Below are 57671 nucleotides of genomic sequence, written 5' to 3' on the forward strand. Positions count from 1 at the left end.
AAATTAAACATATTTTTAATATAAAAAAATATTAATTTAATTAAATTAATATATGAGTCCTTGCGCCGATAGATATTTTCTTTATTATTGGCGCAGGCTATGGAAGATTATTTTTTATTTTGATATAAAATAATATTAAAAAGAATATTTTTTAATATATAAAACATTGATTCCTAATATTTAAAAATTTAATCGGATCGTTTTCGAAGAAATGCCGGAATGTCTAAATATTCTGGTTCTTTTCTTCTTTTTTGCGCATCTACTTCTTTTATTTCCTTTATTATATTTTTTTTATCATTTTTTGTATTCGAAACATTTGAATATTGATAACGATAATCCATTAATATTTCTTTAGAAGATTTATTTTTTATTTGATTTATGTCTGAATACTTTTCCATACCAATACCTGTTGCAACTACCGTTACTCTAAGTGTATCATTCATATCTGGATCTAAAGAGGTTCCTATGACTACTGTAGCATTATCTGAAGCAAAAGATCTAATAGTATTTCCTACTGTTTCAAATTCATCTAATTTTAAATCAAAACCAGCAGTAATATTAACTAAAACACCCCGCGCTCCTGATAAATCTATATCTTCTAAAAGAGGACTAGATATGGCAATTTCAGATGCTTCTTCAGCACGATTTTCTCCAGAAGAAACGCCAGTTCCCATCATAGCGTATCCCATTTCTAGCATAACAGTCCTTACATCAGCAAAATCTACATTCATTAATCCAGGTCGAGTAATTAATTCTGCAATTCCTTGTACAGCTCCTTTTAAAACATTATTAGCAGCACCAAAAGCATCTAATAAAGAAATACCTCGATTTAATACTTTAAGTAACTTATCATTAGGTATAGTAATTAAAGAATCTACATGTTTTGATAGTTCTATTACTCCCTGATCCGCGACAATCATTCTTTTTTTACCTTCAAAGTTAAAAGGTTTTGTTACTACAGCGACAGTTAAAATACCTAATTCTTTTGCTATTTCTGCTACAACAGGTGCTGCACCGGTTCCAGTACCACCGCCCATACCTGCGGCTATAAAAACCATATCTGAACCATCTAGAGCAGTTTTTAATAATTCTTTATCTTCTTCTGCTGAAGTACGTCCAATTTCTGGATTTGCACCAGCTCCTAATCCCTTAGTAACATTATTGCCTATTTGTATAGTTTGACTGACTTCGACTTTTTTTAAAGCCTGTGCATCAGTATTAATAACAAAAAATTCAACCCCCTCAATATGTTCTCGTACCATATGTTCCACTGCATTACCACCACCACCACCAACACCTACTACCTTAATTACTGCATTATTGCTTAATTCTACAGGTTCAAACATAATTTAATTCCATTATATATCTTTAATATTAGAAGGTTTTAGTTTTTTTAAAATTCTTTTTTAAACCAATGATGAATTTTTTTAAAGCATCTTTCAATAAAAGAATTTTCTTCCTTTTTGTTTTCACAATTAAAATAGAATTCTTTTCCATAGTGTAACAAGCCTACTGCTGTTGAATAATTTGGTTCAGCTATATTATCTATTAATCCTGAAATATTTAAAGGTTTAGCAATTCTAATTTTTTTTTGAAAAATTTTTTCTGCACATTCAGTTAAAAATAAAATTGTTGAAGCACCTCCAGTAAGTACTATACCACTTGATAATTGATATTTTTTCCCATCTTTATAAAGTTTTTTTTGTACTTGAAGAATTCTATTATTAATTAAGCATAATAGTTCGGTATATCTCGATTCAATTACTTCGATGACTGTATCTTGTGGTAGATTTTTTTGAAAATTTCCATATTTTTTTGGTAGATCAATAATTTTTGATGTACCTGGAGGTAGTTTCAATGCAGAACCATATTTAATTTTTATATTTTCTGAATCAAAATAAGATGTGCTAAAAGCATACGAAATATCTTTAGTTACAATATTTCCTGCATATGGAATAACTTGGCTATCTTCTATAGATCCATCAATATAAGTAGTAAAATCTATCGTTCCCCCTCCTATATCAATCATACAAACGCCAAGTTTACATTCATCTTCTGTTAAAACAGCTTTGCTTGAAGCAAGACCAGAAAAAATTACTTGATCAACTTTAATATCACATTTTTCGACTGCTTTGATAATATTTTTAGTTATATTTTGATGGCAAGTAATTAAATGTACTCTTACTTGCATTCTTGTTCCAGATAGTCCTATTGGATTTTTTATTCCAGATTGTTGATCAATTGAATATTCTTGTGGAATTACATGTAATATGTGATGTTCATTAAGAATTTTTACAGATTTTGCAGTATGTATTACATTTTCTATATCTTCTTTTGTTACTTCATCTTCAGCAATAGGAACAATACCAATTTCATTTTGACAATTAATATATTTATTAGACAAAGACAAACACACAGAGGTGATTTGACAATTAGCCATAGTTTCAGCTTGATGAATAGATTCTTTTATGCATTTAATTACTGCATCTAAATTATTTATTCTACCTTTGTCTATTCCTTTTGATTTACATATTCCAGTTCCAATGACTTTTATTTGAAGATCTGTTGAAACTTCTCCTACCAAAGTTATAACTTTAGTAGTACCAATTTCCAGTCCGACTACTAATTTTCTATTTTTTGAGATAATCATTATTCTTTAGCCTGTACTATATTTTTTTAAATATTACCTTTATAATAAAATTCGATTTCTACTTTTTATAATGCCATTATTGTAAATAAATAATATTCACTTATTTTTTTATGGAAAAACTAATCCTTTATAAATGAATTTAATTTTTTTTATTTATAGCAAGATTGTTTTATTTTAAAAAAAGTAATGTTATGGGATATAGTTCTTTTATTAAAATGAAATTTGCAATTGTTTTAATATTTTCACTAATATAGTATATTGTTTTGCAATTTTTATTGAAGAAAATTTTGATTTAAATAATTTTATCAATCAAAAAAAATTAAAAATTAGTAATAATTATCAAGAACGTCAAAAAATATTTGTTTTCTTATTTATATTTAAAATTTTTAATACTAGTTCGTCAAAAGATATTCCTATGCTTTTAGCGGCAATTGGTAGTAAACTTCGATTAGTCATTCCTGGTATAGTATTTATTTCTAGTAGCCAAAAATTATTGTTTTTATCTAATATTGCATCAATTCTTCCACATCCCTTACATCCTAATATATTCCAAGCGCTTTCTGTAATTTTTTTTAATTCCTTTTCTTTTTTATGGTTTAATTCGCTTGGACATAAATATTTAGTAGAAGACGCCATATATTTAGCTGTATAGTCATAAAAATTATTTTTTGTAATAATTTTTATGGAAGGTAATATTCTTTTGTCAAGAATTGATACTGTATATTCTATTCCTTCTAAAAACGGTTCGATTAGTATATCATGACTATATTTAAATGCGATTTCAATAGATTGAATTAATTGACTTATATGATGTACTAATGTTATTCCTATACTAGAACCTGAATTATTTGGTTTTATTATAATAGGAAATTTTAATTTTAAAATTTCTTTTAATATTAAAGGGTACGTATTTTTTGAAAAATCCTTTTTTTTCAAAAAAATATCAGGTAATACAGGAATAGAGCAAGCTTTCCATAATAATTTTGTTCTCCATTTGTCTAAAGAAATTGCAGAAGACATGATACCACTTCCTGTATACGGAATATTTAAATATTCTAGAATACCTTGTATAGTACCATCCTCTCCACCTTTTCCATGAAGTGCAATATATGCACTTTCAAAACCTTGTTTTTTTAATTGTATAATAGGAAAATCACGAGTATCTATTGGATAGGCATTCATTCCTGATTTTAATAAACTTTTAAGAATTGCATATCCAGATTTAATTGAAATATATCGTTCAGCAGAATTACCTCCTAATAATACTGCTATTTTTTTTTTCATATTACCACCTTTTTATTTTTTAAAATAAAAGTTTTATTCATTATAGTATCAATATTTCCAGCACCCTGTATTAAGATAATATCATTTCCATTTAAATAAGGAATAAGAAATTTTAATATTAATTTATTGTTATTTACTAAACTTATATTCATTTTTTTTATTTTTTTTATATCATTATATAATGCTAAGCTGTCATATCCCGTAATATATTTTTCATTTGCAGAATATACTTTTAATATTAATAAGGAATCAACTTGAGATAAAACTTTAATAAAATCGTAATATAAATGATATGTTCTTGTATAGCGATGCGGTTGAAAGATCATTATTAAATTTTTTTTAGGCCAACTTGTACGTATTGTTTTAATATTTTCAAATAATTCAGTTGGATGATGTCCATAATCGTCTATCAAAATAGCACTTTTATTTGTAATAGAATTGCTTTTTTTTATAAATAAATTTCCAACATATTCAAATCTTCTAACAGTTCCTTGAAATTTTTTTAATGATTGATAAATTTTTTCGTCAGGTATTTTTTGATACATTGCAAAAGAAATTGCAGCTGCAGCATTTAAAGCGTTGTGTTTTCCGGGTATATTTAAGGTGATATTTAAATTATTTAATTGTTTTTTTCTGATCAATTTAAAATAACTTATAAAACCTTCTTGTTTGTAACATGTTATTCGTATGTCTGCATTTTTATTAAATCCATATGTAATTATTTGACATTTTATTTTAGGTAAAATATCACGAATAGAACTGTTGTCTGTACATACTATTGCTATCCCATTAGATGGGATTTGATTTAAGAATTTTAAAAATGTTTTTTTTAATAGCGTAAAATTACCATTATAATAATCTATATGATCAGATTCAATATTAGTTGTAATAGCTATTTTAGGATTTAAATAAAGAAACGAACTATCGCTTTCATCCGCTTCTACAAGAAAGTAATTAGAAGATCCAAGTTTTGCACAAGAATTAATAGATTTTATTAATCCGCCGTTAATAACTGTAGGATCTAACGCATTATTTTTTAATATATCGAAAATCATAGCAGTGGTTGTTGTTTTACCATGTGTTCCTGACACTGCTATTCCAAACTTATATTGCATTAATATTTGAAGCATTTCTGCTCTTAAAAATATAGGAATATTTTTTTTTTTTCCTTCTATAAGTTCTGGATTATCAGGAGCAATAGCACTTGATTTAACAATAAAATCAATGTTTTTGATATTATCTTTAGAATGTTGAAAAAAAATATTTGCTCCCATTTTTTTTAATTTTTTTGTCATCAAATTTTTTAACAAATCTGAACCGCTAACTACATATCCTAATTTTAATAGTATAAAAGCAATACCACTCATTCCTGATCCAGCAATTCCGATTAAATGAATTTTTTTATATTTTTTTTCTTCAAAAAAATTATTTTTTTTTATGTTGTTTATTTTCATTTTATTTTATGAAATATATTTCCTTTAAATTATAAAAAATATTTTATTTTTGATGAGTAATATGATGAATAATTTTATATATTTTTGACATAGAATTTCGTTGTCCTAAAGAATAAGCTTGTTCTGCCATTAGAAGAAGCTTTTCCCTATTTAGTAAATTTAATATTTTTATAATTATTTTTTCATTAAATTCTGACTGTTCTATGATTTTAGCAGAACCATTTTTTTCTAAATATTTTGCATTTAAATACTGTTGTTTATCTTTATGTGGATAAGGTATAAATATTGCGCCTAAACCTACTGCAGCAATTTCGCTTACTGTTAAAGCGCCAGATCGAGATATAATTATATCTGCCCAGGAATAAGCATCTGATATATTTTCGATAAAACGATCTACCACATGTTTATATGAGCTATATTTTTTGTATTTTTTTTTAGTTTTTTCGTAATCAAGATTACCTGTTTGATGCCAAATAACAATTTTTTCGTGTAATACTAAAGATATCTTTGGAAGAATATGATTAAAAATTGAAGCTCCTTGACTTCCTCCTATAATTAAAATTCTTAAAGGTCCTGTCCTGTTTTTAAAACGTTTTGCAGGTTTTGGTATATTGATAATATCTTCTCGAATTGGATTTCCTACTACTTCTGCATTTGACAAAGTATTTGGAAATGCTTGCATATTTTTTTTTGAAATTTTAGATAGTATTTTATTTGTAATCCCTGCAATTTTATTTTGTTCATGTAAAATAAAAGGAATTCTAGAATTCCACGCTGCTAATCCACCAGGACCTGATACGTATCCTCCCATGCCTAATACGATATTTGGCATCCAAGTTTTTATTATTTTTTTTATTTGAATAAAAGCATTGAATATATGTATTGGAGAACAAACTAAATTTTTTAAGTTAGTATTACGTAGTCCATTAATTTTTATAAAGTGAATTTTAATATTATGTTTCGGAATAATTTTAGACTCTATTTTATTTTTTGTCCCTATCCAATTAATTTTCCATCCTTTTTTAATTAAATATTTTGCAATAACAAGACCTGGAAAGACATGTCCACCGCTACCGCCTGCTATTATAATAATTTTTTTTGAATGCATTTATTTTCCTTTAGGAAAAGCTTGATTTTCGCTTAATCGTATTTCAAAATCAATTCTTAATAATATACAAATAGCCATTAAATTTATAATTAAACTCGATCCTCCATAGCTAATCAATGGTAAAGTTAAACCTTTTGTAGGTAATATACCTGTAACAGTGCCAATATTAATTAATGTTTGAAAACTAAACCATAAACCAATTGAACAGGCTAAAAAACCTGAAAAGACCTCTTTTTTAGATAAAGATTTTTTTCCAATGTACATAGCTCGAAATGAAATAATAAAAATAGTTAATAAGATTAAAAAACAGCCTACATAACCTAGTTCTTCACCTATAATAGAAAAAATAAAATCACTATGCGCTTCTGGTAAATAATTTAATTTTTGTATTGAGTTACCCAAACCTTCTCCAAAAAAATGACCACGTCCTAAAGCTATTAGTGATTGTATTAATTGATAACCATTTCCAAAAGGGTCCTGCCAAGGATTCCAAAAAGATAGTATTCTTTTAAGACGATATGGTTCAACTAAAATTAAACAAGTCAAAGTTAGAAAAACTATAAAAATAATTGTAAAAAATTGTTTTATTTTTACTCCAGAGAGAAATAACATTGATAATGTTGTCAGAAATAAAACAATAACTGTACCTAGGTCAGGTTCTGCTAATAAAAGAATAGATTGTATAGATATAATTGTTAATGGTTTTAAAAAATCCCAAAAATTATTACGCACTTCATTCGTTTTTCTTGATAAATAGTTGGATATATAAAAAAAAGAAGATATTTTACATATTTCTGCAGGTTGTACATTTAAAAAACCGAAATTTATCCATCTATAGGATCCGTGTACTGATTTTCCTATTAATAATACAATCGAGAGTAGAAAAATAGAAATAATTAATATTAAATTGCTATTTCTTTCCCAAAAGATTATAGGTGTACGTAAAAAAATACAAGATAGTAAAAATACTAAAAAAAAATAAAAAATTTCTCTTTTTACAAAAAAAAAGGGATCATGGTATAAATTTTGTCCTATGGGGATAGATGAAGAAGTTACCATGATTAATCCTGTAGCACACAAACCTAAAGTTAACCATACTAAGAATCGATCATATAATATAGTATTATCGTTTTTTTTTTTTAAAAAAAACATTAATTTATTTCCTTAGATAATTTTATAAAAAGTTTGCCTCTTTCTTCAAAGTTAGAAAATTGATCTTTACTGCTGCATGCAGGAGATAAAAGAACAATGTCACCAGGTTGAACTTGTTTAGAAATTAAAATCATTGCTTTTTTTAAATTTTCAACATAAATAGATTTTTTTTGACATATTTTTGACAAATTAAAACCATCTTTTCCAAAACAATATATTTTTATATTTAGTTTTTCAAAACAATTTTTTAAACTTTCAAAATTAGCAGATTTACTATCTCCACCTAACAACAACCATATTCTACCTTTTGTATTTAAGTTTTCTAAAGCTGTTTTGGTACTATTAACGTTAGTAGATTTAGAATCATTAATCCAAGATACGTTATTCTTTACATGTATTGTTTGAAATCGATGTGGTAAACCTGAAAATTTTCTAATTATTTCTATGGTTTTTTTTTGATTAAATTTCATAGCATCAGAAATTGCTAAGGATACTAGTGCATTTTCATAATTATGATATCCATTTAATAGCATTTCGCTAGTATCGAGTATATTTTTTTTTTTATAACATAAAAAATATTTTTCTTTTTGATAAGAAATATTATAGTCGCTGTCCTTTGTACCAAAAAAAATATATTTTTGATGGTTGTTATTCCATATATTTTTTTTAGTATTATTTTTTTTGATTAAACAAATGTCAGCATAATTATATATAGATAGTTTAGTTTTTTTATATTGTTCGAAACCCATTGGATATCTATCAATATGATCTTCGGTAATATTAAGAACTACAGCTATTTTTGATTTTAGAGAAAATGTATTTTCTAGTTGAAAGCTAGATAGTTCTAGTATATATAATGTCGCTTTTTTTTTTAACATATCTAAGGCTGGAAATCCAATATTTCCTCCTAAAATTGATTGATGTCCTGATTTTTCTGCAATTCTTTGGACTATTGTTGCTACTGTACTTTTTCCATTAGTACCAGTAATAGAGATAATAGGATGTTTCGCTTCTCTGCAAAATAATTCAATGTCGCTAATAATATTAATTCCTAATAATCTAGCTTTGACTAAAATAGATTTAAAAGAAGATATACCTGGACTAATAATAATTAAATCAGATTCAAAAATCCATTTTTCGTCTAATTCTCCCAGCTTATATTGAACTTTTTTAGGAATTTTATTTAAAAATTTAGGTATTTTAGATTCATCCATCGCTTTAACTTGGATCCCTTTATTAAAAAAAAAATTAATACATGATATCCCAGTCAATCCTAATCCTAAAATTAATATTTTTTTTCCGAAATAATTATCTGACATTAATTTACCTTTAAGGATGCGATGCCAATTAATAAACATATAAAGGAGAGGATCCAAAATCTTACAATAATTAGAGATTCAGATATACCTTTTATTTCATAATGATGATGAATCGGCGCCATTTTAAAAATTCTTTTTTTTCTTATTTTAAAATATATAACTTGCAATATTACTGATATAGCTTCAAGTACAAAAATACCGCCTAAAATTAATAATAACAATTCCTGGTGTAATAATATTGATATCATTCCTAGTGCACCACCCAAAGATAGTGATCCTACATCGCCCATAAATATTTTAGCTGGATAAGCATTAAACCATAAAAATCCCAGTCCTGATCCAGTTATTGCTGCACATAAAATACTTAGTTCATTTGCTTTTTTTAAATAAGGAATATTCATATAATGAGCAAAAAAAACATTTGAACTACACAGTGAAATAATTCCTAAACCAACAGACAAGAATATTATTGGCATGATCGCTAATCCATCTAATCCATCTGTTAAATTTACTGCATTACTGGTTCCAACAATAACAAAATAACATAAAAACATATATAAATAATTGATTTTAAAAAATATTTTAGTATAAAATGGAATAACTAATTCGATGTTTATTGAATTATTTGAATTAACATATATCATACTGATCATTATTATCGCAACTATTGATAACCAAAAAAATTTTGATAGGATTTTTAATCCTTGAGTATTTTTAAAATTTATTTTTTTGTAGTCATCTAAAAAACCAATTATGCCACATCCTATTAGTACACCTATAACACACCAAATATAAAAATTACATAAATCACAATAAAGAAAAACACCAATTAATATTGAAATTAATATAATTAACCCTCCCATAGTTGGTGTATTTTTTTTACAGGAATGTGTTTTTGGTCCATCCATACGTATTATTTGATATTTTTTTAAATTTTTAAAATAAGCTATAATATATGGAATAAAATATAGATTAATAAAAAAACTTGTTAATATACTAAGAATTATTCGAAATGTAATACAAGAAAATATCTTAAAATTTAAATATTGATTAATCAATATTATCATTTTTTTTACACTCCCTGATTAAGTATGTTACTGTTTTTTCCATTTTCGTGCTACGAGAACCCTTAATTAACACGGTAATTGTCTCTTTTTTTAAGATAATTTTTTTTAGTTTTTTATTTAATTTTATTTTATCTAAAAAATGTACTCCATTTTCAGACATTTTTGTAATTTCATGACTGTTTTCTCCAATACTAAATATAATGTCAATTTTAGATATATTAGCAATATTCCCGATCATTCTATGATATAGAATGCTATTTTTTCCTAATTCTGCCATATCTGCTACTACTAGTATTTTGTAACCTGGCATTTTTTCTAATATTTTAATTGCTGCAATCATTGATGCTACATTAGAATTATATGTATCATTAATTAAAATCTTATTGGGACTTAATTTAATTGATTCTAATCGACCAGACAAGGTAGGTGTTTTTGATAGACCATTTTGAATTTCTTTTAAAGGTATATTAATAGAGTATGCTAAAGCAGTTGCTGCTAGTGCATTGGATATATTTTGATAACCTAAACAAGGCAATGAAATGTTTACTTTTCCAGAAGGTGTGTACATGGTGAAACATGTTTTATCCGTATATATTTTAATATTTTTAGAAAAGAAATGACTTTCTTTTTTTTTTCTATAGAAAAATATACAACTTTTTTATTTTTTATCTTTTTTTTCCATTGGGAAATATGATGACTATCTAAATTAATGATAACTGTTCCTTGAGATTGTAGTCCAGATAATATTTCTGATTTTGCTTTTGATACTCCCAACAATGATTTAAAACCTTCTAAATGAGAATAATAAATATTATTGATTAATACAATATTTGGTTGTGCAATATTAGAAGTATAATGAATTTCGCCAGGATTGCTTCCACCTAATTCAATTATTCCGTATTTATGTTTTTCTTCTAATCGTATTAAAGTTATAGGAACACCTATATGATTATTTAAATTATCAAATGTAGATATTGTATTTTTATATTTTTTTAATATAGATTTAGTCATTTCTTTTACTGATGTTTTCCCACAAGAACCAGTAATTGATAATATTTGTGGATTGATTTTTTTACGAAGCCAATTAGCTATTTTTCCTAAAGCGATAGTTGTATTTTCTACAATAATATAATTAGTTTTAAATGCTATTTTTTTTTGTGTAATAATTGCAGAACAACCTTTATGTAAAACTTCTTCAATAAAATTATGTGCATCAAATTTTTTACCTTGTAAAGCGATAAAAAGAGAACCTGGGGTAATTTTTTTACTATCTATAATGACATTGTGTATTATTAAACTTTTGCCATATAATTTACCATTCGTGATATTAGCAATTTTTTTTAATGACAAAGGAATCATGGTTTTTTTCCAATAAATTTTGTACTACTTTTTGATCTGAATAATTAATTTTTTGATTGCCAATTATTTGTTGTGTTTCATGACCTTTCCCAGATATAAAAATTATATCGTCTACTTTTGCTTGAAAAAAAATAGTCGATATTGCTTTTTTTCTATTAGGAATAATTATTATTTCTTTCTTTTTTGTACATCCTTCTAAAATTTCTTGAATAATTTTTTCTTGGTTTTCGTTTCTAGGATTATCATTAGTAAGAACTACTTTATACGCTATTTTTTCTGAAATAGTTCCCATTAGTGGACGTTTTTTTCGGTCTCTTTCTCCTCCACATCCAAATATACACCATATCTTTTTTTTTGAAAAATGTAATTGAATTGCATTCAATGCTTTTTCTAATGCATCAGGCGTATGTGCATAATCTATAATAATTGTAGGTTTGTCAGCTGAACTGAATATTTGCATTCGACCATGTATAGGTTGAATTTTTATAGATGTATTAAGAAGATCTGATAATTTATAATTCATTTCCAACATACAAGCTAATGCTAATAATAGATTATTTATATTAAAATCACCAATTAGAGAAGTTGATAATAAACCGTTTCCCCAACTAGATTCAAATTTAACATCGGTAAAATTATTATTAATTTTAATGCAAATAGCGTTAATCCATTTTTTAGAGTATTTTTTTTGATATGAATCTTTTATAGTCACAGCAGTTGTATATTTGTTTGATAGTTTTTTTAACCATTTTTTTCCGTATTCATCATTGGCATTTAATATTATTTTTTGTATTCTATGTTGGCTTAAAAAAGACCATTTTGATAATTCATATTGCTTCATATTTTTATGATAATCTAAATGATCTTGTGTTAGATTTGTAAATATTCCAATATAGAATGGAATATTTTTTACACGATTTTGTATTAGCCCATGTGATGATACTTCCATAGTTACTAGCTGAATTTTTTTTTTACAGCCATATCTAAAAATGATTGAATTTCAATAGCTGAAGAAGTTGTGTTTTTTGTTTTTTTTAAAATGTTATTAAAACCATTTCCCAAAGTTCCCATAGTGCCAAATTGTTTTTTTAATAGTTTACTCCATTGATTAATTAGTTGTGTTACGGTTGTTTTTCCATTAGTTCCAGTTACGCCAATTACTTTGAGTTTATTCCCTGGTTGTTTATAAAATCTTCCTGCTAAATTTGAAACATTTTGAGATAATTGAAAAAAATGTAATACTGGAATACTATTGATATAGTTTATATGTCCGTGTTTAAGTTTATTTTGAGTGTCTGATATAATCGCAGCTGCTTTTTTTTTAATTGCTTCAGAAATAAAATTATTTCCATCTTTTTTTGTTCCCTTAATAGCTACAAAAACATCCTTTTCATTTATTTTACGACTATCTAAAACTAATTTTGCAATTTCTTTTTTAGGAAGATTCATAATCCATGGTGATAAGAGATTTTTTAAGTTCTTTTTTTTCATTAATGTTCCTTAATATGTTTTTTAATTTAATTATCTGGTGCAATATTCATTTCTTTTAATACTGATTTCATTATTCTTCCAAATACTGGTGCAGCAATGGCCCCTCCATAATATTTTTTTCCTTTAGGGTTATCAATTATAATTATTAATGAAAACTTTGGATTACTGGACGGCGCAATTCCTGCAGTATAAGCAATGTATTTATTTACATAATGACCTTGGCTTCCTAATTTTTTTGCTGTTCCAGTTTTAATTGAAACACGGTATCCTTGGACTGCTGCTTCAGAACTATTTTCGCCATATTTTTTGGTAACTTCCATCATATGAATGACTTTTTTTACATATTTTTCAGGAAAAATTCTTTTTTCATATAATGGATGATCAATTTTAACAATAGAAAGTGGATGAGAGACGCCGTAATTTCCAATTATCATGTATAATCTTGCTAATTGTAACGGAGTTACCATAAGTCCATATCCAAATGAAAAAGTGGCTTTTTCTAAAGTAGATAAATTTTTCTTTTTAGGAAGGAAACCTTTCTGTTCTCCAATTAATCCTAGATTAGTTGGTTGTCCTAATCCAAATTTGATATAACTATTTACTAATTGTGGAGTCGTCATAGATAGTGCAATTTTTGATACGCCAATATTGCTAGATTTTTTTAAAATTCCCTTTATATTTAATTGGTGATTTTGTGACACATCTTTTATTTGATGTTTTCTTATAAAGTAAGGTCGAGTATTAATTATTGAGTTTTCTTGAACTATTCCAGATTTTAATGCTTCCATAATGACAATTGGTTTAACTGTAGATCCTGGTTCAAAAGAATCTGTAATAGCTCTATTACGGAGGTTTTGCTTAATAACGTATTGTGTATCATTTGGATTGTATGAAGGATTATTTACCATAGATAATATTTCTCCGGTTTTGATATCAATTAAAATAGCAACACCGAAGTCTGCTTCATTTTCATTTATTGCTCGATTAAGTTCTTGATATACGATGGTTTGTAATTTTTTATCGATACTTAATATTAAGTTATTAGCATCATATTTTTTAATTAAAGATTCGTTTTCTATTACTTTTCCCTGATTGTCTTGTCTTATTTTTCTTTTTCCTGGTTTTCCTGTTAAAAATAAGTTAAAACTTTTTTCTATACCTTCAATACCTTCTCCATCTATATTATTAATACCAATTAATTGAGCTGCAATTTTACCTGAAGGATAATATCGTTTCGATTCTTCTATAAGAAAAACTCCTGGTAATTTTAATTCTTTAATATAATTTGCAATTTCTGGATTTATTTGACGTGCTAGATATATAAATTTAATATTTTTATGAGTACTAATGCGAGATATTATTTTTTTTAATGGAATTGACAATATTTCTGATAAAGCTTTCCAGCGTATATTATTTTGAATATCATTCATATTTATAATTAAAGTTGGATCGATAAATACCGCATTTACTGGAACAGAAACAGCTAAGGGATATCCTGATCTATCATTAATAATTCCTCTTGCGTTAATTACTGGTTGTATTCTAAGTGTTCGACGATCTCCTTCATAAGTTAGTTTTTTAGAGTTAATAACTTGCAGAAATATTATTCGCAACGTTAAAATTAATAAAAAGAGAAATACAATACTGCATAATGTAATAAAACGCCAGTTTATATAATTAATCTTTTTTTTTTTAAATAATCATATTTTTTTTTTGTATGCATGTGTTTAAATATCTATTATGTTTTAAATGTATTTTGGTATTTTTTTAGTTAAAAATTCCGTGCTAATTAAAATGTAATTGAAGAAAGAGTATTTTTTTCAATTATCAAATTTCTCCATTCATCATATTTTTTTTTTTTTTTTATATTCAAAATTTCTTCCTCAGTAATCAATAAACGAGTGTTATAAACTACAATAATAACAGCATTGGCAGAGAGAATTATTGCTAATAATAAAATCAAATGAACTTTTCCATATAATAAGAAATCATTTTTGATGATTTGTGGTAAATTATAACGTTTTTTTTTCATATATTCTCTTTTATTTCAGCTATTCGTAGTACAGAACTACGAGATCGAGGATTTTTTTCAATTTCTTTTTGATTTGGTAAAATCCTATTAATAATTTTTAATTTAGATATTTTTAGTTGATTTAACTTTTTTTCTGTAATAGGTAAACCATAAGGAACAATTTCTTTTTTGCTATTTTTCATCATGAAATTTTTTACTATTCTATCTTCTAAAGAATGGAAGCTAATAACTGAAATACGACCCCCTGGTTTTAATATTTTTAATGTATTTTCTAAACCTTTTTGAATTTCTTTAAATTCTTGATTGATGTAGATTCTAATTGCTTGAAAGCTTCTTTTAGCAGGATGTTTAAATTTATTTTTAGTAGGTATTGCTTTTTTTATAATTTCTACTAATTCGAAAGTAGTTTTTATTTTTTTCTTTTTACAATAATTTTTTATAGCATATGCAATTCTTTTTGAGAATCTCTCTTCTCCAAAATTTTTTAAAACAAAAGAAATTGTTTTCATATCACTTTTGAATAGCCAATCTGAAGCAGAAATACCGATATTTGGATTCATTCTCATATCTAAAGGACCATTTCTTTTGAATGAAAATCCTCTTTTTTCATCTTCTATTTGTAGTGATGATGTTCCTAAATCAAATAAAATTCCATTTACTTTTCCAATAATATTTTTAAATTTTATATGATTTAAAATTTTTGAAAAGTTTTCATGTACTATATGAAATCGTTTATCTTTAATTTGATTCCCTATAAAGACTGCCATTGGGTCTTTATCAATAGAATATAATTCTCCCTTTTCCCCTATTTCTTTTAAAATTGCAAGAGAATGTCCACCCATACCAAAAGTACTATCGATATAAATACCATTTTTTTCTATTTTTAACGATTTTATTACTTCTTTTTTCATTACAGAAATATGTTTTATTTTTTGGTTCATAGTGGAATATGTAGATATTAAAAAAGAAGTTACATGGTCATTTTTAAAATGAAATGACCATGTTTAATATAAAAATTTAGTTGATTATTTTTTAATCAAACTTTTAAAATTTATTTATAAAAAAAAGTTAGCCTCGAGAAATTCCGATTATTCCAGAACGAGTCATTTCAATAATTTCTGATATATTTCGAATTATTTTAAGAAAAGAATCTAATTTTTTTGTAGTACCAGCAAGTTGTATAACGTATGTTGTAGATGTAATATCCACAATTTGACCGCGAAATACTTCAGTAGTATGTTTTACATCGTCTTTTGTACAATTATTTTTTTGTATTTTTAGTAACATTATTTCGCGTTCTATATGCGAATTTTGTCCGATCTTAATTACTCTTAACACATCAATTAATTTATGCAGTTGTTTTTCAATTTGTTCAATAGATTTTTCATTGCCAATTGTTTGTATAGTCATTTTAGATAAACTAGGATCTTCTGTTGGTGCAACTGTAATAGTTTCTATGTTATAACCTCTTTGTGAAAAGAGTCCTATCACACGTGATAATGCACCTGATTCATTCTCTAAGAGAATTGACAAAATTCTTCGCATATTTTAGGAAACCTCTTTTTTCCTTAACCACATTTCATTCATACCGCCACCTTGAATTTGCATGGGATAAACATGCTCAGAATGATCTATGTTAATATCTACAAAAACTAAATTTCCTTCGGATAATTTTTTAAATGCAAAAGTTAATTTTTCTTCTAGTTCTTCATTTTTATTTACTTTTACACCAATATGTCCATATGATTCAACTAAATTCACGAAATTTGGAAGTGAATCCATATAGGAATGTGAATGTCTACCAGAATAAATCATATCTTGCCATTGTTTAACCATACCTAAAGATGAATTATTTAAATTAACTATTAGAATAGAAAGATTATACTGTCGTGCTGTGGATAATTCTTGAATATTCATTTGAATACTGCCATCTCCAGTAATACAAATTACAGTAGCTTTTGGTAAAGCTAATTTTACTCCTAAAGCAGCAGGTAAACCAAAACCCATTGTTCCTAATCCGCCTGAATTTATCCAACGTCTAGGTTTATTAAATTGATAATATAGTGCAGTAAACATTTGATGTTGACCTACATCAGAAGTGATATAGGAATCACCTTTTGTTAACTTAAAAAGAGTTTTAATAATTGTTTGTGGTTTGATTTTATTACTTTTTGTATTATATTTTAAACTTTTAATTTTTTTCCATTCTTCTATAGAATGCCACCACTCTTCTAAAGAGTTTGTTTGTTTTTCTTTTTGTATTAATTCTATCATTTCCTTTAAAACTTGTTTTGCATCGCCGACAATAGGGATATCTGCTGTAACAGTTTTAGAAATTGAGGTAGGATCAATATCAATATGTAAAATAGTAGCATTTGGACAGTATTTTTTTAAGTTGTTTGTTGTTCTATCGTCAAATCGTACACCAATTGCAAAAATTACATCGGCATGATGCATTGTCATATTGGCTTCATAAGTGCCATGCATGCCAAGCATAGAAATACTTTGAGTATGATTTCCTGGAAATGCACCTAATCCCATCAAGGAAGTCGTCACAGGGCAATGAATTTTTTCTGCAAATATACGTAATTCTTCGCTACTATTAGAAGTAATTATTCCACCGCCTGCGTAAATTACAGGTTTTTTCGCTTTTAATAATGTACGTAATGCTTTTTTAATTTGTCCTTGATGCCCTTTCGTATTTGGATTATAAGAACGTATATGTATGCTTTTTGGCCATGAAAAATTATATTTATTTCTTTTTTTTAAAATATCTTTTGGCAAATCAATAACTACTGGTCCAGGTCGTCCAGTAGATGCTAACCAAAAAGCTTTTTTAAAAACAGTAGGTATATCTTCAGTTTTTTTTACTAAAAAACTATGTTTTACTATGGGACGAGAAATACCAATCATATCACATTCTTGAAATGCGTCGTACCCAATTAATGATGATGCTACTTGACCAGAAATCACTATCATTGGAATAGAGTCCATGTAAGCTGTAGCAATACCAGTAATAGCGTTAGTGGCACCTGGACCAGAAGTCACCAGTACAACACCTATTTTTCCAGTAGATCTTGCGTATCCATCCGCCATATGGGTTGCAGCTTGTTCGTGTCGTACTAAAATGTGTTCAATCCCCCCAACAGTTTTAAGGGCATCATAAATATCTAGTACGGCACCACCAGGATAACCAAATATATGCTGTATTCCCTGATTAACTAATGATCTAATGACCATTTCGGCTCCTGATAATATTTCCAACTTTTCCTCCAGGATGCTAATTTATTAGGTTTTATTTTCTAGTTTTCTATTTGTAGTTTATCCTGATAGTTTATTTAGATAAAATCAGATTTGTTTAATATATAAAATTCTTTGTATTGTTTATTTAATATAATAATAAATTTAAAATGTCTAGAAAACTAATTTTTTTAATTAGGATAATTTATATTATTACAAATATAATAAATATTATCAATCTATTGAAATAAATTTAAATATATTAAAAGTAATTTTTTAATTTAATAAACATTTTTCGTTCTTAGTATAAATTTTTTAAATTCAGGTGATGTCCATGTAAAAAGAGAGTTATTTTTTTGATTAATTAAACAAACGGCTAGCTTTTCTTTTAATGCTAGTGTTTTTGCTTTTTTAAAACCTAAAAGAAGCAATCCTGTATCCCAACCATCAGCCTCTAAAGCAGTTGATGAAATAACACTCACAGAAACTAAATCACTTTTTGTGGGCATGCCAGTCGTAGGGTCAATAAGATGTGAAATTTTTTTTTCTTTTAAATAGTAGTAGTTACGATAAGTACCGGCTGTACTAATTGATTGATTTCTTAAATGAATTAGTAAGTGAATTGATTTTTTTTTATCAGTAGGTTTTTGAATTGCGATAATTTTATCCTGATCTTCTTTTTTTATATAAACTTTTATTGCTCCACCAACTGAGACAATGTAGTCTTTTATTTTTTTTTTTTAAGTATTGAAGCTATATGATCTACAGCAAATCCTTCTCCTAAGGTAGATAGGTTAATTTCTATTCCATTTATATCTTTTTGAATATAATTTCCCATAGAATTACTAGTTATTTTTAAGTGCTGGATTCCTGTAAGGGAAATATTTTTTTGAATTTTTTTGATAGAAGGATAATTATAAGGTTTTTTTTTATTACCGAATCCCCACATATTAATTAATTTTCCAATTGTGATATCTAATTTTCCATATGTTTTTTTATTTATTTTTAAACTAATTAAAATAATTTTTAATAAATTTTTATTAATATTTAATATTTTGTTTTTCTTGAGTTGATTGAATTGATATATTATCGAATTTTTTTTCCATGAAGATAACATTTCTTCATCTTTATCTAAAGTTTTTTGTATTAAATTTTTTAAATAAAATTTATTGTCTACATGCGGTATTTTAATTTGCCAATATGTACCCATAGTTTTTCCTTGTAATATTATTTTTTTTTTCTTTTCATGATTAAAATATTGTTGATTTAAGATATTGAAAGATATTAAAAAAAAGAGAAATATCATGAATATAAAATTTAAAATTATCATTTAACTTTATCCATTAATAAAAAGAGTTGTTTTAATATAATTTTTTAGCAAAATTTTCAACGAAAATTTTTTACTAATGTTTTATTTTAATAAATTTATTTTTTTATTTTCCAATAACTCTCGATGGAGTTAATTAAAGATGGAGTGTATACTAAAAATTTATATTGATTCAATAATAGTTTTTTTTATTTGTTTTATCTATAAGATCAGATTGTAATTTATGAGAAAGAAATAATGAAAAGAATAAATATAGTATTAAGCGGTGTAATATTTTTTTTAACGCTACTACTAAGTTTTGGAATGTCTTGGGGGAATAATTTTTCAACTTCAACTTCTACTCAAAATATTCCCTCTAAACAGCCCATTCCTAGCTTAGCTCCTATGCTAGAAAAAGTAATGCCTTCAGTAATTAGTATTAATATTGAAGGTAGTACCGTAGTTCATAGTTCTCGTATACCTCATCAATTTGAACCGTTTTTTGGTCATAATTCTCCTTTTTGTCAAGGTGATTCACCATTTCGGGATTCCCCTTTTTGTCATACTCATCCAAATTCTAATAGTACACATGAAAAATTTCATGCTTTAGGTTCTGGTGTAATTATTAATGCTGATAAAGCATATGCTGTAACAAATAATCACGTTGTAGAAAACGCAAATAAAATTCATGTTCAATTAAGTGATGGACGTCGTTATGACGCTCGTATAATTGGAAAAGATGCACGTTCTGATATTGCTTTAATACAATTAAAAAATGCAGATAATTTAAGTGCAATAAAAATTGCTGATTCTGATACCCTCCGAGTAGGAGACTATACTGTGGCCATTGGTAATCCATATGGTCTCGGCGAAACTGTTACTTCTGGTATTATTTCTGCTTTAGGACGAAGTGGTCTAAATATTGAACAGTACGAAAATTTTATTCAGACTGATGCAGCCATTAATAGAGGTAATTCTGGAGGAGCCTTAGTTAATTTAAATGGTGAACTAATTGGTATTAATACCGCAATACTAGCACCAGATGGAGGTAATATTGGAATTGGTTTTGCAATTCCTGGTAATATGGTTAAAAATCTTACTGCGCAAATGGTTAAATTTGGACAAGTAAAACGTGGCGAATTAGGTATTATAGGTATGGAGTTAAATTCAGAACTAGCGAAAATAATGAAAATAAATTCTCAAAAAGGTGCTTTTGTAAGTCAAGTTTTACCTGATTCTGCAGCTTTTTATGCAGGTATTAAAGCGGGAGATATTATTGTATCTTTAAATAAAAAACCTATTTTTAGTTTTGCTGCGTTACGTGCTCAAGTTGGATCTTTTCCAGTATCTACTAAAATGGAATTAGGTATTTTCCGAAATGGTATTATTCAAAGTGTAATTGTTGAATTACAACCATCTTCAAAAAATACTGTTCATTCAAAGGATATTTATATAGGTCTGGAAGGTGTTGATTTAAGTAACTATTTATCAAATGGAGAAAAAGGTGTAAAAGTAGAACATGTAAAAGTTAATACTAAAGCCGCAAAAGTTGGTTTTAAAAAAGATGATATTATTATAGAAGTCAATCAAAAGTTAATAAATAATTTAGATGATCTAAAAAGTGCTTTAGATCTAAAACCGAATATATTAGTTTTTACTGTAAAAAGAGGAAATAGTAAAATTTACTTGGTGAGTGAGTAATTTCTTTATTTTCCGCCCGACATATTAACGGGCGGTTTCTATCTTTTTATTTTTTATTACGCAAAATTTGGTTGATTTCAACTTTATTGAGTGTTTTATGATCTACTTTTTTTACAATAATTGCAGCATATAAGTTATATTTTCCATCTTTTGATGGCAAACTTCCAGATACTACTACGGAATTAGATGGAACTTTTCCATATAAAATTTCTCCTGTTTCTCTATTATATATTTTTGTACTTTTTCCTATAAAGACACCCATAGAAATTACTGAACCTTTTTCTACAATAACTCCTTCTACTATTTCTGATCTTGCACCAATAAAGCAGTTATCTTCTATAATAGTGGGATTATTTTGGAGTGGTTCTAAAACTCCTCCGATACCTGCTCCGCCAGATAAATGAACGTTTTTCCCAATTTGAGCACATGAACCAACAGTTGCCCAGGTATCTATCATAGTTCCTTCATCTATGTATGCACCGATATTGACATATGATGGCATGATAATAGTATTACTGTTAATAAATGAACCATATCGAATTGTAGCTGTTGGTACTATCCTAATATTTTCTTTTTCAAATTTTTTTTTATTATATTTTTTATATTTAAGAGGAATTTTATCATAATAATTACTTATTTTACCTTCAAATATTTTATTTTCATTCAAATGAATATACAATAAAATTGTTTTCTTTAACCATTGATGAGTTATCCATACATTATTTTTTTTTTCTGAAATTCTAATTTTTCCATCATTTAATAAGCCAATAATGTAATGAATTGTTTCTATAGTTTTAGCATCGATGTTATTTATGTTGATTTCATTTTTTTTTGTATAAGTATTTTCAATTATTTCTTTAAATTTTTGCATTATTTAAATCAACCTGTTTAATTATTTTTATAATTTTAATATAAAATTATTAATATACAGTAAATTTTTATTTATTAATAAAATTTGATGGTATTTTTTCATTTTTTTGCCATGTTAAAATATCACATCCGTTTTTTGTGATTAATATAGTATGTTCATATTGTGCTGATAAAGAATGATCTTTAGTTTTAACGGTCCAGCCATCATTCATACATTTTACTTCATGATGACCAGCATTAATCATTGGTTCAATAGTAAAAATCATACCTTTTTTTAAAAAAATATTGCTTTTATTCTTATAGTGTAATACGTGTGGTTCTTCGTGGAATGAACGTCCGATACCATGTCCACAATATTCTCTTACAACTGAAAAATTGTGTTTTTCAACATAATTTTGAATGGTTGTTCCAATTTCATATAAAGGTAGACCTGGTTTTAATATATTAAAACACTCGTATAAACTTTCTTGAGCAATTTTACATAATCGTTGAGATAAAAAATTAGTTTTACCTACGAGGAACATTTTTGAAGTATCAGCATAATATTTTTTTTTTAAAACTGTTACATCAACATTAACTATATCTCCAGATTTTAAAATTTGATTCTTATTTGGTATTCCATGACAAACTACATCATTAACAGATATACAAATAGATTTTGGAAAACCATGATATCCCAAACATGCTGAAACAGCATTTTTTTTAATGATAAAATCATGACAAATATTATTGATTTCTTCTGTGCTAATATTAGGTTTAATGTATTTTTCAATCATTTCTAATACTTCTGCAGCTATTTTTCCAGCTGTTTTAATTTTTTCAATTTCTGATTTTGTTTTAATTATACAATTCATTATATTGACCAATTTTTATATTTAATCAAATTTAAAATATTTAAATTATACGTTTTAAATTCTAATTAGAATATTTTTTATGTAATTATTTGATTTATCCTTTAAAAAATAAAACTAAAAGATGTAAATAATTGTTATTATTCTTAATATTGAATATGATATATTTATAATTAAATTTGTTTGAATAAATTCATAGAAAATATTTAATATATTAGTTTTTTTAAAAAAATAGATATTTAATTAGATTTATCTTTTTAAACGTTACTTTTATGATTTTATCAAAATTATAATTAAACTTTAAATTTTTATTTTTTATTAAGAGGTAGTCATGGAAGTAGTATCAATGCGCGATATGTTAAAAGCAGGGGTTCATTTTGGACATCAAACACGTTATTGGAATCCAAAAATGAAACCGTTTATTTTTGGTTCTCGAAATAAAGTTCATATTATTAATTTAGAAAAAACTCTACCGATGTTTAATTTTGCATTATCTGAATTAAAAAAAATTTCTTTAAAAAAAGGGAAAATACTTTTTGTAGGTACTAAAAGAGCTGCAAGTAAAAAAATAAAAGAAACAGCTATAAATTGCAATCAATTTTATGTTAATCATCGTTGGTTAGGAGGAATGTTAACTAATTGGAAAACTGTTCGTCAATCTATAAAACGTTTAAAAGATTTAGAAATAGAGTCTCAAGATGGCACTTTTTCAAAACTTACTAAGAAAGAAGCATTGATTAGAACACGAGAATTATTCAAATTAGAAAATAGTTTAGGCGGCATTAAAAATATGGGAGGATTGCCCGATTGTTTGTTCGTGATTGATGCTGCTCATGAAAATATTGCAATTAAAGAAGCAAATAATTTAGGTATTTCTGTATTTTCTATAGTTGATACGAATTCTAATCCTGACGGTGTAGATTATGTAATACCTGGAAATGACGATGCTATTAGATCAGTAACATTATATTTAAAAGCTGTATCAATTAGTATTTCTAAAAATAAAAATAATAACTTATTTCATAAAACGTCATTAGATTCAGAAAAAAATATTCATTTTTAATTATAATATAAATAATTTTTTTTAGTTAAAACTTCAAAAGGACATAATATTTATGACTAATATTACCTCTTCTTTAATTAAACAGTTGAGATTGCGTACAGGGGCTGGTTTTATGGAGTGTAAACGAGCACTTATAGAAGAACATGGAGATATTGAATTATCAATTGATAATTTAAGAAAATCCGGACAAGCACAAGCTGAAAAAAAAATTCATAACGTTACAAATCAAGGATTGATATTTGTTGAAATTCAAAATAAAATTGGTGCTATGCTCGAATTAAATTGTCAAACAGACTTTGTTGCAAAAGATAATTTGTTTTCTTCATTAGGAAAAGAAATAGTTTTAACAGCGTTATTAAAAAATATAAGGAACATTGATGATATAAAAAGTGTTTTTGAAACGAAAAAAAAAGAATTAATTTCAAAAGTAGGTGAAAATATTAATATTAAAAGATTTATTTTTATTGAAGGTGATAATATAGTTTCTTATTTACATAGTGGTCGAATTGGTGTATTGATTAGCGCAATTAATCTAAATAAAAAAATTTTAAAAAATATTGCGATGCATATTGCTGCAAGTAAACCTGAATATTTATCTCCAAATGATATATCTGATTCCGTTTTTCAACGTGAGTATAAAATTCAGTTGGAATTAGCAAAAAAACATAATAAATCCCCTAGTATATTACAAAAAATAGTTCAAGGGCGAATGAATAAATTTGTTAACAATATTTCGCTAACTGGTCAATTGTTTATTATGGATCCTAAAAAAACAGTCGGATCAATTCTCGATGAAAATAATTCTCGAATTATATCTTTTACAAGATTTGAAGTTGGATTGAGTGATGTGAATTAATTTTAAGTAATAATTACTTATGGCACAAAAATAATATTCTAGTTAATCTTAAAAAAATAAAAAATTTATCTAGGTTAAAAAATATGTCGACCAATACAAAATTTATATATCACCGTGTTTTACTCAAAATAAGTGGTGAAGTTTTACAGGGATCAAATAAATTTGGTATTGATATAAAATCTTTAGAAAAAATAACAAAAGAAATTAAATTAACATTAAATACAGGCATTCAGTTAGGACTGGTAATAGGAAGTGGAAATTTATTTCGTGGTTCAACTTTATCTCAATTAGGAATAAACCGAATAGCAGCAGACCATATAGGTATTTTATCAACTGTTATTAATAGTTTAGCCATGAGAGACATTATGAATTCTTATTCTATTCCAACTTATATTATGTCATCTATGCCGATAGATGGTATATGTGTTGGATATAATTATGAACAAGCAATAAATTTATTATCTAAAAATTATGTGGTGATTTTTTCTGCTGGTACTGGAAATCCTCTTTTTACAACTGATTCTGCTGCATGTTTACGCGGTATTGAAACACATGCAGATATTATTTTAAAAGGAACACAAGTTGATGGGGTTTATTCACAGGATCCGAAAAAATATCCTCAAGCAACTCTGTATAAAAAATTAACTTATCAAGATGTTCTTCAAAAAGAATTAAAAGTTATGGATTTATCAGCTTTTTCTTTAGCTAGAGATCATAAAATACCAATTCGAGTTTTTAATATTAATAAGCCTAGATCTTTATATCAAATTATGAAAGGATATGATGAAGGTACTCTTATTGAGTAATTTTTGTGAGTAAAGTCAATGTTTAAAAAGTTATAAATATTAAAAATACATTGTATAGGTAAGCGTGTGATTAATGAAATTTATATTCAAAGTAATAAACAAATGAAATCATGTATTAAAAATTTTAAAATTCAGGTAAGTAATGTTCGAACTGGACGAGCATCTCCAGAATTACTGAAAAATATTTACGTTGACTATTTTGGTTCTAAGGTTCCTTTATATCAAATATCCAACATAGTAGTTCAGGATCATCATACTCTAAAAATTAATGTTTTTGATAATTGTAGTACATCTTTAATTCGAAAAACTATTTTAAATTCAAATCTTGATTTAAATCCAGTAATTAATGGAAAAGATATTATTGTGCCCATACCTGGCTTAACAGAAGAGCGAAGAAAAAATTTAATTAAATTAGTACGTAATAATGCAGAAACTGCACGAATTTATATACGAAATATTCGAAGAGATTCTAATATTAAAATAAAAAATCAAGTAAAGAGTAAAACCATTAGTGAGGATAATGAGCATATTGCTCAAAATAAAATACAAATGATGACAGATGATTATATTAAAAAAATAGATTTGATATTATTAGACAAGGAAAAAGAATTGATGAATTTTTAAATTTATAAAATTTTTTTATACCTTTAAATTTTCTTATACACTATTATTTTTTATAATTTAATATTCTAAATATTAAAAATTTTTATGAAAAAAATAACTATATTAGGATCTACAGGATCTATTGGTAGAAGTGCATTGTCTGTTATTCAAAAAAATCCTTCTCTATTTAAAGTAGTGGCTTTAGTAGCAAATAATAATGTTTCTTTAATGAGAAAACAATGCGAGCTTTTTTCTCCTGATTTGGTAGTTATGAAAGATAAAAAATCTGCTAATATTTTAAGAAAACAAATAAAAGATAGAAAAATAAAAACACATGTTTTATCTGGTAAGAAAGCTATTTGCGAATTGGCATCTTTAAAAGAGATTGATTTAGTTATATCTGCTATTGTTGGTATAGCAGGATTATTGCCAACTCTTTCTGCAATAAAAGCTGGAAAAACAATTTTATTGGCTAATAAAGAATCTTTAGTTACGTGTGGTTTAATTTTTATGCAAGCTTTATCTTCTAGTAAAGCTAAGATTATTCCTATTGATAGTGAACATAATGCCATTTTTCAAGTTTTACCTGAATATGTACAAAAAAATTTAGGTATTGCTAATTTAAATAAAAATGGCATTAAATCAATTATATTAACTGCTTCTGGTGGACCATTTTATGAAGATAAGAAAAAAAATTTATCTTTTGTTACACCTTCAGAAGTATGTTCGCATCCAAATTGGTCAATGGGAAAAAAAATATCAGTAGATTCAGCGACTATGATAAACAAAGGTTTTGAATATGTTGAAGCAAAGTGGCTATTCAATGCATCTTGTTCAGAAATCAACATTTTAATCCATCCTGAGTCAATTATTCATTCTATGGTTGAATATATTGATGGAGCAATTTTAGCACAACTTTCAGTTCCTGATATGAAAGTGGCTATTTCGTACGCCATGTCTTGGCCAAATCGAATATCTTCTGGAGCTAGTTTTCTAAACTTTAAAAAATTAAATAGTTTAACTTTTTTTGAACCGAATTTTAAACAATTTCCATGTTTAAAATTAGTTCTCGATGCTTTTTCTGAAGGTCAAGCTGCAATGACTGTTTTAAATGCTGTGAATGAAGTTACTGTATCAGCTTTTTTAAATTCAAAAATTAGTTTTAATAAGATTGCTGAAATTAATACTGATATTTTAATGTCATCTTCTTTTTTAGAGCCATATTCAATTGAAGAAATCATAGAAATTGATATGAGAACAAGAATAAAATCTGAAAAAAAAATACAATCTTTAATTTCATAACGAGATTTTAAAAAAATATATGAATATTTTATTTAAATATTAAAAAAATTTTTCAAGAGTAATTTATATAAATTATGTTACATAAATCTTTATTAAAAAATAAAAAAATTCAAGAAGAAAATCTTCGTCACATAGCAATTATTATGGATGGTAACGGACGATGGTCTGAAAGAAAAGGGAAAATACGTACTTTAGGTCACAAAGAAGGTTTTAAAACAGCAAAAAAAATAGTTAAATTTGCAGTGAAAAGAAATATAAAAATACTTACTTTATATGCTTTTAGTAAAGAGAATTGGAAACGTCCAAAAATAGAGATCATGGGATTAATGGAATTATTTTTTTTTGCTTTAAAGAATGAAATAAATAATTTAAATAAATATAATATTCGTTTGAAAATTATTGGAGAAAAAAGTTTTTTTAATAAAAAATTACAAAATTATATTTATAAAGCAGAAAAAAAAACCTTAAAAAATAGTGGTTTAATTTTAAATATCGCTGCAAATTATAGTGGACGATGGGATATTATACAAGCAACAAAAAGAATTATTCAAGCAGTTCAAAAAGGTATTTTAGATATTAAAAAAATTCAAGAACAAAATTTTTCTCAATATTTATCTACCAGTGAATTATCACCAGTGGATTTAGTAATTAGAACAGGTGGAGAAAAAAGAATTAGTAATTTTTTATTATGGCAAATAGCTTATTCTGAATTATATTTTACTGATATTTTATGGCCTGATTTTAATCAATCTACTTTTCAGGAGGCAATTGATTATTTTTTTACTCGTGAACGTCGTTTCGGAAGGATAAAAAAATAACTAAACAAATTTTAAAAAACATTTTTTTTAAATAAAAAATTTTCGTAAATAATTATTTTAATAGATATTTTTTTAAACTCATCCTTTTTAATTCGTAATATTTCTTATATTAGAGATCATAAATGTAACACTATAAAATGTAAGAAATATATTGCAGGAAAAAATGTAATAATAATGTTAATTAGATCTTTTTTGATAATTTTTATCATTTTTTTTAGTACTCATGTTTTTTCAAAAAATATATGGAGTATAGAAAATATTCAATTTGAAGGATTAAAATATTTTTCGAAAAGTGAGGTGTTAAAAGATATTTTTTTAAATACTGGAAACAGAATATCTAAAAATGATGTCAAACGTAGTATCAAATCTTTATTCCAAACTGGAAAATTTTCAGATATTAAAGTTTATTATTTAAATAAAAAGATTATTTTTAAAATTAAAGAACAACCTATTATTTCTAATGTTGTATTATTAGGAAATAAAATAATTAAATGTTCTTTTCTTAAAGAATATCTGAATAAACTAGGAATTCAAGAAGGTAATTTATTTAATCCTATTTTAAATACTATTTTTATAAAGAACATAAAAGAATTTTATAATAAAAATGGAAGATATAATGCTAATATAAAGATATTTAAAAAAACTAACTTAAATAATAAAGTAAATATAATAGTATTAATTCAAGAAAATGAAGTATCAGAAATAAATAATATTAAAATTATTGGAAATAAGAATTTTTCTCAAAAAAAATTAATTTCATTATTTAATCTAAAAAATAAAAAATATTGGTGGAGTTTTTTAGAAAAACCTATTTATTCTTCTCAAAAATTAGAAGAAGATTTAAAAAATTTAACTAATTTTTATTTAAATTCAGGATATTATTATTTTAATATAAATAAAAAAATAGTCAGTTTTTTTAAAAATAAAAATAAAGTCAATATCACAATTTATATTTCTGAAGGTAAAAAATATAGAATTTCCCATTTTTTTCTTAATGGAAACTTATTGCATTTTTATCAAAAGATTAAAAATATTATTAATATTCGAAAAAATGAATTATATAATGAAAAAAAAATTACCTTAATTGTTGAAAAAATATATAGATTTTTATCTGAAAATGGATATATCAATCCTAAAATTATTATTCATCCAGAAATTGATTTTCAAGAAAACAAAATTATTTTGAATTTCAATATAGATATTGAAAAACGCTATTTTGTTAATAAGATAAATTTCCAAGGAAATCAACTAACTAAAGATATAGTTTTACGTCGTGAAATAAAACAAATAGAAGGTGAATGGTTTGATTTAAAATTAATAGAATTAGGCAAACAATCATTAGAAAAAATAAAATTTTTGCGTAATATAAATATAGAAAAAAAAATCTTATCTAATAAAGAAAATGCAGTTGATATTGTTTATAAAGTTGCAGAACAACCTACTGGTTCTTTGAATTTTGGTTTAGGTTATGGTCGAGATAGCGGATTGAGTTTTAATGCATCTCTTTCTCAAGATAATTTATTTGGTTCTGGTAACGCATTAAAATTTAGCGTAATAAAAAATGATAATCAAAAGTATGCCGATTTATCAATGATATATCCATATTTTATTAATACTAGTACTCATGTAAGTACTAGAATATTTTATAATGATTTTAAATATAATATACATAGTGCTTCTACTTTAATAAAAAGTACTGCTGGATTTGAAAGTGATGTAGGTTTCCTAATTAATCCATTTAATAGAGTAAATATTGGTTTTGGATATACCCATAATGGTTTATTGAATAAAAAAGAAAAAATGAAATTAGACTTTAAAAATATATCTCATGATAAATTTTTAAAAAATAGTTTAGTAGATGATTTTACTTTAAATTATTCATTAGTACATGATACCTTAAAACATTTTTATTTTCCTATGTCTGGAAATCAAACTTATATTAGTGCAAAGAATACTATTCCTGGTTCTGATAATAATTTCTATAAATTATTATTTGATGGAGAACAATATATACCATTAGATAAAGAAAAAAAATTTATATTTTTAACTCATCTTCGAGCTGGTATGGGAAATAGTTTTAACAAAGAAAAATTACCTTTTTATGAAAACTTTCATTCCATTGATGAAAATAATATTCGTGGATTTCGTGCAAATACTATTGGTCCTAAAAAATTTTTTACCATGTCTGAATTAGAAGAATGCACCGAATATAATACAAATAAAAATTTATGTGAATCAACTGATTCAATTGGCGGAAATGCTATGATGATTGCTAATTTAGAATTAATTACTCCCATTCCATTTATTAAAGATGAATATAACAAGTTTCTTAGATCTTCATTTTTTTTCGATGTAGGAAATATTTGGGATACTAAATTAGAAAAAAAAGAAAATTTTCATTCCCTTAATTCAATAGATTATAATAATTTTAATAGTATCTATTCATCAGTTGGCATTTCTTTACAGTGGATTTCTCCTGTTGGGCCAATATCTTTTTCGTATTCATATCCTATTCATAAACATAAAAATAGCCAATTAGAAGCATTTCAATTTAATATTGGAAAACATTGGTGATATAACAGAAATTAATTGTATTTAATAAATGTAAATATTTTGTGTATTCGTTTTTTTATTTTAAATAGGTCATTATTTTGAATTTCAATAATAATATTTTAGATATTCAAGATATTCTACAAGTTTTGCCACATCGCTATCCTTTTTTACTTGTTGATCGTGTTTTACATTTTAAGAAGTTTCAATATTTAAAAGCAATTAAAAATTGTACTATAAACGAACCTTGTTTTCGAGGTCATTTTTTAGAAGAACCAATTTTTCCTGGTGTTTTAATTATTGAAGCCATGACACAAGCAGCAGCTATTTTAATATACAAAAGTACAGGTGAATTAAATATAAATAAATTATATTATTTTGTAGGTATTGATAACACACGATTTAAAAAAATTGTTATCCCTGGTGATCAGATTGTTATTACAGTAATCTTTTTAAAATCTAAAAAAAATTTTCTTAAATTTAAAATTTTTGCGATGGTTGAGAACAAAAATGTTTGTAAATCTACTATAATTTTTGCTAAAAAACAATTCTTAGATAAGTAATATATTTTATTTGAAATTTAGGCAAAATAGATGAACTTAGAAAAATTTGTACATCTTCATGTGCATAGTGATTATTCAATTGTTAATGGTTTATCAAAACCAGAAGAACTAGTAAAAAAAGCGGTATCTTTAAAAATGATGGCTATGGCAATTACAGATTTTAATAATTTATATGGTGTAATAAAATTTTATAAATTAGCTCATCAGTATGGTTTAAAACCTATTATTGGAGCTACAGTAAACTTTTTTTCTGAATTAATAAAAAATGAATTAATGGAATTAACTATATTAGCTGCGACTAAAGAAGGATATAAAAATTTAATTTTATTAATTTCTCGTGCTTGTAAAAAAGGATATTTTTATGAAAAAAATGTGACAATAAAAAAAGAGTGGTTATCAGAATTAAATAATGGATTGATATTACTATCTGGAGGTTGTCAAGGTGAAATGGGTAAAGTTTTATTACGTGGTAACTCTTCATTGATATCTACTTGTTTAAATTTTTATAAAAAATATTTTTCTGGTTCCTATTATTTAGAGTTAATGCGTACTAATAGAGAAAATGAAGAAAAATATTTAAATCTCGCTATAGATTTATCTTATTCTCAAGATATCCCCGTTGTTGCGACTAATGATGTATGCTTTTTAAAAAAAGAAGATTTTAAAATTCACAAAATCAGAATTGCGATTAATGAAGGCATGATATTAAAAGAATCAAAGATTCAAAATAATTATAGTAAACACCAATTTTTAAAAACTCAAGAAGAAATGTCTTCTCTTTTTTCAGATGTCCCAGAAGCAATTGTTAATAGTATAGAAATTTCAAAGCGCTGTAATGTTTTTATCAAATCTGGTCAATATTTTTTACCTAAATTTCCTACAGGACAAGAAAGTATTGAAAATTATTTAGTTAAAATTTCTAAGCAAGGGTTAAAAAAACGTTTAACATCAAATTTTTTAAAAGTAAATAAAGAAATTTATATTAAGTATAAAAATCGTTTAAATGAAGAACTAAGAATAATTAATAATATGGGTTTTCCTAGTTATTTTTTAATTGTTATGGAGTTTATAAAATGGGCAAAAGATCATAATATTCCTGTTGGTCCTGGCAGAGGTTCAGGTGCAGGTTCTTTGGTAGCATATGTATTAGAGATCACTGAAGTAGATCCATTATTTTTTGATTTATTATTTGAACGATTTTTGAATCCTGAACGTATTTCATTGCCTGATTTTGATGTTGATTTTTGTATGGAAAAACGAGATCAAGTAATTGATCATGTAATAAAAATATATGGTAGAGATGCAGTATCTCAAATTATTACTTTTGGTACAATGACAGCTAAGGCTGTAATTAGAGATGTTGGAAGAGTTTTAGGATACCCTTATGGTTTTATTAATAATTTATCTAAATTAGTTCCTTCAGATCCTGGTATCAGATTAAAAGATGCTTTTTCTAAAGGTTCAGAATTATATAATCTCTATAAAAATGATGAAGATATAAAAAAATTGATAGATATATCAAAAAAATTAGAAGGTATAAATCGTAATGTTGGAAAACATGCAGGAGGTGTAGTTATTTCTCCTACTACAATTACTGATTTTTGCCCAGTATATTGTGATGAAAAAGGCAATAATCCTATAACTCAATTTGACAAAAATGATATAGAATATGTCGGATTATTAAAATTTGATTTTCTTGGTTTACGTACGTTAACCACTATTAGTTATACAGTAGATATGATTAATACAAATAAATTGTTGAATAATAAAAGAAAATTAAATATTAATAACATTCCAATCAATGATAAAAAATGTTTTAATTTATTAAAAAAATGTGAGACGACTGCTATTTTTCAATTAGAGTCATATGGGATGAAAGATTTAATTAAACGATTACAACCAGATTGTTTCGACGATATAGTCGCATTAATTGCTCTTTTTAGACCTGGACCTCTTCAATCGGGAATGGTAGATAATTTTATTAATCGTAAACATGGATATGAAGATATTGCATATCCTGATCATAAGTGGCAACATTTGTCATTAAAACCAATATTATATTCTACATACGGTATTATTCTATATCAAGAACAAGTAATGCAAATTGCTCAGGTTTTATCAGGTTATACTTTAGGAAAAGCGGATATTTTAAGAAGAGCTATGAGCAAAAAAAATGCAAAAGATATGGCTCAACAAAGATCTATTTTTATAGAAGGAGCTAAAAAAAATGGAATTGATATACAGTTAGCTGTAAAAATATTTGATTTATTAGAAAAATTTTCAGGATATGGATTTAATAAATCTCATTCTGTGGCTTATGCAATGGTATCGTATCAAACATTATGGTTGAAATCGCATTATCCTGCTGAATTTATGGCTTCTACTATGACATCTGATATAGATAATACAGAAAAAATTGTAGTTTTAATTAATGAATCTATTAAAATGGGGATAAAAATCGTTCCCCCAAATATTAATTTAAGTAAATATAAATTTTATGTTAATGATGAACAAAGTATAATTTATGGACTAGGAGCTATTAAAGGAATAGGAGAAAATTCAATATGTAATCTGATCGAAGAAAGAGAAAAAAACGGTATTTTTTGTGATTTATTTGATCTTTGTATTCGTACGGATCATAATAAAATTACTCGTACAGTGTTAGAAAAATTAATTATGTCTGGTAGTTGTGATTGTTTTAAAGAAAATAGAAGTTATTTACTATCTTTAATTCAAGATGCCATTCAAGTAGCAAAAGAACATGATAAAATAAAAAAGTTTAAACAAGAAAGTTTATTTGGTTCATTTAAAGAAGAATTAAATATTTTAAAAAATAACAATACTCTATTAAATTCTTCTTTTAATGAAAAAAATAAGTTAGAAAATGAATATAAAGTATTAGGTTTGTATCTTACAGAACATCCTATCGATAAGCATTCAGAAGAACTAAAATACTATATTAAGAATTTAACTCTCTCTAGGAGAAAAGCTATTAATAGCAGTAAAAAACAAATAATTATTGCTGGAGTAGTTGTCTCTATTAAAATCAAAGTAACAAAAAATAAACATCGTATTGCTATTTTAATTTTAGATGATAAAGTGCGTCGTTTAGAAGTAGTAGTTTTTAAAGATTTATTAAATACATGTGAAAATTTATTAAAATTAAATGAAATATTAATTATTACAGGTATTATAGATTATAATTTAATGAAAAATAAGATTTTAAAAATGACAGCATATGCGATTATGAATTTAAATTTGGCAAGAAAAAATATGTTAGTAAACTAATAATTATGTTAAATAAAAATAAAATAGATAAATGTTTTTTAAAAGAGATTTATTATTTTTTTCAAAAACAGTCTATAGGAAAAATTCCTGTTCATGTTTTCTTAAAAACAGAGAATATAGATTCTGAATTAAAATTAGTAAAAATATGGTTAATTGTTATAAACAATAAATTTTTAGTCAAACTTAATTCATTAATTGAAAAATATAAGATGTGTGTTGAGTATTTTTAAAAAAAAATTTTATATATTTAAATCTATTTTTTTTCTTAAAAAGAAATAAATATCTTTTATGTTAATAAATATACTTTTTTTATTTCGTCTTGCTCGATATTCAACATTATCTTTTTGAACATGACGTGGACTAATTATAATTTGATGAGGAATTCCAATTAAATCAATTTGATTAAACATCACTCCTGGTCTTTCATTACGATCATATAACATAACGTCTATTTTCTCCTTTTTAAATTTTTTATACAAATTTTCTGCAATAGTTTTAATATGTATATATCGATTAAAACCTAAAGGTAGAATAACAACTTCAAAAGGAGAGATTGAATTAGGCCAAATAATTCCATTTTGATCGTAATTTTGTTCTATGATAGCAGCGATCATACGTGTTATCCCAATGCCATAACATCCCATGTGCACGTTTCTTTTTTTGTTATTTTTTTCTTGTATCATTATATTCATTTTTTTAGAATATTCTGTTCCTAATTGGAAAATATGTCCAATTTCAATGCTTTTTTTAATTTCTAAACATGTTGATCCATCTGGACTTGTATCTCTTTTTGTTATTTTTCTAATATCTTTGATAGTTGGAATGGGTATATCTACGTTCCAATTGACATTAACAAAAAAATTTCCATTAATATTTGCTCCAATAGTAAAATTTTTCATATAATAAACAGAAACATCGGCAAATATAGGAATATTTAATCCAAAAGGGCCTAAAAATTTTGATTCTACTCCCATTAGTTGAACAATTTCTTCTTCATTAATGAAGGATAATGGTTTTTCAACAATATCAATTTCTTCTATTTTAAATAAGTTTAATTGATGTTCTTCTCGAATTAGTAAAGCAGCTATAGAAGAATTATTTTTAATTTTAGTGCGAATTAAAATTGTTTTTATAAGATTTTTAATTGGTTTTTTAAATTCATTAATATTTTTTATAGATTTCTTACTTTTTATATTGCTATTATGAATATTTGGTTTTTTTTCTTTAGTAAAATTAACACTTTCTATTGATTCTGCTGTATTAATATTTGAGGCATATGAAGTATTTTTTGAAAAAACAATTTCATCTTCACCATTTTCAGATAAAGCTTGAAATTCGTGTGAAATATTGCCTCCCATAGACTTTGAATCTCCACTTACCACACGAAATTTAAGATTCACTTGATTCAGTATATTGATATAACTTTGATGAAAAATATTATATGTTTTTTCTAAACATTTTGAATTAGAATGAAAAGAGTATGCGTCTTTCATAATAAATTCTCGTGATCGAATAACACCAAATCTTGGTCGTATTTCATCTCTAAATTTTGTTTGAATTTGATATATAATTAATGGAAGTTCTGTATATGAATAAATTTCATCTCCAATAAACTTGGTTATAACTTCTTCATTAGTAGGACCAAGTATAAATTTTTGATTTCGTCGATCGTAAAATTTTAGAAGTTCTTGTCCGTATATATTTAATCGTCCACTATTTTCCCATAATTTTTCAGGTTGTATAATTGGTGTTAAAATTTCACAAGCATTTATTTTTTCCATTTCATTTTGAATAATTTTTTTTATTTTATTTAATATTTTTATACCTGTTGGTAGCCAAATATATAAGCCTGAAGATAGTTTTCTAATCATTCCACTTTTTAGCATAAGTTGATGACTAATAATTTTTGCACTATTGGGTATTTCTTTTAGAGTAAAGAATAAATATTGACTCGCACGCATATGAAAAAATCTCGATAAAAAATAAGTACGATTTATTAAAAAACATTCATTTTATAGTTTTTAAAATGTTTATTTTAAATTATTAATAATTCTATTATATAATAAAATCTTATTTAAGATATTTTTTTTTAAAAATAGTTTTATTTAATTTTTTAAAATAACAATTTTCATGGGTAAAATATTTAAAATGAATCATGATATGAATGAAGAAAAAACTGAGCAACCAACAGAACATCGAATTAAAAAATTTAAGAAAAAAGGAACAACAAGATATTCTCGTGAGTTAAATTCTTTGTTAATTTTAATATTTGGTTTATTAATACTATGGTTTTCTAAATATTCAATTTTTTTAGAATTAAAAAAAATTATGATTAATAGTTTTTGTTTTGGTAATGATATATTTTTAGATAGACAAAATATTTTTCTTATTATAAAAGAAATATTGATTATTTTTTTTCCGTTTTCATTGTGTTTAATGTGTATAATTATAATACCCTCTATTTTATTCAGTGGTATTCAATTTAATTGCACATCATTAAAAGTAAATTTTTCAAAATTGAATCCATTAAATGGTTTTAAAAGAATTTTTTCGTTTCAAATATTTATTGAAATTTTTAAAATAATCCTGAAATTACTTATAATTGGCAGTATATCAATTTTTTATTTATGGGTTTGTTTTTTTAAAATCTTTTCAATAAATATTTATAATTCTGCATCTTATTTATATAATACATTTAATTTAATTGCTTATTGTTGTATTTTTGTTCTATTAGGTTTAGTTCCAATTGTAATTTTAGATGTGCTTTGGCAAGAATGGAAATATCATAAAAAATTAAAAATGACTCATCAAGAAATCAAAGATGAATTTAAAGAAAAAGAAGGCAATCCAAATATAAAAATACGTATTCGACAACAAATGAAACAAAATTTACAAAGAAGAATGATACTAGATGTTCCTAAAGCAGATGTTATTATAACTAATCCAATTCATTATTCTGTTGCACTTAAATATGATGTAGAAAAAATGAATGCTCCTAAAGTTATAGCTAAAGGAGTTGGCAATCTAGCTATTCAAATAAAAGAAATTGGTATTAAAAATAATATTTCCATTATTTCTGTACCGTCTTTAGCTCGTTCATTATATCGTTATTCGGAAATTGGACAGTATATTCCAGGTTCATTTTACAAGGCAGTTGCTGAAATTTTAGCATGGGTTTGGAATGTTAGAAAATGGAAAAAAGAAGGTGGAATATTCCCAGAAAAACCTAAAAATATATCAATTCCTTCGGAATTAAATTTTACAGGAGAAAGCAAAAATAATGATTAAATTTTCTTCTTTTTTTCGTATTATACAAAATTTAAAACAAACAAAATGGCAAATATTGACCGGTCCAGTACTAATTTTAATTATTTTATCAATGATGGTTTTACCATTAGCGCCTTTTGTATTAGATATCTTTTTTACTTTTAACATTGCTTTATCAATAATTATTTTACTTGTTTCTATGTTTAATCGATATACTCTTGATTTTACTGCTTTTCCAACAATTTTACTTTTTTCTACATTACTACGTTTAGCATTAAATGTTGCATCTACACGTATAATTTTTTTAAATGGTCATACTGGTACACACTCTGCAGGTCAGGTAATAGAATCATTTGGTCATTTTTTAGTAGGTGGAAACTTTGCTATTGGTATAGTTGTTTTTATTATTTTAGTTATTATTAATTTTATGGTTATAACTAAAGGAGCTGGTCGAATAGCTGAAGTTGGAGCAAGGTTTACACTAGATGCAATGCCTGGAAAACAAATGGCAATTGATGCTGATTTAAATGCAGGTCTAATTGGTGAAAAAGAAGCTAAGAAACGTCGTTTAAAAATAACACAAGAAGCAGATTTTTATGGATCAATGGATGGTGCTAGTAAATTTGTTCGAGGAGATGCAATTGCTGGTATTTTAATTATGATTCTTAATATTTTTGGAGGTTTGATTATTGGTTTGTTTCAGCATAAAATGTTATTAAGCAAAGCTGCAGAAGTATATACTTTATTAACTGTAGGAGACGGTTTAGTTGCTCAAATTCCAGCGTTAGTTATTTCTACAGCAGCTGGGGTAATTGTTACACGCGTTAGTACTAATCAAAATGTTGGTGAACAGATGATTAGTCAATTATTTTATAATTCCCAAGTAATATTTTTAAGTGCAATAGTTTTAGGTATTCTTGGATTAGTTCCAGGTATGCCAAATTTTATATTTTTAGTTTTTACATGTTTATTGTTCTTTTTTTCTTGGTGGTTAAGTGAAAAAGGAACCAAAATCAAAAAAGATGTTTCGAGTATTAAAAATCAATATAAATTAAAAAATAATCCGATTTCTGAAGCTTCCTGGAATGATGTTGAATTAGAAGATCCTATAAGAATAGAAATTGGACATAGTTTAATACCAATGGTAAATGCTCAAAAAAAAGATAATTTATTAGATAAAATTCGTATTGTTCGAAAAAAAGTTGCTCAAGAAATTGGTTTTTTACCTCCCTTGGTTCATATTAAAAATAATACTAATTTACAGTCTATTTCTTATCGAATTTTAATTAAAGGAGTTGAAGTAGGACAAGGAGAATGTTTGTATGAAAAATATATGGCAATTTGCTCAGGAAGAGAAATAGAACCTTTGCCATTTAAAAAAGTATATGAGCCTGCTTTTGGTTTATCTGGCTATTGGATTGATATAAGTTTTAAAAATGAAGCAGAAAAGAAGGGTTATTCTGTTATAGAATCTAGTTCTATTATTGCTACGCATTTAAATTTTTTAATTTCTAAACATATTAATGAATTATTTGGTCGTCAAGAAACTCAACAATTATTAGATTATGTTAATTTAGAAATGCCAAAATTAAATGAAGAATTAATACCTAATTTAATTAATTTAACTACTTTGCAAAAAATTTTAAAAAATTTACTTTTAGAAAAAGTACCAATACGAGATATGAGAACTATTTTAGAAACATTATCAGAATATGCTGTTAATCATAAAAATGCCGATGAATTGACAAGTTTTGTGCGTATTGCATTAAGTAAAATTATTACACAAAATTTATTTTATAAAAAAGATGTTATTGAAATAATAGCTTTAGATAAAAATTTAGAACAACTTTTATTAAATAGCTTAAAAGAGAAAAATAATACTATAGAACCAGGTTTATCTGAGTTACTTATAATTAAAACTCGAGAAGCGATTGAACAACAAAAAATAATAAATGCTCCTATTGTATTATTAGTAGTTCATCCTCTTCGGTTTTTTTTATCAAAAATGCTGCGTACAAATTTTCCAGAATTAACGGTTTTATCTCAATTTGAAATAAAAGATACCAAAAAAATTAAAGCGACTAATATATTGGGAAAATAATTGTTTATATGTAAATATAAGTTGGTGTGGTTTTAAGTGGTACATTTTTGGTACTACATTATTTCCCCACCGTACTAATATTTAATATATAAATTAATATTTTTTTACATTTCTTTTGCTATTTTAATTCCTAATAAATGCAGTCCTTTTTTTATTGTTTTTGCTGTTAAAAAAGATAATTTCAGTCGACTTTTACGGGTTTTTATTCTTTTAGAAAAAAGAACTGAACAATTTTCGTAAAAATTAGAGAAACATGTAGCAAGTTCATAAAGATATTTGCACATAATATGAGGTGTTCCGTTTTGAGCTATTAATAAAATAATTTCTTCAAATTCTAGTATTTTAATAGCTAAATTAACTTCGCTATCTTTATTTAAAATTACTTTAATTTTTATTTTATGAAGTGGAATAGTGGATTTTTTCAAAATAGATATAATTCTTGTATAAGCATATTGTATATAAGGAGCGGTATTTCCTTCAAAACTAAGCATTTTCTCCCAATCAAATATGTAATTTGTAACTCTATTTTTAGATAAATCAGAATATTTTACAGCACTTATTCCAATTATAGCACTTAACTTAACAAGTTTTTTTTTGCATAAATTTGGTTTTTTTTTCTTAATTAAATTCATAGCTTTATTAACAGATTCATCAAGTAGATTGGAAAGTTTAATAGTATTTCCATCACGAGTTTTAAATGGTTTTTTATTTTTGTATAACATCATACCAAATATATGATGTTCTAATAATAAATCTTTAGATATATAATTTGCTTTTTTCGCAATAGTCCAAGACTGTAAAAGATGTTGATATTGTCGAGAATCTGTATAATATATAATACGATTTGCATGCAAATATTGACATCTATATTTCATACAAGCTATATCTGTAGTTGCATATAAAAAACCCTTATCTTTTTTTTGAATAATTACTCCCATAGATTGTCCATTTCGATTTTTAAATTCATCTAAAAAAACAATGGTAGTTCCATCTTTTTCGCTAGCTATTTTTTTCTTTTTCAAATCTTTTACAATATTTGGTAACATATGATTATAGAAACTTTCTCCAATGGTATGTTTATCTGTTAATGTAACATTAAGTTTTTTGTATATTTTATAGTTATTTAGCATAGTAATTGAAACTAATTTTTTCCAAATAGAATAGCAATATGGATCCCCATTTTGTAATTTTACTACATATGATCTAGATTTTTTTGAAAACGACTGATTTAATTTATATTCTATTTTTGATTCACAATAAATTTTTTCTAAATCTTTTAGGCAAAGAAGATTTTGATTTAATTTTTTTAATAGTTTTTTTTCTTCTAAATATGCAATTAATATGCCAAATTGTGTTCCCCAATCACCAATATGGTTTGCTCTTATAACTTTTTGTCCTAAAAATTCTAGTACTCTTACTGTAACGTCTCCTATTATTGTTGATCTTAAATGTCCAACATGCATTTCTTTTGCAATATTTGGAGAAGAATAATCTACTATAATATTTTTTTTAGGATGAAGATGTTTAATGCCTAGTCGAGATGAAAGAAATATTTTCTCTAATTGTTTAGATAACCAGGTATTTTTAATAAAAAAATTAATAAATCCAGGTTTTGAAAAAATTATTTTCTTATATATATTTTTTTTTTGTATGAAATTTATTATTTTTTCATATAATATATCTGGTGATATATATAAAATATTAGATAACTTGATCAAGTTATCAAGTTGATATTGACCAAAACCTGTTTTTTTGGTAGATATAATCAATACTTTATAGGTATAATTGTTGTTAATTTTAATTAAAGCATACTCAATATCTTTTCTAATTATATCTTTTATATTCATAATTATGTAACCTAATTCAAATTTAAAAAAATAAGTCTTTATAATAATTTTTTTTCTGTATTTTGTAATATACTATAATTTTTAAAATTTAATTCATAATTTATATTATTTTTTTTATAATAAACGCATCATATAAAATGTTTTTACTAGATATTAAAAATTATTTTTAAATTTTATGAAATTGTCGTAAATTCTAAATTAAAAATTAATTTTTCTAAAAAGAGTTGACAAAACATTAAAAAAAATGTAACCTCATATAAAGTTTAAAAAACTTTAAAAAATTTTTAAAAAACAACGCTCTTTAACAAAATAATTAGATAATCTGTGTGGGCACAGAAAATTAAGTACAAATATTATATCTTTAAAAAATCTTAAAGATTCATTCTTTAAGTAAAAATATTTTAAAACTGAAGAGTTTGATCATGGCTCAGATTGAACGCTGGCGGCAAGCCTAACACATGCAAGTCGAGCGGCAGCGAAAAGAAAGCTTGCTTTCTTTGTCGGCAAGCGGCAAACGGGTGAGTAATATCTGGGGATCTGCCCAAAAGAGGGGGATAACTACTAGAAATGGTAGCTAATACCGCATAAAGTTGAAAAACCAAAGTGGGGGACCTTTATAAGGCCTCATGCTTTTGGATGAACCCAGACGAGATTAGCTTGTTGGTAAGGTAAAGGCTTACCAAGGCAACGATCTCTAGCTGGTCTGAGAGGATAACCAGCCACACTGGAACTGAGACACGGTCCAGACTCCTACGGGAGGCAGCAGTGGGGAATATTGCACAATGGGCGAAAGCCTGATGCAGCTATGCCGCGTGTATGAAGAAGGCCCTAGGGTTGTAAAGTACTTTCAGCAGGGAGGAAAAAAATAATACTAATAATATTATTTTGTGACGTTACCTGCAGAAGAAGCACCGGCTAACTCCGTGCCAGCAGCCGCGGTAATACGGAGGGTGCAAGCGTTAATCAGAATTACTGGGCGTAAAGAGCACGTAGGCGGTTTTTTAAGTCAGATGTGAAATCCCTGGGCTTAACCTAGGAACTGCATTTGAAACTGAAATGCTAGAGTATCGTAGAGGGAGGTAGAATTCTAGGTGTAGCGGTGAAATGCGTAGATATCTGGAGGAATACCTGTGGCGAAAGCGGCCTCCTAAACGAATACTGACGCTGAGGTGCGAAAGCATGGGGAGCAAACAGGATTAGATACCCTGGTAGTCCATGCCGTAAACGATGTCGACTTGGAGGTTGTTTCCAAGAGAAGTGACTTCCGAAGCTAACGCATTAAGTCGACCGCCTGGGGAGTACGGCCGCAAGGCTAAAACTCAAATGAATTGACGGGGGCCCGCACAAGCGGTGGAGCATGTGGTTTAATTCGATGCAACGCGAAAAACCTTACCTGGTCTTGACATCCACAGAATTTTTTAGAAATAAAAAAGTACCTTCGGGGACTGTGAGACAGGTGCTGCATGGCTGTCGTCAGCTCGTGTTGTGAAATGTTGGGTTAAGTCCCGCAACGAGCGCAACCCTTATCCCCTGTTGCCAGCGGTTCGGCCGGGAACTCAGAGGAGACTGCCGGTTATAAACCGGAGGAAGGTGGGGACGACGTCAAGTCATCATGGCCCTTACGACCAGGGCTACACACGTGCTACAATGGTTTATACAAAGAGAAGCAAATCTGCGAAGACAAGCAAACCTCATAAAGTAAATCGTAGTCCGGACTGGAGTCTGCAACTCGACTCCACGAAGTCGGAATCGCTAGTAATCGTGGATCAGAATGCCACGGTGAATACGTTCCCGGGCCTTGTACACACCGCCCGTCACACCATGGGAGTGGGTTGCAAAAGAAGCAGATATACCAACCCGTAAAAAGGAGGGCGTCTACCACTTTGTGATTCATGACTGGGGTGAAGTCGTAACAAGGTAACCGTAGGGGAACCTGCGGTTGGATCACCTCCTTAAAAATAAATACTTTTTTGAAGGTGCCCACACAAATTATCTAATTAAATTTTTTTAAAGGCTTGTAGCTCAGATGGTAAGAGCGCACCCCTGATAAGGGTGAGGTCGGTGGTTCAATTCCACTCAGGCCTACCATAATAATTAGGGGGCTATAGCTCAGCTGGGAGAGCGCCTGCCTTGCACGCAGGAGGTCAGCGGTTCAATCCCGCTTAGCTCCAATTAAAACAATCCTTTCTTTTTCTTAATTCAACAAAAACTTCAAAACCACTTTTTTCATATCCTAAACCAATTGCTTCTTTTATTTCATTTTCTCTTGTTCTTAGAAAGATATTTATTTTTCTCTCAATATTAATAGCAACAGGAAGACTTCCCTTCTTCAAAAGAAGAACTTTTTTTATATTTTTGTAATAATTTTTTATTTTCCTATCAAATGGTAAAATAGAAAGAGAAAAAATTAAATTAGATAAAGTATATTCATGAGAACAACATAAAAATGTATTTTTTGGTAATGATTTAATAAAATTAATTGATTGATACATATCAGCAAACCTATCCTTAAAGACACGACCACAACCTCCTGAAAACAGCGTATCACCGGAAAAAATATAAGGTTTTAAATAATATGAAATATGACCTAATGTATGACCTGGTGTAAAAAAAACATTAATTTCTTTGTCTAACAATCTTATTTTATCTCCATTTTTAACTATTCTAGTCGCACCGAATTTTTTTGTTTCTTCAGGGCCAAAAACAATGATATTTGAGTATGCTTTTAAAATATTTTTTACACCTCCTACATGGTCAATATGATTATGAGTTAATAAAATAGCGACTGGATTCCATTTTTTTTCCTGTATTTTTTTTATAACTAAGTGAGATACACCAGGATCAATAATAATACAAAAATTATTTATATTATAAAGAATCCAAATATAATTATCATTTAATGCAAAAATTTTTGTTAAAATCATCTTTATCCTATTAAACATAGAATATAAAAATAAGATATTTATTTTTTATAAAAAATGTTTTTTTCATAAAAAATATCTTGAAATAAAGGATTTTGAGCAGACTTGCGAGCGATTTTATCACACATTTCATTTTCTATATGACCAAAATGAGCTTTCACCCAAACCCATGTTATATCATGTATTTTAATGAGAGAATGGATACGAAGCCATAAATCTATATTTTTTACTAATTTTTTTTTTTAGTTTGCCATCTTTGTTTTTCCCATGTATATATCCAATCAGTAATACCTTTTTTAACATATTGGCTATCAGTTGTAATTTTAATAATACAAGATTTTTTAAGTGTTTCTAAACCTGATATGACGCCCATTAATTCCATTCTATTATTTGTAGTGAAAAAAAAGCCAGCAGTTAATATTTTTTTGTGTAATTTGTAACGTAATATTGTACAATATCCTCCTGCACCAGGATTTCCTAAACAGGAACCATCTGAAAAAATTTCAACTAATTTTGTCATCTTTATTACCATGTCAATATTAAAAAATAAAAAATAAATTATCATGAAGAACAATAACAGAACAATAGTATTAGATACTGAAACAACAGGAATAAACAATATAAACCCTCCTCATCTAAATCATAGAATTATTGAAATTGGAGCAGTTGAAATTATTAATCGTCGTTTTACAGGAAACAATTTTCATGAATATATCAAACCTAATAGATTAATAGAAGAAAATGCTATAAAAGTACATGGTATTACTAATGATTTTTTATCAGATAAACCATGTTTTAAAGAAATATCTAAAAAATTTTTTTATTATATTAAAAATTCAGATGTAGTAATTCATAATGCATCTTTTGATGTAGGATTTATTAATCAAGAATTTTCAATGTTAAATAAAAATTTTCAAAATATATCTAAAATTTGTTGTATCATCGATACATTAAAAATGGCTCGAGAATTATTTCCTGGGAAAAAAAATACCTTAGATGCTCTTTGTACTCGTTATAAAATAAAACATTCTCATAGAATTTTACATGGTGCTTTGTTAGATGCTTTTCTTTTAGCTAAATTATACCTTTTAATGACGAGTGGTCAGGAATCAATATTATTTCAAAACAACATTCAAAATATAACAAATAATCAACATCAAAAACAATCAATAATAAAAAAAGACCGTTCATTAAAAATATTAAAAGCAAATAAAATAGAATTACAGCTTCATGAAAATTATTTAAGACATATAAAAAAAAATTTATTTTAAAAATAAATTATGACATAATTATAAAAGGTTATTGACTCAATTTTTTAAAATAGGTACAATGTTATAATATAAACAAGGTGCGGTAGTTCAGTTGGTTAGAATACCGGCCTGTCACGCCGGGGGTCGCGGGTTCGAGTCCCGTCCGCACCGAAAAAAATAATTTTCTTTAATTTTTTAAATTTAAAAAATATTAAATAATGTATAAAAAAATTATTTCTTCTGAACTTAATGTTGCTCTAAAGGTATTAAAAGACTTTTTAAAAAATGAAAAACAAATAAAGAATATTGAAAAAGCAGCTATTTTAATTTCAAAATGTTTTAAAAACGGAAACAAAGTAATTACATGCGGGAATGGAGGTTCTCATTGTGATGCAGTTCATTTTTCAGAAGAATTAACCGGTCTATATCGATTAAAAAGACCTGGATATCCTGCAATACCTATTTCTGACTCGGGTCATATTTCTGCAATAGGAAATGATTTTGGATTTGATTACATTTTTTCACGTTACATACAAAGTATTGGTTCTGCTAATGACGTACTTTTAGCAATTTCTACTTCTGGTAATTCTGTTAATATCATCAATGCAATAAAAGTTGCTCATAAAAAAAATATGAAAACAATTGTATTAACAGGGAGAGATGGAGGGGAAATAAAAAAATTAAAACTATCTGATATAGAAATTTGTATCCCCCATCATGATTATTCAGATCGAATACAAGAAATGCATATTAAAATTATTCATATATTAATATTAATTATTGAAAAAGAAATGAATAAATTAAATTAATTTTTTAAAAAAATTATAGATCCTACAATAATTACAAATTATTTCCACTTTTCTAATAAATACTATTTTATAGTTTTGGATTTTCTTAATGAGTGAGAAATATATTGTTACTTGGGATATGCTTCAAATTCATACTAGAAAACTAGCTAATCGACTATTTAAGAAAATAAATTCTTGGAATGGAATCATTGCTGTTAGTCGAGGAGGACTTGTTCCTTCTGCATTGTTAGCAAGAGAATTAGGTATTCGTTGCATAGATACTGTGTGTATTGCAAGTTACAATTATAATTGTTTACAAAAAGACAGAAAAGTAATTAAAAGAGCGCAAGGTAACGGAGAAAAAATTATTGTTGTAGATGATCTTGTAGATACAGGAGGAACAGCAAAAATTATTCGCAATTTATATCCTAAGGCACACTTTGTAACTATTTTTGCAAAACCAATGGGTCGATTGCTAGTAGATGATTATATTATTGATATTGAACAAAACATATGGATAGAACAACCTTGGGATATGTCAATATCTTACACCCCCCCTCTTGTTAAAAAATGATTTAAAACTAAAAAATTTTTGATAAAAATATCTTATTTTAAAATATTTTTTATATTATAAAAGGTATGTGTATGACAAATGAAAAAGAAAAAAATGAAGAGATAAATATTTCTAAAATAGAAAACAATACTGGAAATAATAGTGACGGTCATTTAATTAAAGATAATTTTATATCTTCTCTAGAAATAGAATTAAAAAAAATTCAAGAAAAAGTAATGATATTAGAAATAGAAAATAATAACGAAATAAAAAAATTGCACAACCGATTAAATAGTGAAATAGAAAAATCTAGAAAATTTTGCTTAGAAAAAATATTAATTGAATTTTTACCTATTATCGATAATGTTGAACGAGCTTTAACTATTATAAAAGAAAAGAAAGAAAACATTTACCTAGATATTTTAAACAAAATAGTATTTATTTCTTCTTTATTCAATGAAATCTTAAGTGAATTTAATATATCAAAAATTAAAAAAAAGAATGTTTTGTTTAATCCAGAAATTCATCAAGCCATGTCTGTATTGCAGACTAATGATCACAAACCAAATCAAGTCATAGATATTATGCAATCTGGATATATACTTAACGAATGTCGTTTATTACGCCCTGCTATGGTTGTAGTTTCAAAAAACAAGGACAATTAATTTTTAACAAATTTATTTTTTTTTAAAGTTTTTACAATTTTTTTTCTTCTTTCTTTGGGATCGATGATTAAATTTCTGTAAATTTCAATACGGTCTCCATTTTTTAAATGTGTGTTTAAATGTACTAATTTATTATAAATTCCTATTTTATTTTTAAAATGTTGAATATTTTTTTTTATTTTATTTAATAAATTTGAAGTTAATATAGCATCTTTTACTGTATAATCCGATCTAATATTAATTTCTTCAATATATTGAATATCTGATAAAGCATAAATCACTGTTACTTTAATCATAGTCATATAATTCATATTTACTTTAAAAAATAAGTTCTTATTTACCAAAAATTTTAAAAAAAATCAATAAATAAAATAATTTTTTTTGGATTACAAAAAATTATGTTAAATAAAAAAAAATCTTATTCAAAACCATCTATTATTTGTAAAAACAAAAAAGCATATTATAATTTTTTCATAAAAGAAGTATTTCAATCTGGTCTTGTATTAATGGGATGGGAAGCAAAATCTATTAGAATGGGAAGGATAAACATTTCAGAAAGTTATATTAATAATGATCATTTAAATGAAATATATTTGTATAATTCTCTTATTCAGCCATTAAATACCTCTTCTAACCATATATTTTGTGATTCTTCGCGAAAAAGAAAGTTACTTCTACATAAAAATGAAATTCAATATTTATCTAATAAAAAAAATAAAACTGGTTATACATTGATTGCACTGTCTTTATTTTGGGAAAAATCTTGGTGTAAATTAAGTTTTGGACTAGCTCAGGGAAAAAATAAATTTGATAAAAGAGAAGAGAAAAAAAAGAATGAATGGGAGAAAACCAAATTAAAAATTTTAAAAAAAACTTAAACTATATACTAAATAAACTTTATGCAGGATGATCAAGATAAATATTGGATGAAAATAGCCCTAAAAAATGCATATTATGCAAAAAAAAAGGGGGAAGTTCCTATAGGCGCAATAGTTGTATTTGAAAAAAGAATTATAGGGAGGGGACGGAATAGTTCTATTTCTCAAAATGATCCGACTGCTCATGCAGAAATAATAGCTTTACGGAGAGCAGGAAAAAAAATAAAAAATTATAGATTGCTAAATACGACACTTTATGTCACATTACAACCTTGCATCATGTGTTGCGGAGCGATTATAAATAGTCGTATTAAAAGACTAGTCTTTGGTACTAGTTATAAAAAAAAATATTTTTTAGAAAATTTTTTTTTAGATTTAGAAAAAAAAAATAAATTTCATATTAAAAAAAATGTTATGGAAAATCAATGTTCTAAAATTTTAAGCAATTTTTTTAAAAAAAAACGATGTTAACCTTCTAATATAACTAAGGCATATGCATATAATTTTTCATCAGATATACTAACAAAAGTAGATTTACATTGTATTTCTTGATATTTTTTAAAAGCGTTTTTTAAAAAACGTAATTTTGGTTTGCCTAAATTATCATTATATAACTCTAATTCACTAAATTTTATTCCTTTTTGTATTCCTGTTCCCAACGCTTTCGATGCAGCTTCTTTAACTGCAAATCTTTTAGAAAGAAATTGTATAGGATTTTTATTTACTATGTATTTTTCCCATTCTTGTATCGATAAAATTTTTTTGGCAAAATTTCTACCAAAGGCATTAAAAATATTTTTAATACGCAAAATTTCTACAATATCTATTCCTACACCTATAATAGACACGCTAATGATAATCCTTTTAATTGAATGAATAGGATAAATTTTATTTTTAAAATTAGTTAGAATATTTGAAATATCAGTAACTAATTTTAAAAATTATTATTTTTTAACTTATTTTTTTTACCCATATTAATAAATGTACTTTTTTATTTATTTCTTTTTCGATATTTAATCTGGATAAAATACCAATTTTTTTAATTATTTCCGCTTTTGTGCCAATAACAATTTTTTTTTGTCTTTCATATTGTACATAAATTATAGCTTTAATCCATAATATATTATTTATTTTTTTTTCAATAGATTCAATTTTTACACTAGTTGTTGAGGGTAATTCATCTCTTAAAAAAAATATTAATTTTTGACGAATTATTTCAGATATTGAAAAAAATAAAGAATTTGTTGTGATATAATTTTTAGGAAATATATGATTTTTTTTTGGTAAATAAGAACGAATAATTTTTTCTAAAACAATTATATTCTTCTCTTTTTTTGCAGAAATAGGAACAATAGTTATTGGATTAATTTTTTTTAAAAGAAAATTTATATGAGGCAAAATAGTATTTTTATTTTTAATTTTATCTATTTTATTAATTGCAACAATAATTGGGATATTATTTTTTTTAATTTTATTAAAAACTAATTCATCATCTATCTTCCAAGAAATGCCATCTAGAACAAATATAATTAATGTTGAATTTTTTATAATTTTTAGATTATTATTTGTTACTAATCTTTCAAGTTCTTTTTTTTTATATAATTTTATCCCTGGTGTATCTATATAAATAGATTGATAAATTTCTTTTGTTTTAATACCTGTTATATTTTTTTGTGTTGTATTTTTTTTATTTGACGTAATAGAAATATTTTTTCCAATTATTTTGTTAATTAAAGTTGATTTACCGGAATTAGCTTTGCCAATAATAGTTATATAACCACAGTATTCTTCCATTTTTATTCTTCTATACCTAATTGAATTAATGCTTTTTTTGCTGCGTCTTGTTCTGCTTTTCTTCTACTCGTTCCAGTACCAATTAAGTTCATTGAAATTGTACTCACCTGGCAATGAATAGTAAATAATTGATTATGTGCTTCCCCATATACTTCAACTATTAAATATGAAGGCAAAGATAGATGTTTAGATTGTAAGTATTCTTGTAATCGTGTTTTAGGATCTTTTTGTTTTTCTCCAGGTTTTATTTTTTCTAGACGTTTTTCATACCATTTTAATATTAGCTCTTCTACTGTTTTGATATTACTATCTAAATATATGCTACCAATTAATGCTTCTACGGTATTAGCTAGAATAGATTCACGACGAACGCCCCCACTCTTTAATTCACCTTGACCTAATTGCAAATATTCTCCTAAATCGAATTCATATGCTATTTCTGCTAACGTATTGCCCCTTACTAAAGTAGCTCTCATACGACTCATATCACCTTCATCAACATAGGGAAAATGCTGATATAAGGCATTTGCAATAACAAAACTGAGAATAGAATCTCCTAAAAATTCAAGTCTTTCATTATGTTTACTACTTGCGCTTCGATGTGTTAATGCTTGTTTTAAGAGATTTATATCAGTAAAGATATATCCTAATATTTGTTGTATTTTATTTGCTACGATATAGTTCATGTTATACCAATTTCAATGATATTTTAATTGATTTTACATATAACAGGAAAAACAGTAAAATGTTGATAAAATTGAAGATATAATTCAAAATTAATATATAATACTGATTATATTCTGTTATATTAATTGCTATTTTTTAATGTATATTCCCAATTCTATTAATACGTATACCTGTCGGCCATTCATTTTCTTCTTTTTCTAAACTCATCCATATTTTTGTTGCTTTTCCTAATAAATTTTTCTCTGGTACAAACCCCCAATAGCGACTATCTGAACTATTGTCACGATTATCTCCCATCATAAAATATTTATTTTTAGGAACTATCCAAATTAATTTAGGCATGCCTGGTTGTTGATAGTAATGATCCACCTGACTTTTAGCTCTGTCTAATACCAATATTTCATGGGTTAAGTTATTTATTGATTCTTCAACTGTTTTGAAGTAAAAAGAGTTGTATATTTTTTTTGTTTTTGATTTTTTTTTGTCAAAAAAATATTTTTTTTGAAAAAATTTACTTAATTTAGATGTTGAATATTTGATAGACAATTTTTTTTTACAACTTTTTTGATGAGTATAGTCAATACAAATTTGTATTTTTTTTGTATTTATATCATAAAATATTTTATCCCCCGGCAATCCTATTACACGTTTAATATAATTCATATTATTTTTCGGATGTTTAAAAACTACAATATCACCATATTGAGGTAAATATGTTTTAATAAATGTTTTTTTAGTAATTGGTTCTTTAATACCATATGCAAATTTTTCTACTAAAATGAAATCTCCAACTAATAATGTTGGCATCATTGAAGATGAAGGTATTTGAAATGGTTCATAAATAAAGGAACGTATTATTAATACAGTAAAAAATGTTGGAAAAAATGATGAAAAAGATTGAAAAAAACATTTTTTTTTATTTATATAAACATTATCTTGAACTATTTTTTTTTTATTAGAAAAATAATTTATAATTAATTTAATACGATAAAATATCCATAATATTCCAGTTAATATTGTACTAATTACTAAAAAAATAGTTAATATATTAGGCATCATGTTTCCTTTTATTTTAATTATCATGAATATTTAAAATTGAAAGAAATGCTGTTTTTGGCACATTAACATTTCCTATTTTTTTCATTCTTTTTTTACCATCTTTTTGTTTTTTTAATAATTTCTTTTTTCTAGTAATATCTCCACCATAGCATTTCGCTAATACATTTTTCCTTAGTTGTTTAATTGTAGATCTAGCAACAATTGAATTATTAATAGTTGCTTGAATATTAATATCAAATTGATGTCGTGGTATCAATTTTTTTAATTTATCAACAATTTCTCGAGCACGATATTGTGCATTTTTGTAATAAGAAATTATTGTTAATGCATCTACTTTTTCTGAATTAATTAATACATCTATTCTAACCATTTTGACAGTTTTAAAATGTTTAAAATCATATTCTAATGAAGCATATCCACTTGAAACTGATTTTAATTCATCGAAAAAGTTTAATACAACTTCATTCATTGGAATATAATATTTTAAAGAAACTTGTTGTTCATGATAAACCATGCTAATTTGTTCTCCTCTTTTTTTTATGCACAGTTTCATTACTGGACCAATAAATTTAGAGGGTAATAAAATATTACATTCAACAATAGGTTCTTTTATTTTTTTTATTTCATTTTTTATAGGGAAATTTGAAGGAGTATCTAAATAAATTTTTTTCCCGTTAATAAGTTCTACTTTATATACAACAGTTGGAGCGGTTGAAATTAAATCAAGGGAATACTCTCTTTCTAAACGAGCTTGAACGATTTCCATATGTAATAAACCCAAAAATCCACATCGAAAACCAAAACCTAGAGAAGTTGAATTTTCTGGTTCATAAAATAATGAAGAATCATTTAAACTTAATTTTCCTAATGCTTCTCTAAATACTTCATATTGCTCTGATGTAGTTGGAAATAAACCAGCGTAAATTTGAGGTTTTATTTTTTTAAAACCTTTTAAAATAGTAACTGCTGGATTATTAGCTTGTGTTAATGTATCCCCAACTGGAGCGGCAGAAATATTTTTAATACCACAAATAATCCATCCTACTTCTCCGCATTTCAGATGATTTTTAGGTATTTTTTTAGGTGTAAAAATACCTATCTGCTCAACAAAATAAGTTTTTCCTGTACTCATAATTTGAATTCTATCTTTTTTAGATATTATCCCGTTTTTGATCCTTATTAGGGATACTACACCTAAATAATTATCAAACCACGAATCAATAATAAGTGCCTGTAATGGTTGATTTTCTTCACCCTTCGGTGAAGGTATATAATTAATAATGCGTTCTATTAATTCTTCTATACCTTGTCCAGTTTTAGCTGAACATCTAATTGCATCAAATGCAGAAATACCTATAATATCTTCAATCTCTTTAGCAACTCGTTCTGGATTAGAATTAGGTAAATCTATTTTATTTAATACAGGCACTATTGATAAATTCATTTCTAAAGCAGTATAGCAATTAGCTAATGTTTGAGCTTCTACTCCTTGAGTAGTATCAACAACTAATAGTGCACCTTCACATGCTGATAAAGATCTAGAAACTTCATAAGAAAAATTTACATGACCTGGTGTATCAATAAAGTTTAAATGAAAAATATTTCCTATTTTATTCTTATAATTAATCATTACACTTTGTGCTTTAATTGTAATACCTCTTTCTTTTTCTAATTCCATCGAGTCTAAAACTTGATTAGACATTTCTCTTTCAGAGAGTCCACCACATTTTTGAATTAAACGATCAGATAGAGTAGATTTTCCATGATCAATATGAGCGATAATAGAAAAGTTTCTTATATTTTTCATTTTTTTGACCATTTTAAAAAATTTGTTTAGTAAAATATATCTTTAAAAGATTCATTTTATATTAATATTTTTTAAAAGTGTAAATATTTAATATATTTCTTGTACTCATTTTTATATAATACAAAGTCAACCTCTTAAAATGCTATTAGATATAACAATATCTAAAAGTTTTTTAAAAAAATATAAAATAATTTTAAAAAAAAGAAAATATAATTATTTATGAAAATAAAGAAAAAAAAAGTAATTGTAGCTATGTCTGGAGGTGTAGATTCTTCAGTTTCTGCATGGTTTTTAAAACGGAAAAATTATCAAGTAGAGGGATTATTTATGAAAAATTGGGAGGAGGACGATCAAAAAAATTATTGCAACGCAGCTCAAGATTTATTTGATGCAGAAAATGTGTGTAAAAAATTAAATATTTATTTACATAAAATAAATTTTTCCAAAGAATATTGGGAAGAAGTTTTTGAGAAATTTTTAATTGAACATAAAAAAGGAAAAACACCAAATCCTGATATATTATGTAACAAAGAAATTAAATTTAAGGTCTTCTTTGAATATGCAATTAAACAATTGCAAGCAGATTATATTGCAACTGGTCACTATGCTCGTATTTTAAAAAAAAATGAAAAATATTATCTTTTCAAAGGTATAGATTTTAATAAAGATCAAAGTTACTTTTTATATACTTTAAAACGTACTCAACTGAAGAAAATTTTGTTTCCTCTTGGAAAATTTCAAAAAAAACAAATAAGAACAATCGCAAAAAAGATAGGTTTAAAAAATTTTGAAAAAAAAGATTCTACTGGAATTTGTTTTATTGGACCTAAAAAAATAAATGATTTTCTTCATCGTTATATTCAATCTGAAAAAGGAAAAATTATTACAAATGAAGGTAAAATTATGGGGGAACATAATGGTTTATTTTGTTATACCTTAGGTCAACGAAAAGGACTCGGAATTGGAGGTATTAAAGGAAAAGATAATCTTCCATGGTATGTAATTGAAAAAAATATTAAAAATAATACATTAATTGTCGATCAAGGTTTATATAACAAGAAATTAATGTCTATCGGTTTGATAGCTACAGAGGTTAATTGGATTAATCGAGATGAAATAAATTTTCCATTTTTTTGTAATATAAAAACAAGATATCGACAAATAGATATTCCATGTAACGTAGAGTTTATAAATATTTTTTTTGTTAAAGTTCTTTTTAATTCTCCCGTTATTGCTGTTACACCAGGACAATCAGTAGTATTTTATTTATCACAAAAATGTATAGGTGGTGGTATTATTAAATCAAAAATACCATTATTATAAATAATATGTATTTTTAATTAAAAAAATAGGAATTTCAGATATGGAATTAAGCGAATTAACAGCAATTTCCCCAATTGACGGTCGATATGCTAATTCTACTAAGGTTCTAAGAGAAATTTTCAGTGAATTTAGTTTTTTAAAATATCGTCTTCATATAGAAATCGAATGGTTCAAAAAAATTATTAATATACATGATGTTTTAGATTTTGATAACATAGAAGATCAAGATATACTTTTTCTCGATAGAATTATTAAAAATTTTAATGAAAAAGATGCGATATCTATAAAAAAAATAGAAAAAAAAACTAATCATGATATAAAAGCATTGGAATATTTTTTAAAAGAAAAAATATCTAAGTCAAAAAAACTATTGCAATTTTTAGAATTAGTCCATTTTGCCTGTACTTCAGAAGACATCAATAACATAGCATATGCATTAATGATAAAAAAAGCACGCGATAAAATTATTTTGCCTTTATGGAAAAAAATAATTGATTTTTTAAAAAAAATGTCAATTAAATATAAAAATATTCCTATATTATCTTTAACTCACGGACAACCCGCTACGCCTTCTACTGTAGGAAAAGAAATAGCTAATTTTTATTATCGTATACAACGTCAATATAATATCTTAAAAAAAATAGAAATATTAGGAAAAATAAACGGTACTACTGGAAATTATAATGCACATTTGGCAGGGTATCCAAAAATCAATTGGCAAAAAGTTAGTAAGGAATTTATAACATCGCTTGAGATTAGTTGGAATCCTTGTACTACACAAATTGAACCACATGATTATATTGCTGAATTTTTTGGATGTATATCTTTGTTTAATACAATATTAATTGATTTTAATCGAGATATTTGGGGGTATATTTCTCTCAATTATTTTAAACAAAAAAGAATAGATCATGAAATAGGTTCATCTATCATGCCACATAAAATTAATCCTATTAATTTTGAAAATTCAGAAGGAAATTTAGGATTATCAAATGCTTTAATGAATCATATGATTAATAAGTTACCTATTTCTAGGTGGCAGCGTGATTTAAGTGATTCTACAGTTTTACGAAATATAGGAGTAACAATATCTTACTCTATTATTGCATATCATTCTCTTCTATCGGGACTTAGTAAATTAGAGATTAATGTTAAACAATTAATAGATAATTTAAATAAAAATTGGTCAGTTTTGTCTGAACCTGTGCAAACTGTTATGCGTCGTTATAAAATTAAAAATGCTTATGAAAAATTAAAAAAATTCACTAGGGGGGAAAAAATAGATAAATTAAATATGCATCAATTTATAGAAAATTTAAATATACCTAAAGAAGAAAAAGAACGTTTAAAAAAAATTTCTCCATCTAATTATGTGGGATTAGCAGAAAAAATTGTGGATGAAGTAATATAAAAAATATTATTTATATATTAATTTTTTACATTTAAGGAATTCTTTATAGTGAGATTAGCTATGTTATTTTTTTCTATTATGTTCATAACAGGATGTAATAATTATCTTTGTATAAAAAAAAATAAAATAAATAATTACTATTTTTTAAACAAAAAAAAAATAGAAAAAACAGTCGAACATTGGGATACTCTTGTTAAGAAAGCATCAAAAAAGTATCATGTTGAAGAAAAATTAATTAAATCAATTATTTATGTTGAGTCATCTGGTAATCCTTATGCTAAGAGTAAATCTAATGCAATTGGATTAATGCAAATTAAACCTTTAGCTGCAGGTTTAGAAGTATATCGTTTAAAAGGGAAAAAAAATCCACCTTCTATTGAAGAACTATATAATCCTGAAATAAATATTGATATTGGCACTTCCTACATAAATTTACTTCAGAAAAAAAATTTATTAGGTATCAATAATAAAGAGATTATGCGATATGCAACTATTGTAGCATATGTTAATGGAACGAGTGCATTACTTAAAATATTTTCTATTAATAAAAATCATGCAATAAAAATAATTAATTCTATGACAATAGC

General features: G+C 25.7%; 47 protein-coding genes, 3 tRNA genes, 1 rRNA gene and 3 pseudogenes (1 of these 54 cut by a window edge). 25 read left to right on the plus strand and 29 right to left on the minus strand.

From position 1 onward, the window contains the following. Window positions 1–188: 188 nt before the first annotated feature. The 17 genes and pseudogenes from ftsZ to AB4W74_RS01170 form a co-directional block, all read right to left on the minus strand. Entirely contained in the window at window positions 189–1346 is a 1158-nt protein-coding gene (gene ftsZ / locus AB4W74_RS01090) for a cell division protein FtsZ (protein WP_367682169.1), read from the minus strand. Window positions 1347–1393: 47 nt separating this feature from the next. Next, complete coding sequence (gene ftsA, locus AB4W74_RS01095) at window positions 1394–2650, minus strand: cell division protein FtsA (protein WP_367682170.1); 1257 nt, start codon at window positions 2648–2650, stop codon at window positions 1394–1396. A gap of 348 nt (window positions 2651–2998) precedes the next feature. Further along, on the minus strand, window positions 2999–3934 hold the full coding sequence (locus AB4W74_RS01100) for a D-alanine--D-alanine ligase (protein WP_367682171.1): 936 nt from the start codon (window positions 3932–3934) through the stop codon (window positions 2999–3001). Beyond that, entirely contained in the window at window positions 3931–5388 is a 1458-nt protein-coding gene (gene murC / locus AB4W74_RS01105) for a UDP-N-acetylmuramate--L-alanine ligase (protein ID WP_367682172.1), read from the minus strand. Before murC ends, AB4W74_RS01100 begins: the two co-directional genes overlap by 4 nt. A 43-nt stretch (window positions 5389–5431) precedes the next feature. After that, a complete protein-coding gene (gene murG, locus AB4W74_RS01110; RefSeq protein WP_367682173.1) occupies window positions 5432–6496 on the minus strand; it encodes an undecaprenyldiphospho-muramoylpentapeptide beta-N-acetylglucosaminyltransferase in 1065 nt (354 codons plus the stop codon). Then, window positions 6497–7648, minus strand: a complete 1152-nt coding sequence (gene ftsW / locus AB4W74_RS01115) for a cell division protein FtsW (RefSeq protein ID WP_367682174.1) — start codon at window positions 7646–7648, stop codon at window positions 6497–6499. Beyond that, window positions 7648–8967: a UDP-N-acetylmuramoyl-L-alanine--D-glutamate ligase gene (gene murD / locus AB4W74_RS01120; RefSeq protein ID WP_367682175.1), complete on the minus strand. Its 1320-nt coding sequence runs from the start codon at window positions 8965–8967 to the stop codon at window positions 7648–7650. The genes ftsW and murD overlap by 1 nt, the downstream gene beginning before the upstream one ends. Beyond that, window positions 8967–10034, minus strand: a complete 1068-nt coding sequence (gene mraY / locus AB4W74_RS01125) for a phospho-N-acetylmuramoyl-pentapeptide-transferase (RefSeq protein ID WP_367682176.1) — start codon at window positions 10032–10034, stop codon at window positions 8967–8969. The genes murD and mraY overlap by 1 nt, the downstream gene beginning before the upstream one ends. Then, window positions 10018–10602, minus strand: a complete 585-nt coding sequence (locus tag AB4W74_RS01130) for a glutamate ligase domain-containing protein (RefSeq protein ID WP_367682177.1) — start codon at window positions 10600–10602, stop codon at window positions 10018–10020. The genes mraY and AB4W74_RS01130 overlap by 17 nt, the downstream gene beginning before the upstream one ends. Next, window positions 10578–11393 carry a UDP-N-acetylmuramoyl-tripeptide--D-alanyl-D-alanine ligase gene (gene murF / locus AB4W74_RS01135; RefSeq protein WP_367682178.1) on the minus strand — a complete coding sequence of 272 codons (816 nt, stop codon included), beginning with the start codon at window positions 11391–11393 and terminating at the stop codon, window positions 10578–10580. Before murF ends, AB4W74_RS01130 begins: the two co-directional genes overlap by 25 nt. Further along, window positions 11362–12884 (minus strand): annotated as a pseudogene (murE, locus tag AB4W74_RS01140) (UDP-N-acetylmuramoyl-L-alanyl-D-glutamate--2,6-diaminopimelate ligase). The gene murF and the pseudogene murE overlap by 32 nt, the downstream one beginning before the upstream one ends. A gap of 26 nt (window positions 12885–12910) precedes the next feature. Beyond that, the gene (ftsI, locus tag AB4W74_RS01145; protein ID WP_367682247.1) at window positions 12911–14566 is read right to left on the minus strand and encodes a peptidoglycan glycosyltransferase FtsI; all 1656 of its coding nucleotides are present in this window, start codon (window positions 14564–14566) and stop codon (window positions 12911–12913) included. Between the two features lie 107 nt (window positions 14567–14673). After that, on the minus strand, window positions 14674–14916 hold the full coding sequence (locus tag AB4W74_RS01150; protein ID WP_367682179.1) for a cell division protein FtsL: 243 nt from the start codon (window positions 14914–14916) through the stop codon (window positions 14674–14676). Continuing rightward, on the minus strand, window positions 14913–15857 hold the full coding sequence (rsmH, locus tag AB4W74_RS01155) for a 16S rRNA (cytosine(1402)-N(4))-methyltransferase RsmH (protein ID WP_367682180.1): 945 nt from the start codon (window positions 15855–15857) through the stop codon (window positions 14913–14915). The genes AB4W74_RS01150 and rsmH overlap by 4 nt, the downstream gene beginning before the upstream one ends. 127 nt (window positions 15858–15984) lie before the next feature. Then, entirely contained in the window at window positions 15985–16461 is a 477-nt protein-coding gene (ilvN, locus tag AB4W74_RS01160; protein ID WP_367682181.1) for an acetolactate synthase small subunit, read from the minus strand. 3 nt (window positions 16462–16464) lie between these two features. Further along, window positions 16465–18180 (minus strand): acetolactate synthase 3 large subunit, encoded by a 1716-nt coding sequence (gene ilvI, locus AB4W74_RS01165; protein ID WP_367682182.1) that lies wholly within the window; start codon window positions 18178–18180, stop codon window positions 16465–16467. 257 nt (window positions 18181–18437) lie between these two features. Further along, a pseudogene (locus AB4W74_RS01170) lies at window positions 18438–19486 on the minus strand (FAD:protein FMN transferase). Window positions 19487–19720: 234 nt separating this feature from the next. Here AB4W74_RS01170 and degP point away from each other — a divergent pair. Beyond that, window positions 19721–21163, plus strand: a complete 1443-nt coding sequence (gene degP, locus AB4W74_RS01175; RefSeq protein WP_367682183.1) for a serine endoprotease DegP — start codon at window positions 19721–19723, stop codon at window positions 21161–21163. 46 nt (window positions 21164–21209) lie between these two features. Here the strand turns inward: degP and dapD are convergent, their stop codons facing one another. Continuing rightward, on the minus strand, window positions 21210–22034 hold the full coding sequence (gene dapD, locus AB4W74_RS01180) for a 2,3,4,5-tetrahydropyridine-2,6-dicarboxylate N-succinyltransferase (protein WP_367682184.1): 825 nt from the start codon (window positions 22032–22034) through the stop codon (window positions 21210–21212). A 67-nt stretch (window positions 22035–22101) separates the two neighbouring features. Next, complete coding sequence (gene map / locus AB4W74_RS01185; protein ID WP_367682185.1) at window positions 22102–22887, minus strand: type I methionyl aminopeptidase; 786 nt, start codon at window positions 22885–22887, stop codon at window positions 22102–22104. A 328-nt stretch (window positions 22888–23215) separates the two neighbouring features. Here map and rpsB point away from each other — a divergent pair, with 328 nt between their 5' ends. The 9 genes from rpsB (at window position 23216) to dnaE (ending at window position 34733) form a co-directional block, all read left to right on the plus strand. Then, window positions 23216–23947 carry a 30S ribosomal protein S2 gene (rpsB, locus tag AB4W74_RS01190; protein WP_367682186.1) on the plus strand — a complete coding sequence of 244 codons (732 nt, stop codon included), beginning with the start codon at window positions 23216–23218 and terminating at the stop codon, window positions 23945–23947. Window positions 23948–23999: 52 nt separating this feature from the next. Beyond that, window positions 24000–24803, plus strand: coding sequence for a translation elongation factor Ts (tsf, locus tag AB4W74_RS01195; protein WP_367682187.1), 804 nt, complete (start codon window positions 24000–24002; stop codon window positions 24801–24803). Window positions 24804–24886: 83 nt separating this feature from the next. Further along, window positions 24887–25609 carry a UMP kinase gene (pyrH, locus tag AB4W74_RS01200; RefSeq protein WP_367682188.1) on the plus strand — a complete coding sequence of 241 codons (723 nt, stop codon included), beginning with the start codon at window positions 24887–24889 and terminating at the stop codon, window positions 25607–25609. Between the two features lie 66 nt (window positions 25610–25675). Then, window positions 25676–26233 carry a ribosome recycling factor gene (gene frr / locus AB4W74_RS01205; protein ID WP_367682189.1) on the plus strand — a complete coding sequence of 186 codons (558 nt, stop codon included), beginning with the start codon at window positions 25676–25678 and terminating at the stop codon, window positions 26231–26233. Window positions 26234–26317: 84 nt separating this feature from the next. Further along, a complete protein-coding gene (gene ispC, locus AB4W74_RS01210) occupies window positions 26318–27514 on the plus strand; it encodes a 1-deoxy-D-xylulose-5-phosphate reductoisomerase (protein WP_367682190.1) in 1197 nt (398 codons plus the stop codon). Window positions 27515–27588: 74 nt separating this feature from the next. Beyond that, complete coding sequence (uppS, locus tag AB4W74_RS01215) at window positions 27589–28332, plus strand: polyprenyl diphosphate synthase (RefSeq protein ID WP_367682191.1); 744 nt, start codon at window positions 27589–27591, stop codon at window positions 28330–28332. A 174-nt stretch (window positions 28333–28506) separates the two neighbouring features. Continuing rightward, window positions 28507–30906, plus strand: a complete 2400-nt coding sequence (gene bamA / locus AB4W74_RS01220) for an outer membrane protein assembly factor BamA (protein ID WP_367682192.1) — start codon at window positions 28507–28509, stop codon at window positions 30904–30906. 77 nt (window positions 30907–30983) lie between these two features. Next, window positions 30984–31445, plus strand: coding sequence for a 3-hydroxyacyl-ACP dehydratase FabZ (fabZ, locus tag AB4W74_RS01225; RefSeq protein ID WP_367682193.1), 462 nt, complete (start codon window positions 30984–30986; stop codon window positions 31443–31445). Between the two features lie 30 nt (window positions 31446–31475). After that, window positions 31476–34733, plus strand: a complete 3258-nt coding sequence (dnaE, locus tag AB4W74_RS01230) for a DNA polymerase III subunit alpha (protein ID WP_367682194.1) — start codon at window positions 31476–31478, stop codon at window positions 34731–34733. A 239-nt stretch (window positions 34734–34972) separates the two neighbouring features. Here dnaE and AB4W74_RS01235 read toward each other — a convergent pair whose 3' ends face one another. Beyond that, window positions 34973–36694 (minus strand): proline--tRNA ligase, encoded by a 1722-nt coding sequence (locus AB4W74_RS01235; RefSeq protein WP_367682195.1) that lies wholly within the window; start codon window positions 36692–36694, stop codon window positions 34973–34975. Between the two features lie 187 nt (window positions 36695–36881). On the opposite strand from AB4W74_RS01235, the gene flhB reads away from it, so the two are divergent. Together flhB and flhA are read left to right on the plus strand one after the other, a co-directional pair. Continuing rightward, entirely contained in the window at window positions 36882–38021 is a 1140-nt protein-coding gene (flhB, locus tag AB4W74_RS01240; RefSeq protein WP_367682196.1) for a flagellar biosynthesis protein FlhB, read from the plus strand. Continuing rightward, window positions 38014–40101, plus strand: coding sequence for a flagellar biosynthesis protein FlhA (gene flhA, locus AB4W74_RS01245; RefSeq protein WP_367682197.1), 2088 nt, complete (start codon window positions 38014–38016; stop codon window positions 40099–40101). Before flhB ends, flhA begins: the two co-directional genes overlap by 8 nt. A gap of 104 nt (window positions 40102–40205) precedes the next feature. On the opposite strand, the gene argS is transcribed toward flhA, so the two are convergent. After that, window positions 40206–41948 (minus strand): arginine--tRNA ligase, encoded by a 1743-nt coding sequence (gene argS, locus AB4W74_RS01250; protein ID WP_367682198.1) that lies wholly within the window; start codon window positions 41946–41948, stop codon window positions 40206–40208. Window positions 41949–42352: 404 nt separating this feature from the next. Between argS and AB4W74_RS01255 the strand changes: the two genes are divergently transcribed. From AB4W74_RS01255 to AB4W74_RS01265, 3 genes are all read left to right on the plus strand, one after another. Then, window positions 42353–43903 (plus strand): 16S ribosomal RNA (locus AB4W74_RS01255). A 56-nt stretch (window positions 43904–43959) separates the two neighbouring features. Continuing rightward, window positions 43960–44036 (plus strand) — tRNA-Ile (locus AB4W74_RS01260). A gap of 10 nt (window positions 44037–44046) precedes the next feature. Further along, window positions 44047–44119: transfer RNA gene (locus tag AB4W74_RS01265), tRNA-Ala, on the plus strand. On the opposite strand, the gene gloB is transcribed toward AB4W74_RS01265, so the two are convergent. Then, a complete protein-coding gene (gloB, locus tag AB4W74_RS01270; RefSeq protein ID WP_367682199.1) occupies window positions 44111–44872 on the minus strand; it encodes a hydroxyacylglutathione hydrolase in 762 nt (253 codons plus the stop codon). The genes AB4W74_RS01265 and gloB overlap by 9 nt on opposite strands. Before the next feature lie 38 nt (window positions 44873–44910). Then, a pseudogene (gene rnhA / locus AB4W74_RS01275) lies at window positions 44911–45389 on the minus strand (ribonuclease HI). Between the two features lie 43 nt (window positions 45390–45432). Between rnhA and dnaQ the strand changes: the two are divergent. The 5 genes from dnaQ to AB4W74_RS01300 all read left to right on the plus strand — a co-directional run bounded on the left by dnaQ (window position 45433) and on the right by AB4W74_RS01300 (window position 48125). Further along, a complete protein-coding gene (dnaQ, locus tag AB4W74_RS01280; protein WP_367682200.1) occupies window positions 45433–46140 on the plus strand; it encodes a DNA polymerase III subunit epsilon in 708 nt (235 codons plus the stop codon). Window positions 46141–46216: 76 nt separating this feature from the next. Then, window positions 46217–46290: transfer RNA gene (locus AB4W74_RS01285), tRNA-Asp, on the plus strand. Window positions 46291–46337: 47 nt separating this feature from the next. Continuing rightward, window positions 46338–46928 (plus strand): D-sedoheptulose 7-phosphate isomerase, encoded by a 591-nt coding sequence (gene lpcA / locus AB4W74_RS01290; protein WP_367682201.1) that lies wholly within the window; start codon window positions 46338–46340, stop codon window positions 46926–46928. Window positions 46929–47016: 88 nt separating this feature from the next. Further along, window positions 47017–47481, plus strand: a complete 465-nt coding sequence (gene gpt, locus AB4W74_RS01295) for a xanthine phosphoribosyltransferase (RefSeq protein WP_367682202.1) — start codon at window positions 47017–47019, stop codon at window positions 47479–47481. A gap of 71 nt (window positions 47482–47552) precedes the next feature. Continuing rightward, window positions 47553–48125, plus strand: a complete 573-nt coding sequence (locus AB4W74_RS01300) for a nucleotide exchange factor GrpE (RefSeq protein WP_367682203.1) — start codon at window positions 47553–47555, stop codon at window positions 48123–48125. Here AB4W74_RS01300 and AB4W74_RS01305 read toward each other — a convergent pair. Then, window positions 48122–48427, minus strand: a complete 306-nt coding sequence (locus AB4W74_RS01305; protein WP_367682248.1) for an RnfH family protein — start codon at window positions 48425–48427, stop codon at window positions 48122–48124. The two genes, AB4W74_RS01300 and AB4W74_RS01305, sit on opposite strands and share 4 nt — an antisense overlap. Window positions 48428–48523: 96 nt before the next feature. Here AB4W74_RS01305 and smpB point away from each other — a divergent pair, with 96 nt between their 5' ends. Next, on the plus strand, window positions 48524–49003 hold the full coding sequence (gene smpB, locus AB4W74_RS01310; RefSeq protein ID WP_367682204.1) for an SsrA-binding protein SmpB: 480 nt from the start codon (window positions 48524–48526) through the stop codon (window positions 49001–49003). A 21-nt stretch (window positions 49004–49024) separates the two neighbouring features. Further along, a complete protein-coding gene (tadA, locus tag AB4W74_RS01315; RefSeq protein ID WP_367682205.1) occupies window positions 49025–49474 on the plus strand; it encodes a tRNA adenosine(34) deaminase TadA in 450 nt (149 codons plus the stop codon). Here tadA and acpS read toward each other — a convergent pair. The 5 genes from acpS to lepA form a co-directional block, all read right to left on the minus strand. Then, complete coding sequence (acpS, locus tag AB4W74_RS01320; RefSeq protein WP_367682206.1) at window positions 49471–49851, minus strand: holo-ACP synthase; 381 nt, start codon at window positions 49849–49851, stop codon at window positions 49471–49473. The two genes, tadA and acpS, sit on opposite strands and share 4 nt — an antisense overlap. A gap of 103 nt (window positions 49852–49954) precedes the next feature. Continuing rightward, a complete protein-coding gene (gene era, locus AB4W74_RS01325) occupies window positions 49955–50797 on the minus strand; it encodes a GTPase Era (RefSeq protein WP_367682207.1) in 843 nt (280 codons plus the stop codon). A gap of 2 nt (window positions 50798–50799) precedes the next feature. Next, a complete protein-coding gene (gene rnc / locus AB4W74_RS01330; protein ID WP_367682208.1) occupies window positions 50800–51483 on the minus strand; it encodes a ribonuclease III in 684 nt (227 codons plus the stop codon). A gap of 136 nt (window positions 51484–51619) precedes the next feature. After that, complete coding sequence (lepB, locus tag AB4W74_RS01335) at window positions 51620–52540, minus strand: signal peptidase I (protein WP_367682209.1); 921 nt, start codon at window positions 52538–52540, stop codon at window positions 51620–51622. 16 nt (window positions 52541–52556) lie between these two features. After that, window positions 52557–54350: a translation elongation factor 4 gene (gene lepA / locus AB4W74_RS01340; RefSeq protein WP_367682210.1), complete on the minus strand. Its 1794-nt coding sequence runs from the start codon at window positions 54348–54350 to the stop codon at window positions 52557–52559. 219 nt (window positions 54351–54569) lie between these two features. Between lepA and mnmA the strand changes: the two genes are divergently transcribed. The 3 genes in view from mnmA to AB4W74_RS01355 are tightly spaced (at most 60 nt apart) and all read left to right on the plus strand, a layout consistent with a single transcriptional unit that may run on beyond the window. Continuing rightward, window positions 54570–55673 carry a tRNA 2-thiouridine(34) synthase MnmA gene (mnmA, locus tag AB4W74_RS01345; protein WP_367682211.1) on the plus strand — a complete coding sequence of 368 codons (1104 nt, stop codon included), beginning with the start codon at window positions 54570–54572 and terminating at the stop codon, window positions 55671–55673. A gap of 40 nt (window positions 55674–55713) precedes the next feature. Beyond that, window positions 55714–57084: an adenylosuccinate lyase gene (purB, locus tag AB4W74_RS01350; protein ID WP_367682212.1), complete on the plus strand. Its 1371-nt coding sequence runs from the start codon at window positions 55714–55716 to the stop codon at window positions 57082–57084. Window positions 57085–57144: 60 nt separating this feature from the next. Then, on the plus strand, window positions 57145–57671 hold the 5' portion of the coding sequence (locus AB4W74_RS01355; protein ID WP_367682213.1) for a transglycosylase SLT domain-containing protein. It continues 88 nt past the right edge of the window; the window shows 527 of its 615 coding nt (coding positions 1–527); it begins with the start codon at window positions 57145–57147; the stop codon falls past the right edge of the window.

This window comes from Buchnera aphidicola (Hyalopterus amygdali) (assembly GCF_964059015.1).
In the GTDB taxonomy this organism is placed as follows: Bacteria; Pseudomonadota; Gammaproteobacteria; order Enterobacterales; family Enterobacteriaceae; genus Buchnera; species Buchnera aphidicola_BN.

What these genes read in the sequence shown, in the direction of transcription:
- ftsZ (WP_367682169.1), bottom strand. Translation starts at nt 1,346, where the DNA reads ATGTTTGAACCTGTAGAATTAAGCAATAATGCAGTAATTAAGGTAGTA.
- ftsA (WP_367682170.1), bottom strand. Translation starts at nt 2,650, where the DNA reads ATGATTATCTCAAAAAATAGAAAATTAGTAGTCGGACTGGAAATTGGT.
- AB4W74_RS01100 (WP_367682171.1), bottom strand. Translation starts at nt 3,934, where the DNA reads ATGAAAAAAAAAATAGCAGTATTATTAGGAGGTAATTCTGCTGAACGA.
- murC (WP_367682172.1), bottom strand. Translation starts at nt 5,388, where the DNA reads ATGAAAATAAACAACATAAAAAAAAATAATTTTTTTGAAGAAAAAAAA.
- murG (WP_367682173.1), bottom strand. Translation starts at nt 6,496, where the DNA reads ATGCATTCAAAAAAAATTATTATAATAGCAGGCGGTAGCGGTGGACAT.
- ftsW (WP_367682174.1), bottom strand. Translation starts at nt 7,648, where the DNA reads ATGTTTTTTTTAAAAAAAAAAAACGATAATACTATATTATATGATCGA.
- murD (WP_367682175.1), bottom strand. Translation starts at nt 8,967, where the DNA reads ATGTCAGATAATTATTTCGGAAAAAAAATATTAATTTTAGGATTAGGA.
- mraY (WP_367682176.1), bottom strand. Translation starts at nt 10,034, where the DNA reads ATGATAATATTGATTAATCAATATTTAAATTTTAAGATATTTTCTTGT.
- AB4W74_RS01130 (WP_367682177.1), bottom strand. Translation starts at nt 10,602, where the DNA reads ATGTACACACCTTCTGGAAAAGTAAACATTTCATTGCCTTGTTTAGGT.
- murF (WP_367682178.1), bottom strand. Translation starts at nt 11,393, where the DNA reads ATGATTCCTTTGTCATTAAAAAAAATTGCTAATATCACGAATGGTAAA.
- AB4W74_RS01150 (WP_367682179.1), bottom strand. Translation starts at nt 14,916, where the DNA reads ATGAAAAAAAAACGTTATAATTTACCACAAATCATCAAAAATGATTTC.
- rsmH (WP_367682180.1), bottom strand. Translation starts at nt 15,857, where the DNA reads ATGAACCAAAAAATAAAACATATTTCTGTAATGAAAAAAGAAGTAATA.
- ilvN (WP_367682181.1), bottom strand. Translation starts at nt 16,461, where the DNA reads ATGCGAAGAATTTTGTCAATTCTCTTAGAGAATGAATCAGGTGCATTA.
- degP (WP_367682183.1), top strand. Translation starts at nt 19,721, where the DNA reads ATGAAAAGAATAAATATAGTATTAAGCGGTGTAATATTTTTTTTAACG.
- dapD (WP_367682184.1), bottom strand. Translation starts at nt 22,034, where the DNA reads ATGCAAAAATTTAAAGAAATAATTGAAAATACTTATACAAAAAAAAAT.
- map (WP_367682185.1), bottom strand. Translation starts at nt 22,887, where the DNA reads ATGAATTGTATAATTAAAACAAAATCAGAAATTGAAAAAATTAAAACA.
- rpsB (WP_367682186.1), top strand. Translation starts at nt 23,216, where the DNA reads ATGGAAGTAGTATCAATGCGCGATATGTTAAAAGCAGGGGTTCATTTT.
- tsf (WP_367682187.1), top strand. Translation starts at nt 24,000, where the DNA reads ATGACTAATATTACCTCTTCTTTAATTAAACAGTTGAGATTGCGTACA.
- pyrH (WP_367682188.1), top strand. Translation starts at nt 24,887, where the DNA reads ATGTCGACCAATACAAAATTTATATATCACCGTGTTTTACTCAAAATA.
- ispC (WP_367682190.1), top strand. Translation starts at nt 26,318, where the DNA reads ATGAAAAAAATAACTATATTAGGATCTACAGGATCTATTGGTAGAAGT.
- uppS (WP_367682191.1), top strand. Translation starts at nt 27,589, where the DNA reads ATGTTACATAAATCTTTATTAAAAAATAAAAAAATTCAAGAAGAAAAT.
- bamA (WP_367682192.1), top strand. Translation starts at nt 28,507, where the DNA reads ATGTTAATTAGATCTTTTTTGATAATTTTTATCATTTTTTTTAGTACT.
- dnaE (WP_367682194.1), top strand. Translation starts at nt 31,476, where the DNA reads ATGAACTTAGAAAAATTTGTACATCTTCATGTGCATAGTGATTATTCA.
- AB4W74_RS01235 (WP_367682195.1), bottom strand. Translation starts at nt 36,694, where the DNA reads ATGCGTGCGAGTCAATATTTATTCTTTACTCTAAAAGAAATACCCAAT.
- flhB (WP_367682196.1), top strand. Translation starts at nt 36,882, where the DNA reads ATGAATCATGATATGAATGAAGAAAAAACTGAGCAACCAACAGAACAT.
- flhA (WP_367682197.1), top strand. Translation starts at nt 38,014, where the DNA reads ATGATTAAATTTTCTTCTTTTTTTCGTATTATACAAAATTTAAAACAA.
- argS (WP_367682198.1), bottom strand. Translation starts at nt 41,948, where the DNA reads ATGAATATAAAAGATATAATTAGAAAAGATATTGAGTATGCTTTAATT.
- gloB (WP_367682199.1), bottom strand. Translation starts at nt 44,872, where the DNA reads ATGATTTTAACAAAAATTTTTGCATTAAATGATAATTATATTTGGATT.
- dnaQ (WP_367682200.1), top strand. Translation starts at nt 45,433, where the DNA reads ATGAAGAACAATAACAGAACAATAGTATTAGATACTGAAACAACAGGA.
- lpcA (WP_367682201.1), top strand. Translation starts at nt 46,338, where the DNA reads ATGTATAAAAAAATTATTTCTTCTGAACTTAATGTTGCTCTAAAGGTA.
- gpt (WP_367682202.1), top strand. Translation starts at nt 47,017, where the DNA reads ATGAGTGAGAAATATATTGTTACTTGGGATATGCTTCAAATTCATACT.
- AB4W74_RS01300 (WP_367682203.1), top strand. Translation starts at nt 47,553, where the DNA reads ATGACAAATGAAAAAGAAAAAAATGAAGAGATAAATATTTCTAAAATA.
- AB4W74_RS01305 (WP_367682248.1), bottom strand. Translation starts at nt 48,427, where the DNA reads ATGACTATGATTAAAGTAACAGTGATTTATGCTTTATCAGATATTCAA.
- smpB (WP_367682204.1), top strand. Translation starts at nt 48,524, where the DNA reads ATGTTAAATAAAAAAAAATCTTATTCAAAACCATCTATTATTTGTAAA.
- tadA (WP_367682205.1), top strand. Translation starts at nt 49,025, where the DNA reads ATGCAGGATGATCAAGATAAATATTGGATGAAAATAGCCCTAAAAAAT.
- era (WP_367682207.1), bottom strand. Translation starts at nt 50,797, where the DNA reads ATGGAAGAATACTGTGGTTATATAACTATTATTGGCAAAGCTAATTCC.
- rnc (WP_367682208.1), bottom strand. Translation starts at nt 51,483, where the DNA reads ATGAACTATATCGTAGCAAATAAAATACAACAAATATTAGGATATATC.
- lepB (WP_367682209.1), bottom strand. Translation starts at nt 52,540, where the DNA reads ATGCCTAATATATTAACTATTTTTTTAGTAATTAGTACAATATTAACT.
- lepA (WP_367682210.1), bottom strand. Translation starts at nt 54,350, where the DNA reads ATGAAAAATATAAGAAACTTTTCTATTATCGCTCATATTGATCATGGA.
- mnmA (WP_367682211.1), top strand. Translation starts at nt 54,570, where the DNA reads ATGAAAATAAAGAAAAAAAAAGTAATTGTAGCTATGTCTGGAGGTGTA.
- purB (WP_367682212.1), top strand. Translation starts at nt 55,714, where the DNA reads ATGGAATTAAGCGAATTAACAGCAATTTCCCCAATTGACGGTCGATAT.